42 protein-coding genes (1 of these 42 running past the window's edge) are annotated in these 57,671 nt (G+C 52.0%); 29 read left to right on the top strand and 13 right to left on the bottom strand.

Annotated features, from left to right (window positions below; all coding sequences use genetic code 11):
* The first annotated feature begins 283 nt into the window (after positions 1 to 283).
* The 21 genes from B4U49_RS15585 (at position 284) to B4U49_RS15680 (ending at position 27,315) form a co-directional block, all read left to right on the top strand.
* Positions 284 to 646, top strand: coding sequence for an MbcA/ParS/Xre antitoxin family protein (locus tag B4U49_RS15585; protein WP_143735696.1), 363 nt, complete (start codon positions 284 to 286; stop codon positions 644 to 646).
* Positions 643 to 1,425 (top strand): RES family NAD+ phosphorylase, encoded by a 783-nt coding sequence (locus tag B4U49_RS15590; RefSeq protein WP_158078640.1) that lies wholly within the window; start codon positions 643 to 645, stop codon positions 1,423 to 1,425. The genes B4U49_RS15585 and B4U49_RS15590 overlap by 4 nt, the downstream gene beginning before the upstream one ends.
* A gap of 14 nt (positions 1,426 to 1,439) precedes the next feature.
* Positions 1,440 to 2,396 carry a 1-aminocyclopropane-1-carboxylate deaminase/D-cysteine desulfhydrase gene (locus B4U49_RS15595; protein WP_078085535.1) on the top strand — a complete coding sequence of 319 codons (957 nt, stop codon included), beginning with the start codon at positions 1,440 to 1,442 and terminating at the stop codon, positions 2,394 to 2,396.
* Between the two features lie 113 nt (positions 2,397 to 2,509).
* Positions 2,510 to 3,388 carry a glucose-1-phosphate thymidylyltransferase RfbA gene (rfbA, locus tag B4U49_RS15600; RefSeq protein ID WP_078085536.1) on the top strand — a complete coding sequence of 293 codons (879 nt, stop codon included), beginning with the start codon at positions 2,510 to 2,512 and terminating at the stop codon, positions 3,386 to 3,388.
* Between the two features lie 2 nt (positions 3,389 to 3,390).
* A complete protein-coding gene (rfbC, locus tag B4U49_RS15605) occupies positions 3,391 to 3,948 on the top strand; it encodes a dTDP-4-dehydrorhamnose 3,5-epimerase (RefSeq protein ID WP_078085574.1) in 558 nt (185 codons plus the stop codon).
* Entirely contained in the window at positions 3,938 to 4,852 is a 915-nt protein-coding gene (rfbD, locus tag B4U49_RS15610; RefSeq protein WP_078085537.1) for a dTDP-4-dehydrorhamnose reductase, read from the top strand. Before rfbC ends, rfbD begins: the two co-directional genes overlap by 11 nt.
* Before the next feature lie 16 nt (positions 4,853 to 4,868).
* A complete protein-coding gene (gene rfbB / locus B4U49_RS15615; RefSeq protein ID WP_078085538.1) occupies positions 4,869 to 5,966 on the top strand; it encodes a dTDP-glucose 4,6-dehydratase in 1,098 nt (365 codons plus the stop codon).
* Between the two features lie 284 nt (positions 5,967 to 6,250).
* Entirely contained in the window at positions 6,251 to 7,123 is an 873-nt protein-coding gene (locus B4U49_RS15620; protein ID WP_078085575.1) for an NAD(+) kinase, read from the top strand.
* A gap of 54 nt (positions 7,124 to 7,177) precedes the next feature.
* Positions 7,178 to 8,011, top strand: a complete 834-nt coding sequence (locus tag B4U49_RS18905) for a motility associated factor glycosyltransferase family protein (protein WP_143735697.1) — start codon at positions 7,178 to 7,180, stop codon at positions 8,009 to 8,011.
* Entirely contained in the window at positions 8,008 to 10,995 is a 2,988-nt protein-coding gene (locus tag B4U49_RS15625; protein ID WP_078085539.1) for a glycosyltransferase, read from the top strand. Before B4U49_RS18905 ends, B4U49_RS15625 begins: the two co-directional genes overlap by 4 nt.
* On the top strand, positions 10,988 to 11,674 hold the full coding sequence (locus B4U49_RS15630; RefSeq protein ID WP_143735698.1) for a hypothetical protein: 687 nt from the start codon (positions 10,988 to 10,990) through the stop codon (positions 11,672 to 11,674). The genes B4U49_RS15625 and B4U49_RS15630 overlap by 8 nt, the downstream gene beginning before the upstream one ends.
* Positions 11,649 to 12,641 (top strand): sulfotransferase domain-containing protein, encoded by a 993-nt coding sequence (locus B4U49_RS15635; RefSeq protein WP_078085541.1) that lies wholly within the window; start codon positions 11,649 to 11,651, stop codon positions 12,639 to 12,641. Before B4U49_RS15630 ends, B4U49_RS15635 begins: the two co-directional genes overlap by 26 nt.
* Positions 12,642 to 12,690: 49 nt before the next feature.
* Positions 12,691 to 13,524, top strand: a complete 834-nt coding sequence (locus B4U49_RS15640) for an FkbM family methyltransferase (RefSeq protein WP_078085542.1) — start codon at positions 12,691 to 12,693, stop codon at positions 13,522 to 13,524.
* A 63-nt stretch (positions 13,525 to 13,587) separates the two neighbouring features.
* Positions 13,588 to 15,522, top strand: coding sequence for a GSCFA domain-containing protein (locus B4U49_RS15645; protein ID WP_078085543.1), 1,935 nt, complete (start codon positions 13,588 to 13,590; stop codon positions 15,520 to 15,522).
* Between the two features lie 436 nt (positions 15,523 to 15,958).
* Entirely contained in the window at positions 15,959 to 16,726 is a 768-nt protein-coding gene (locus tag B4U49_RS15650; RefSeq protein ID WP_078085544.1) for a hypothetical protein, read from the top strand.
* Positions 16,727 to 16,735: 9 nt separating this feature from the next.
* Positions 16,736 to 17,497 (top strand): hypothetical protein, encoded by a 762-nt coding sequence (locus B4U49_RS15655; protein ID WP_078085545.1) that lies wholly within the window; start codon positions 16,736 to 16,738, stop codon positions 17,495 to 17,497.
* A gap of 286 nt (positions 17,498 to 17,783) precedes the next feature.
* Positions 17,784 to 20,621 carry a glycosyltransferase gene (locus B4U49_RS15660; RefSeq protein ID WP_143735699.1) on the top strand — a complete coding sequence of 946 codons (2,838 nt, stop codon included), beginning with the start codon at positions 17,784 to 17,786 and terminating at the stop codon, positions 20,619 to 20,621.
* Positions 20,622 to 20,740: 119 nt separating this feature from the next.
* Complete coding sequence (locus tag B4U49_RS15665; RefSeq protein WP_078085547.1) at positions 20,741 to 22,471, top strand: hypothetical protein; 1,731 nt, start codon at positions 20,741 to 20,743, stop codon at positions 22,469 to 22,471.
* Between the two features lie 101 nt (positions 22,472 to 22,572).
* On the top strand, positions 22,573 to 23,415 hold the full coding sequence (locus B4U49_RS15670; RefSeq protein ID WP_158078641.1) for a sulfotransferase family 2 domain-containing protein: 843 nt from the start codon (positions 22,573 to 22,575) through the stop codon (positions 23,413 to 23,415).
* Positions 23,416 to 23,543: 128 nt separating this feature from the next.
* Positions 23,544 to 26,126, top strand: coding sequence for a WcbI family polysaccharide biosynthesis putative acetyltransferase (locus B4U49_RS15675; RefSeq protein ID WP_143735700.1), 2,583 nt, complete (start codon positions 23,544 to 23,546; stop codon positions 26,124 to 26,126).
* A gap of 79 nt (positions 26,127 to 26,205) precedes the next feature.
* Positions 26,206 to 27,315, top strand: a complete 1,110-nt coding sequence (locus B4U49_RS15680) for a hypothetical protein (RefSeq protein WP_143735701.1) — start codon at positions 26,206 to 26,208, stop codon at positions 27,313 to 27,315.
* 35 nt (positions 27,316 to 27,350) lie between these two features.
* On the opposite strand, the gene B4U49_RS15685 is transcribed toward B4U49_RS15680, so the two are convergent.
* From B4U49_RS15685 to B4U49_RS15720, 8 genes are read right to left on the bottom strand one after another with little or no spacing between them, the layout of a single operon-like run.
* Entirely contained in the window at positions 27,351 to 28,301 is a 951-nt protein-coding gene (locus tag B4U49_RS15685) for a hypothetical protein (protein WP_143735702.1), read from the bottom strand.
* A gap of 8 nt (positions 28,302 to 28,309) precedes the next feature.
* Complete coding sequence (locus B4U49_RS15690) at positions 28,310 to 29,116, bottom strand: glycosyltransferase (RefSeq protein ID WP_078085552.1); 807 nt, start codon at positions 29,114 to 29,116, stop codon at positions 28,310 to 28,312.
* Between the two features lie 30 nt (positions 29,117 to 29,146).
* On the bottom strand, positions 29,147 to 30,850 hold the full coding sequence (locus tag B4U49_RS15695) for a BatD family protein (RefSeq protein WP_239692664.1): 1,704 nt from the start codon (positions 30,848 to 30,850) through the stop codon (positions 29,147 to 29,149).
* A gap of 5 nt (positions 30,851 to 30,855) precedes the next feature.
* Positions 30,856 to 32,736, bottom strand: a complete 1,881-nt coding sequence (locus B4U49_RS15700; protein WP_078085554.1) for a VWA domain-containing protein — start codon at positions 32,734 to 32,736, stop codon at positions 30,856 to 30,858.
* Positions 32,733 to 33,791, bottom strand: a complete 1,059-nt coding sequence (locus B4U49_RS15705; RefSeq protein ID WP_078085555.1) for a vWA domain-containing protein — start codon at positions 33,789 to 33,791, stop codon at positions 32,733 to 32,735. The genes B4U49_RS15700 and B4U49_RS15705 overlap by 4 nt, the downstream gene beginning before the upstream one ends.
* A complete protein-coding gene (locus B4U49_RS15710) occupies positions 33,784 to 34,383 on the bottom strand; it encodes a DUF4381 domain-containing protein (RefSeq protein WP_078085556.1) in 600 nt (199 codons plus the stop codon). The genes B4U49_RS15705 and B4U49_RS15710 overlap by 8 nt, the downstream gene beginning before the upstream one ends.
* The gene (locus tag B4U49_RS15715) at positions 34,383 to 35,348 is read right to left on the bottom strand and encodes a DUF58 domain-containing protein (protein ID WP_078085557.1); all 966 of its coding nucleotides are present in this window, start codon (positions 35,346 to 35,348) and stop codon (positions 34,383 to 34,385) included. Before B4U49_RS15715 ends, B4U49_RS15710 begins: the two co-directional genes overlap by 1 nt.
* Before the next feature lie 27 nt (positions 35,349 to 35,375).
* Positions 35,376 to 36,335, bottom strand: a complete 960-nt coding sequence (locus B4U49_RS15720; RefSeq protein ID WP_078085558.1) for an AAA family ATPase — start codon at positions 36,333 to 36,335, stop codon at positions 35,376 to 35,378.
* A gap of 271 nt (positions 36,336 to 36,606) precedes the next feature.
* Between B4U49_RS15720 and B4U49_RS15725 the strand changes: the two genes are divergently transcribed.
* The gene (locus B4U49_RS15725) at positions 36,607 to 41,493 is read left to right on the top strand and encodes an NAD-glutamate dehydrogenase (RefSeq protein ID WP_078085559.1); all 4,887 of its coding nucleotides are present in this window, start codon (positions 36,607 to 36,609) and stop codon (positions 41,491 to 41,493) included.
* Between the two features lie 177 nt (positions 41,494 to 41,670).
* Positions 41,671 to 42,714: a quinone-dependent dihydroorotate dehydrogenase gene (locus B4U49_RS15730; protein WP_078085560.1), complete on the top strand. Its 1,044-nt coding sequence runs from the start codon at positions 41,671 to 41,673 to the stop codon at positions 42,712 to 42,714.
* A 231-nt stretch (positions 42,715 to 42,945) separates the two neighbouring features.
* Here the strand turns inward: B4U49_RS15730 and rmf are convergent, their stop codons facing one another.
* Positions 42,946 to 43,149, bottom strand: a complete 204-nt coding sequence (gene rmf, locus B4U49_RS15735) for a ribosome modulation factor (protein ID WP_078085561.1) — start codon at positions 43,147 to 43,149, stop codon at positions 42,946 to 42,948.
* Between the two features lie 355 nt (positions 43,150 to 43,504).
* On the opposite strand from rmf, the gene rlmKL reads away from it, so the two are divergent.
* Positions 43,505 to 45,700 (top strand): bifunctional 23S rRNA (guanine(2069)-N(7))-methyltransferase RlmK/23S rRNA (guanine(2445)-N(2))-methyltransferase RlmL, encoded by a 2,196-nt coding sequence (gene rlmKL / locus B4U49_RS15740; RefSeq protein ID WP_078085562.1) that lies wholly within the window; start codon positions 43,505 to 43,507, stop codon positions 45,698 to 45,700.
* Between the two features lie 28 nt (positions 45,701 to 45,728).
* Here rlmKL and B4U49_RS15745 read toward each other — a convergent pair whose 3' ends face one another.
* Complete coding sequence (locus B4U49_RS15745) at positions 45,729 to 48,158, bottom strand: bifunctional serine/threonine-protein kinase/formylglycine-generating enzyme family protein (RefSeq protein WP_078085563.1); 2,430 nt, start codon at positions 48,156 to 48,158, stop codon at positions 45,729 to 45,731.
* A 17-nt stretch (positions 48,159 to 48,175) separates the two neighbouring features.
* Complete coding sequence (locus B4U49_RS15750) at positions 48,176 to 49,117, bottom strand: PP2C family protein-serine/threonine phosphatase (protein WP_078085564.1); 942 nt, start codon at positions 49,115 to 49,117, stop codon at positions 48,176 to 48,178.
* A 345-nt stretch (positions 49,118 to 49,462) separates the two neighbouring features.
* Between B4U49_RS15750 and B4U49_RS15755 the strand changes: the two genes are divergently transcribed.
* Positions 49,463 to 50,371 carry an FHA domain-containing protein gene (locus B4U49_RS15755; protein WP_078085565.1) on the top strand — a complete coding sequence of 303 codons (909 nt, stop codon included), beginning with the start codon at positions 49,463 to 49,465 and terminating at the stop codon, positions 50,369 to 50,371.
* Between the two features lie 2 nt (positions 50,372 to 50,373).
* Positions 50,374 to 50,634, top strand: a complete 261-nt coding sequence (locus tag B4U49_RS15760; protein ID WP_078085566.1) for a glutaredoxin family protein — start codon at positions 50,374 to 50,376, stop codon at positions 50,632 to 50,634.
* A 66-nt stretch (positions 50,635 to 50,700) separates the two neighbouring features.
* Here the strand turns inward: B4U49_RS15760 and B4U49_RS15765 are convergent, their stop codons facing one another.
* Positions 50,701 to 52,764 carry a transglycosylase SLT domain-containing protein gene (locus B4U49_RS15765; protein WP_078085567.1) on the bottom strand — a complete coding sequence of 688 codons (2,064 nt, stop codon included), beginning with the start codon at positions 52,762 to 52,764 and terminating at the stop codon, positions 50,701 to 50,703.
* A 162-nt stretch (positions 52,765 to 52,926) separates the two neighbouring features.
* Between B4U49_RS15765 and B4U49_RS15770 the strand changes: the two genes are divergently transcribed.
* The gene (locus B4U49_RS15770; RefSeq protein ID WP_078085568.1) at positions 52,927 to 54,810 is read left to right on the top strand and encodes an ATP-binding cassette domain-containing protein; all 1,884 of its coding nucleotides are present in this window, start codon (positions 52,927 to 52,929) and stop codon (positions 54,808 to 54,810) included.
* A 60-nt stretch (positions 54,811 to 54,870) separates the two neighbouring features.
* Here B4U49_RS15770 and B4U49_RS15775 read toward each other — a convergent pair whose 3' ends face one another.
* Positions 54,871 to 55,314 (bottom strand): universal stress protein, encoded by a 444-nt coding sequence (locus tag B4U49_RS15775; protein WP_078085569.1) that lies wholly within the window; start codon positions 55,312 to 55,314, stop codon positions 54,871 to 54,873.
* Positions 55,315 to 55,527: 213 nt separating this feature from the next.
* Here B4U49_RS15775 and B4U49_RS15780 point away from each other — a divergent pair, with 213 nt between their 5' ends.
* Both B4U49_RS15780 and topA read left to right on the top strand, forming a co-directional pair.
* Positions 55,528 to 56,064 carry a hypothetical protein gene (locus B4U49_RS15780; protein WP_078085570.1) on the top strand — a complete coding sequence of 179 codons (537 nt, stop codon included), beginning with the start codon at positions 55,528 to 55,530 and terminating at the stop codon, positions 56,062 to 56,064.
* 308 nt (positions 56,065 to 56,372) lie between these two features.
* On the top strand, positions 56,373 to 57,671 hold the 5' end (the start) of the coding sequence (gene topA, locus B4U49_RS15785; protein WP_078085571.1) for a type I DNA topoisomerase. Its footprint extends 1,446 nt past the window's final position; the window shows 1,299 of its 2,745 coding nt (coding positions 1-1,299); it begins with the start codon at positions 56,373 to 56,375; its stop codon lies beyond the right edge, outside the window.

Below are 57,671 nucleotides of genomic sequence, written 5' to 3' on the forward strand. Positions count from 1 at the left end.
TTCGAGTCCCGTCCGGTCCGCCAGATACAAAAAAGGCCCTGTTCGAAAGAACAGGGCCTTTTTTGTATCTGTTGGATCGGCGTGTGAGCCCCCCGTTCGATCAAATTGCGCAGCAATTTAAGACGCCCAAGGGGCGCCCGTAAGGCGAGGGCCATGGATGGCCCGAGTCAATCCCGTCCAGATGTGGCACTTGGCTCTTCGGTTGGTGCCACTTGGCTTGCCATATGTCCAAAATGTTAATATATTTAGGTCATATGTCCTCTACCCTCAATCCGGAGGCAGAATGGCCAATCCAGCCCATACCCCGCAAGCAAAAGAAGACCAAGTCCTTCTGGAAGCAACCCTAAACACGGCCAACCACCTGGGTCTGAAAAAGAAAGAGCTCAGCGAGATCATTCATTTGGATGACCGCACCCTGCGCCGCCGCAGCGGATTGGCCCCGCAAAGCGCCGAAGGGCAATTGGCCCTGTTACTGGTGCGCGCCTATCGTTCCGCCTTCGTGCTGATGGGTGGGGAAGAGGGCGCCAGAGCCTGGTTCGCTACTGCTAACCGCGCGCTGAACGGCATCCCCAAAGAACTTGCCTGCCGTATCGATGGGCTGGTACGTATCGTCACCTACCTGGATGCCATGCGAGGCAAGGTGTGATCGACCTGCGAGACAAGATTCGCCAGACTTCCACTCGCCTGATTGGCCGTCTGTATCGCATCATTGAATCTCAGGAAGAGGTCGCCACCAGAAGTCTGGTCGATAGCCTGCACAAGCAGGAGGTCCTGGAAAACCTGCTGGAACAGAGCAAGCCTGCCCGGCTACCAGGGAGTGAACACCTGCATTATCTGCTCGCCACCCCGTTTCGCTATCCGCCGCTCCCCTGGGGATCCCGTTTTGGCGGTATCGCTGAGAGTGGCATTTTTTACGGCAGCAAGACTGTCGATACGGTGCTTGCGGAAGCGGCCTACTATCGGCTGCTATTCCTGAATGATATGGAGCCCGCCCCACGTGCGCCTGTGACCAGTTACCACCAGGTCTTTTCTGCCAAGTACTGTGCAGACCCCGGCGTTCGGTTACAGGCACAAGAGTGGCAGCCTCACTGGCCGGCACTAACGCATACCACGGAATACCAGTTCTGCCAGCATCTCGGCGCGCAGATGCGCGACTGCGGTATACACGGAATAGAGGCGCCATCCGCCCGGGCTCTGCGTGCGGAAATTGCACAACTACCACCAGAAAATAGCGAAGGCATCAACGTTGCGCTGTTTACTCCGCAGGCCCTTCTGCGACGCCCCCCCACCATCGAGGCCGAAGTGACCGCAGAATCCACCGCCGATGGAGTGTCCTTCCTGGTGAAGTCCGGCAACAGCGTCCGCTCGAAAAGCTTTGAAAAGCAAGCCTTTCTAAAATCTGGTGAACTGCCACAGCCCGCCTGAGTCCCCAAAGAACAATGATCCGTTACCTCACCGAGCTTAGCCTTGAGGCGTTTACAGAGGCAGCCCGCAATGTGCCTTATCAGCAGATTGACTCTGACCTGTTCCCGGGCATCGACCTCTGGGTCCGCAGGGATGACCTGATCGATCCGCTGATCTCCGGCAACAAAGCTTACAAACTGATCTACAACCTCCTCGAAGCCCGGGAGCAGGGTAAAGACACCATCGTCACCTGTGGTGGCGCCTGGTCGAATCACATACATGCCAGCGCGGTAGCCGGTCAGCGGTTTGGGTTCAAGACCATCGGTATCATCCGTGGAGAGCGGCCGCCAGTGCTGAGTGCTATGTTGCAGGATGCGGAGCGGTTTGGGATGGAGTTGCGATTTGTATCTCGCTCGCTATATCGGCAGCGGGATAAGCCGGAGTTTTTGATGCAAGCTGGCCTAGCGGATATGGACTATTGGTATATCCCGGAGGGGGGAGCCAATCTGGAGGGAGTAAAGGGTGTTCAAATGTTGGCCAAGGTCATTCGTGATACCTCCCCCGTGGCATTCCATGAATGCTGGTTGCCCTGTGGAACCGGCTTAACCCTCGGTGCTCTCACATGCGGTTCTCTCCGCAGTGTCGAACTGAGAGGTGTCGCAGTGTTAAAGGGGGAGGCCGCCATTCAGCAGGCGGCAACTGGATGGTCGCAGAAAAGTTCAAAAGAATTTGGTTCGGTGCAGGTCCTAGCCGGTGGTCATTGTGGTGGTTATGCAAGGGTCGACCAAGCGCTGATCGAGTTCATCAGTTCGTGTCAGGAGCAGATAAGCGTTCCTCTGGACTGGGTTTACGTAGCCAAGGCTGCACTTAAACTGAAAAAATCGGTTGATTCGCGCAATAAGATTCCTCTGCAAGCTCAAGAGCAAATAAATGTGCTACTGCTGCATACCGGAGGACTTCAAGGAAATCGCGGCCGCATGGTTGCTTTTTGATCGACACGGTTGTTTTTTGGTCTCTTAATTCTGGTTCGACGATCTGATTTACCTTGGGCATAATGTGACTCAGTTTTGTCCGTGCTACGGCACTAGAAAAGGGGAGGGGGAGTGTGCGCAAAGGAATAATACTTGCCGGGGGAACGGGAAGCCGGTTGTATCCGTTAACAAAGGCGGTCAGTAAACAGCTGATCCCAATCTATGATAAACCGATGATCTACTATCCCCTCACCACTTTGATGTTGGCGGGGATTAAAGAGATCCTTATCATCTCGACGCCACAGGATCTCCCCGCCTTCCAGAATCTGCTCGGCACTGGTGATTCTTGGGGAATCAACCTTTCATATGCGGAGCAGCCATCTCCAGACGGGCTTGCCCAGGCCTTTATTATCGGTGAGCAATTTATCGGTAACGATGAGTGTGCGCTGGTACTGGGAGACAATATCTTTCATTCGCACGATTTCATGAGCGTATTGCAGCGTGCTACCGCGCAAACCGTCGGAGCAACTGTGTTTGGCTACCACGTCAATGACCCGCGGGCCTACGGTGTTGTCGAATTCGATGAAAATGGTAAGGCGCTGTCCATCGAAGAAAAGCCCCAGCAGCCCAAATCAAAATATGCGGTTACCGGTTTGTACTTCTATGACAATCAGGTCATTGATATTGCCAAATCTATTGTTCCTTCTCCACGCGGTGAGCTGGAAATAACTGATGTAAATCGAGCCTACCTGGAAGCGGGAACCCTGAATGTAGAGGTAATGGGGCGGGGGGCTGCTTGGTTGGATACCGGTACCCACGACAACCTGCTCGCAGCAAATCACTTCGTTCAAACCATCGAGGTGCGTCAAGGGCTAAAAATTGCATGCCCTGAGGAAGTGGCCTACCGCATGGGCTATATAAACGCGGAACAGCTGCAAAACCTCGCGCAGCCGCTTTTGAAAAGTGGCTACGGAGAGTACCTGTTACAGGTTATTGAAGACAGAGTGTTTTGATTGTGGAAGTTATTGATACCAATATTCCAGACGTAAAAATCTTACAGCCCAAAGTATTTGGGGATGAGCGAGGTTTCTTTATGGAAACCTTCCGCGATTCTTGGTTTCGTGAGCAGATTGCGGATGTATCGTTCGTGCAAGACAACCATTCAAAGTCATCCCACGGCATCTTACGCGGCCTGCACTTCCAGACCGAACAGACTCAGGGCAAACTGGTCCGTGTCGTGAGCGGTGAAGTATTTGATGTCGCGGTCGATTTGCGAAAAGGCTCGCCAACCTTTGGTCAGTGGGCTGGCACTATGCTGTCCGCGCAAAATAATCGCCAGTTCTGGGTCCCCGCTGGATTTGCCCACGGTTTTTATGTCACTTCCGACGCCGCAGAGTTTGTCTATAAATGTACCGATTATTACCATCCGCAGAGCGAAGTCAGCCTGCGCTGGGATGACCCGGAAGTTGGTATTGAGTGGCCTTTAGTTTCTGGGGCAGCGCCACAGTTATCCGGCAAAGATCGGGATGGATTGTCCTTCAAAGAGATACCCAAGTTTTCCTATGGCAAGTAAACAGCGCAAAGCACTGATTTTCGGCAAGAACGGCCAATTGTCTTGGGAGCTTCAGGAGAGCGCGCCTAGCAATTACGATGTGATCGCTTTAGGCAGTGCGGAAATTGATTTGCTGGATGGCGCTGCTGTCGAGCAGGCGATTGACGAGTATTCGCCAGATCTTGTGATTAATGCGGCTGCCTATACCGCAGTAGATAATGCGGAAACGAACGAGCAGGGCGCATTTGCGCTCAACCAGCATGCCGTGGCACATATTGCCGATGCTGTTGCCAAGCGCGGACGCACCAGCCTTATTCATGTGTCCACCGATTTCGTCTTTGACGGTACAAAGTCGTCGCCGTACTTGGTGGATGATGCCATCAGGCCGCTCAGTGTATATGGGGCCAGCAAGGCCGCCGGTGAAGCTGAATTATTGAAGCGCAATTTGCCCGGCAGCCTCATTGTCCGAACCTCCTGGGTTTATTCATCGCACGGGGCCAACTTTGTCAAAACCATGCTGCGATTGATGGCCGATGAAAAACGGGATCAGTTAAGTATTGTGGCGGACCAGATTGGCTCTCCTACATGGGCGGACTCACTGGCAAAGGCACTTTGGCAGGCCGGGGAGCAAGAGCTTCAAACACCTGGCGAAGGGGCGCGCGTATTCCACTGGACTGACGCAGGCGTTGCCTCCTGGTATGACTTCGCGGTAGCAATACAGGAACTGGGCTTGGCCCATGGGCTACTGGACCGGGAAATCGCCATCAACCCCATTCCTCATTCACAATACCCCACGCCGGCAACACGCCCTTCATTCAGTGTACTCGACAAATCAGTGATCGAGCATACCTATGGGCTAAAAACGCAGCACTGGCGGCGCCAGCTGCAATCCATGATGCAGCAAATGGCCGTAACGAAACATTAAGAAATTGGTGTAATACATGAACTTAGAAAACACGCCGGCAAAATTACTGGTTACCGGTGGGGCAGGGTTTATTGGTGCCAACTTTGTGCACTACTGGTTGAACAAGTATCCCGAAGATCAGGTAGTTGTTCTGGATGCGCTTACCTATGCCGGTAATCGTGCGAGTTTGGCATCTGTCGAAGACAATCCGCAATATACCTTTGTCCATGGCGATATTTGCGATACCTCACTCGTTGAGCAGTTATTGCTTGATCACGGTTTGGACACCATCGTCCACTTCGCAGCAGAGTCCCATGTAGATCGCTCGATAACCGGGCCGGATGCCTTTATTGAAACCAACGTTATTGGCACGCACAGCCTGTTGAAGGCTGCAAAGAAAGTCTGGTTGGACATGCCCAAAGCCGATGGACTCGAGCCGCTAAAGCACCGATTCCACCATGTTAGTACCGATGAAGTGTACGGTACATTGGAGCCTAACGACCCTCCGTTTTCAGAGACCACTGCGTACGCCCCCAACTCTCCGTATTCTGCGAGTAAAGCCGCCTCCGATCATCTGGTGCGCGCATACCACCATACCTACGGGCTGGAAGTGACAACGTCCAATTGCTCTAACAACTACGGTCCTTATCATTTCCCGGAAAAACTAATCCCCCTGATCATCACCAACATCCTCAATGACAAGCCGCTGCCGGTTTACGGGGATGGCAAGCAAGTGCGTGACTGGCTGTATGTGGAAGACCACGCGCGAGGTATTGAGCTGGTGCTGAGGGAAGGGCGCATTGGTGAGAATTACAACATCGGTGGCCACAACGAATGGCACAATATCGACATCGTCCGGCTCGTGTGTCAATTGATGGATGAAACCTTTGCGCGCGATCCGGCCCTGATCAAAAAATACCCTTCCGCCCTGCAGGCGGCCGCGGGCAATAGCGCTTCCCTCATTACTTACGTGACCGACCGTCCCGGTCATGATCGCCGCTACGCAATTGATGCACAAAAGAGCCGCAGTGAGCTCGGCTATGAACCTGTGGAGAGTTTCGAGTCTGGCATTCAGAAAACTGTCACTTGGTATCTTCAGAATGATGACTGGTGGAAAGTTTTGATCAAAAATTGAACTTTATGCTGCTCGTCACGTACAGGCAGTTAACTGAAAATTCCATTGAATCTGGCGTAAAATTAAACATTTTGTATGGGGACCATACGTCCCGGTACGCCCGTTCCGGGTGGTTCGACTCACCTGTTTACCTAAGGCATAATCGGGCGATTGCGTGGAACCGAATCACCTAGCATGATGCCGCTGGTCGATATTTGACCATGAGGGGTTTCGGCGGAAGAGCGTTCAATAGGTACAGAAAGCAAGCTACGCGGGCCCTTGATTCGGGCACCTTTGGGGGAGCGGTGTCAGAATTCCAGAATATCGGTCTAATTGGCCGAACAGAAAGCGATAGTGCGGTGCTCTCGCTCAGGCGTCTGATGGCGTACCTCGAGCGCGAAGGCTATTCCGTAATCCTCGAAAAGAATACGGCAAATGATGTCGCCGACCACAAAGCACGCGTATCCAGCAAAGAAAAGCTAGGCGAGCTTTGTGATCTGGTAATCGTAGTAGGCGGTGACGGTAGCCTACTGGCTGCCGCACGCGCTTTGGCAAAATTCAGCGTTCCACTTCTCGGCATCAACCGTGGCCGCCTAGGCTTCCTCACCGACATCACTCCCGATGAGATTGAACAAAAAGTAGGCGAAGTGCTTTCTGGCAAGTATATGGCTGAAAGCCGCTTTTTGCTCGATATGTCCGTTACCCGAAATGACAAGCCGATCGGTAAAGGCTCCGCCCTGAACGATGTGGTCATTCACCCGGGTGAATACATCCGGATGATTGAGTTTGACCTGTTTATCGATGGCCAATTTGTCTACACCCAGCGATCGGACGGACTCATTGTTTCTACACCAACAGGCTCCACCGCGTATGCATTGTCTGGCGGCGGTCCGATCATGCACCCGAAGTTGGATGCAATCGTGGTTGTCCCCCTTAACCCTCACACTCTAAGTAGTCGGCCTATCGTGGTTGAGGGTAGTAGCGAATTCAAAATTATTGTTAGTGAGCACAATGCAACACATTCTTATGTAACTTGTGATGGGCATGAGCAGGTTATTACCGAGCCTGGCGATGTGATTCGTATTCACAAGAAGCCTCACAGGCTTACGCTCATTCATCCAATTGATCATAATTTTTATGAAACCTGCCGTTCCAAATTGAATTGGCAAAATAGCTAGATCGCCAAATTTAACTTACCAAGAAATATAACCATTGAGCAATTTGTAACAAATATGTCGCACCCTTATCAAAAAGCAATCTCATTCATTTCACTTGCAAAACAAAGTCTCTCGAATATTCGGCTGCTACGTGATGCGCATGAGGGCGAAGACATTTTTATATTGGGGACAGGACCCTCATTATCTGATTTTGACTTTGCAGTATGTGAAAAAAAGGCTGTGCTGCTGCTCAATAATGCGATTGATGTACATCGACGCTTACCGGCCTCGACTTCAAAATACATCGTGATTTCTGATTTCTTGAGAATGTCGGAACTAAGAGCGAAAATTTTGAGTGAAAACATTAAATGTTTTTGCACCACAGATAAGATTTTCAGTTCCGGCGTTGATGTAAATATGTATGCGTCGCCATGTAATTTCATTATGCCAAAATATGATTACTCTACAACTGGAGAGGGCTTGCATATGACAGTGAGTGATGCCCCTCGGGTAGAGACAAATATTGAAAATGGCGTCTATTTGGGTAAAAGCGTTGTTTTTCCTGCAATTCAAATTGCAGCGTACTTAGGTGCAAAGAGAATCCATTTGGTGGGTGTTGATATGACGTCTAACACCGGTGCATATTTTAATCCATCAATAAAGGGTAATTGGTCAAAATTCTGTTATAAAACAGATGCAAAACCTCATTTTAAATACATAAGGGAATTATTTAACGCCACAGGTTTGGAGATTTTTGATCATAGTGAAAAAGGGCTGAACGATCAAATCGTAAAGGCAAGGGCTAATTTCTTCTCTGGTCATGAAGCCTCAGTTGTATGTGAAAATGGCTCTAATGAAAATGTTAAATCTGCAAATAGTAGCAGTATTAACACCGGAGAAGTTGTATGAGTAATATTTTGTTTATTCTCCCCTGTCGTGGGTTTGGTGGTACCGAAATTCATTCTTTGGGATTGGCAGAATATTTCATTAGTCAAGGTCACAAAGTAACCTTCGTTTTTCCCGATTGTCTAGAAAACTCAAGAATTACATTGGGGTGTTCTGAGGCAGGTATTCGGCGTGTCTATGCGCCAGTCGATATTGACGGCGCGAGGGCGGAATGTGATTTTGAGCAACAGAAAAAAATCTCACAAGAAGTTTTAGAGCAGGAATCAAGTGACTTGGTGTTGGTGGCAGCACCGAGCCCCTTGAACGCTTTGGGAGTACTGGCTGCAATTAATGAGGCTAGCCGTTACGCAATGGCGATTTTTCACTATGCCAGGAGCACCTTCGCAGTTCAGAAAAGCGTAAAGGGTTACTTTCAGAACAGTATTGTTTCGTCAAAAATTCAGCTGATCTGTATATCTCAATATGTTTTGGATAACGTTGCTAGAGCGTTTGATGTTCCAAAAAGTAGATTTACAGTTATTGCAAATGGTGTGAATATTGATAAGTCCAGAGAAGACTATAGTCGTTTTCTGTACGAGTTCGGGTTGGAGGGAAAGAAGATACTTTTCACGCCGGGCAGATATCATCAGCAGAAGGCTGTCGATATTCTTGTTGAGGCGATCCCTAAAATAGTTATTGAAAACCCCGATGTGCACTTCCTACTTTGTGGTGATGGCCCATTAAAAGAGCAGCTTGCCGAAAGAGCAAAAGAGCTGGGTGTAAGTCGGTATGTGTCCTTTGCTGGCTTCTTTAAAAATTCGTATAACGTATGTCCGCATGTCGATATTACCCTGTTGCCGACAAGGGATGAAGGCTTAGCGTTGAGACTGCTTGAAGCTTTCTCTATGGGAGCGGTCATCGCTACGAGCGATGCGGCATATCAGGATCAAATTATTTCCCACGGTGTTAATGGCTATATTTTCGAATCAGAAAGTGCTGATTCCTTGGCTGAAACTGTAAATTACGCCCTTAGCGACTCTGATAATCATGCAAATGTTAAAGCTGCAGCAATTGAAACTGCAAAACAGTACAGTTTTAACGGAATGCTAAATAAGTATAAACAGTGCTTAAACGACCTTCTTCTGCGCTCAAAAAATGAGAGCGAAACAAGCGGTCTCACTATCGTACCGCACGTAAGCATAGAGCTAGCCAGTCTAGAGTTTCAATCTGCAAATGGTATTTCTCTTGGGTGTGAAGGAGAGTTAAAAAGTGTTTTAGCTGGGGACCACGATATTGAAGTATCTATACTCCTGCGTGGAGGGAAACTAGCGGGTGCGAAAGTTTCCTCTGCAGATCTTATTGGGTACGAAGATAGCTCTTTGCGCTTATTGACATTGTTGGCCAAAAAGCCGTACGAATTTTCAAGTTATCTAATTAAAAAAATTGCTGAAAAAATTGAAGCGAAGTGGGAGCTGGAAGAAATTCCACCTTGGTACTTCAGTGAGTTTCTGGAGCCGGAGCTCAGGCGAGTGGGTATTCGTTCACCGCTGTTTGATAAGGTCATCCGTTTGCGGAAAAGCTTTTTTGGGAATAGGGAGAGATTGATCAGATTTGCGTCCGTGCTTGAGGTTGTTGAATCTACAGGGCGATCAGAATATTTACAGGCGATAATTGAACTGGAGAGTCGCGGCCACATAACTGAGGTCGAATTACAGCATTTAACTGCGTCATATCGCACCACTGGCGGAATCGTCAATCGAGTATCGCTAGCTCAGTCCGAAAAACATAAAAAAAGTGTCATAGTTTTTAGTTCGCACTATTGTTTCCCTCCTAAAAATGGATCTGATCGTCGGGTAACTGAGGTGATTAGGGGATATGCAAATTTAGGATTCAAGGTCGTTTTATGTTGCTTCCATCGTGATACAACCACCGATATGCAAACAACAATTGGCTTGAATGAGGCATACGGGGCGGAGGTTTCGATTTTTCGGCCCGAGCCGAAATCGAAAAATATATATACAGTTGCATTCTCCCGAATAAAGGCGGGCAGCATTCGCTTCGATGAATTCTATGACCCAGCTCTGCTCAGCCACTTTTATGATCTCTGCGCAACTTGGCAACCGAACGTTGTGTATATCAACTACGCAGTTTACGGATGGCTCTCGCTTGCCGTTAAAAACCCTAGCGCAAAAAAGATTCTAGACTTGCATGACCTACTTACGAAGCGAGTATCTACTTTTGCGATGCTCAAGCGTAAATTCGGTGAAATAAAGTCTACCGAAGATGTTGACATTGATGCGCTGGAGGACAGTCTAAAGCGCGTTAACGAATTTAGATTTCTGCCTGAAGAAATTGAGCTCTACCAGAATTTTGATAGGATTCTTGCGATATCTGCAGCAGAGCAGGCACTGCTTCAGGGGGCGGTAAAGCCGGAATTAGTGACGCTGATGTCATATGTCCCGGCATATCTACCGTTTAATGGCAATGAAACCACAGCGAGTTCACAGATACGCGCGGTATTTTTGGGTTCTAACAATGTGCTCAACATTATCGCAGCATCCATTTTGGAGTCGATTTCAGTAAAGCTGAGCTCGCTCTACCCTGAGTTCCAGCTTCACGTCTATGGTGATGTTAGCAAAGCGATGAAGGAGGCAGGGAACAGTACGCTACATGGATTCGTTAACTGCGTAGATTCGGTGTACCAGGACGCAGATTTTGCGTTATGTCCTATTTTATATGGCACCGGGCAAAATATTAAAATCACAGAGGCCTTGTCTAAAGGAGTTCCTGTGATTGCCTTTCAGGAGGCCGGATTATCTGCAGGTGTGATAAGTGGTGTTAATGGAATTTTGGTTACTTCAATATCATCATTTTACGACGAGATCGCAGAACTTGTGAGGAATCCATCCAGGCTGGCTACCTTGAAAGAAAGTTGTCGAAAATGGGCAAAAAACTTCTTTAATACAGAATATACATTGAAAATTTTAGATGAGGTTTCCTGTGACTAATCGGATTTCGGACGAAATTTCTTATCTCGTGTCTGCGCTAGAGTCGAATATAAAAGCGGGAGCGATTGGAAGTAATGAAGCGCTCAATATTGTTGATCAGATTCGTTTAAAGAATTTAGAGTTGTCTAGGCGTTTGGAAGGAAACTCGCTCGAATTTGTAACAGCAGCCGAAATCGAAAATGCTGAGGTTGGCGTACAGCGTGCCCTTAAGCTCGCGAGAGATAAATATAAGTCCATCAATACTGATTCCCTGATTAAATCATTTTTGAACTTCCAAGATTCGTCAAGGTTTCATGGCTGGTATCAGCCCTCCGAAGGTGAGCATTACATCTGGTCAGGTCCAGAAACTGAGTCAACTTTAGTTCTTTCCGGGATGTCAGGAGCAAAGTATTTCGGCTTTAAGGTTCGATGCAATGTTGAAAAGAGCGTGAATCTGAAGGCTTGGCTTTCAGTTTCATTGAATTCATGTGCGGTTAGATATGACTTCAAAAAAATTGGTGATGAAAATATATTGGTCATTTCCAAACCAGTAGATACAGATATCTGCGAGGTTGACTTTTTTATCGAGAAAATTTATTCGCCGAAAGAACTTTTCACGTCCCTCGATGAGAGGCATTTAGGTATTTGTATTTCCGGAGCATGGAAAATTTCAGATGAATTTAAATTCGAGGTTCTCTGAGAAAATGGTGAATAAAGTGGACTTAAAACCTATTTTTATTATCTCAGAGCCTAGGTCAGGTACTACTTGGTTGCAGAAGGCTCTTAACAGTCATGGCGAAATTTTCTGTACTGAGTTCAGGCTGTTTGGAGACCTTTTTGATACTGTCGTTGATGTAAAGCCCGATGGTTCGACGAGAGAGAGAAATCGATCAAGTCTAGAGTCTTATATTGGTGCGATTTCGCAGCATTTATGTCTTAAAGATGCAGGGATACTGCCTAGAGATTTCGCGGATGAAATGACTTCTAAAATTGCCCGTGGTTACTTCGAATATATGTCTCAAAAGACGGGTAAGAAATTTATTGTAGACAAGTTTACTAGTCTTCCCAATCCTTCGATTATAAAGCAGTGTAAGCGACATTTTCCCGATGCGAGCTATATTTACCTTTCCCGTGATGGTCGAGATATTTCCGTGAGCAAATTTTTCGATTGGGTGACCAAGACAAAAAAAGGTGAGTCAGTAGATGCTCAGTCGAATATATATCGAAAGTATATTTTGGGAGAAGATGTCAAATTGAGCCGATTGTTCACCGACGAGGAGGTGGAGCACTTTGCAAGGTCTTGGGCGTCTCATGTCTCTAGCAATATGGAAAACTGTGGTTTATCAATCTCATATGAGGCTATGCATCGCGACCAGGGTAAAGTATTGGAGAGTCTTTTTGAGTATATCGGAGCAGGGTTTGACAAGGATCTGATAGATCATTGTATTCAGCAATCGACTTTTAAAGTTATGTCTGGAGGTAGGGAAAAATCCGATGGGCAAGAAACTGCGAAAGCTCGTAGCGGCGTAGCGGGTGGTTGGAAAAAATATTTCACGTGTAGAGATGGTGAAATATTTTCAAAGAATTGCATGTCTATTTTAAATAAGCTTGAGCTTGAGTCAGATGAATTTTGGTATAAAGATTTGCCTGAAAAATTGGATCTTTAATTTCTGCCTCCCTGATTTTAGATGTGGACTAGATAAGTAAGGTTTAAAGTTGACAGCTCAATATTTCCCTTATCCCGGCCTATCCGAGAAAGTTGTAAATTCAGAGAAGAAGCTAAAAAGGTCGATAAGATCTATTGACGAATGGGGGCGTCTCAACATCTATCAGGCCTTTACTGACGTTGCTGATGGCTGTGTTCCTTTTACATTCAGGATGCACAAGGAATTTGTGACGGTTAGTCAGCAAGGAAAAGACGTTATTTTCCCGCGACCATTACCCATCAACAATCATACCAATATTATATGTGGATATGAGAAATGGCTAAAGCATAAGTATTGTCTTCCTGGTTTTGTTGAGGTAGAGCAGGGCGATTTTGTCGTTGACTGTGGAGCTTATGTTGGAGGATTTTCGTTAAGCGCGGCCCGCATCGCCGGCGAAGTCCATATGTTTGAGCCTGATTTAATTAATGTTAAGTGTGCAAGAAGAAATTTAAATAGCTTCGGAAATGTTAAAATTAATTGTGAGGGGTTGTATTACATAACAACTAGGCTTCCACTTCATGTTTCGAGCTCTAGCGTTGAGCACTCTTTTATAGAGCCTGATGACGGTGAGTTGTTGGGGACACGAACGGTGCCTGTCAGATGCTTGTCGGACTACTTGAGTGAAATCGGTGTTAGCGATGTAGATTTCTTGAAGGTTGAGGCGGAAGGATGTGAGCATGAAGTTCTACGTGGCTTGTGTGAGCAGAGACCCAAGAAGCTTGCTATAGATGTTAGTCCAGAAAAGAACGGAGAAAGCCCATATCTAGAGATTAAAAAGACTCTTGAAAGTTGGGGTTATAAAACTCAAAAGCGAATGAATGTGCTCTTCGCAAGGTTTAAATAGTGAGCATTCTAAGTTGGCGTCGGAACATTACTTGCGACATGGCTCGGTAAATTTGAGGTTTTTATGAATAATAAAATTTTGGTCCTTGGAAATTGCCAAGCTACGTCAATGTCTACATGTCTGCGCTTAATGCTTCCAGACAAAAAAGTTTACCATTTGAACTCTTTTGTTTCCGATTTTGGGAGCTTTAAGGAAAGGGTCGATGGTTGCGACCTGGTTGTGAGTCAAAAGAATTTGTCTGAGCCGCAGGTGCAGTACTTAAATTCAGAGAAAAAGAAAATTTTCTTTTATCCAAGAATTGCATTTCCTGCTTTGCATCCTGACTGTGTCAAAGTCTTAGATGATGGTAGTTCGCTTCCATCACCTCTCGCTGGAATGCACTCCTCCATTGTTTTTTGGGGATGGAAAAATAGATTTTCCGAAATGGAAACTAGGTCCCTATTTAATTCCGGAGTTTTTAAAACCTTAGGTTTTTTTGATAAATATCCTACGTCAAAGAGGGCGCTCCTTTCTGAGGGTGAGTCTGTGGGTGTTGACCTCGCGCCGTTTATCGAGGGCTGGCTAAAGCAGGGTAATTTTCTACATACATTTAACCATCCGAAGTTATTTGTTATGGCTGATTTGGCTAGAGAACTTTGCCAGCGTGCCGGATTGGTGACGAAGGTAAGCTTTCCTGAGAACATGCTTAGTGATCCTTCGCTATCTGGTCCTGTTTGGCCTGTTTACCCTGAAATTGCGGACAGCTATGGCTTCACCGGGGGTAGAGAGTTTAAGCGGGCAGATAAAGATGCAAGGGGTGCATCTCCTGAAGTTTTGACTTTGGAGGAGTTCATTGCGGAATGCTATGAAATCTACGATGTTGCTGATTTTCCCTCATGCGCAGCATTAGACAGGGTGGAATTCAAAAATCTAGTTGATAGTCCTGATTTCAAGCGAAGTTTTGGCTCATTAAATGAAGTTGAAGATAAAACTAAAAAGCATCCTTATATTGGTTTGCCGGACACGAATTTCTGGTCTCGTTCGGTAGCGCGCGTACCCGAAGGTGAATTGGATCCGATTGTTAACACAAAGTTTAGTTTGTTAAAGTCTGACCGATTAGTGACAGCTGGTAGTTGTTTCGCACAACATATAGCTAAGCGGTTACATTCATCGGGATATAATTATTATGTTTCTGAGCAAGCACCTAGTGATCTTAATGAAAAAGAAGCTACTGAACGAAATTATTCGGTGTTCTCTGCTAGGTACGGAAATATTTACTCGGCGAGACAATTAAAGCAGCTTTTGGAGCGTGCTTGGGGCAAAGCTCCAGAAATTTCTGCTTGGTCAAATAGTAATGGCTCGATCGTTGACCCATTTCGGCCAACGATTGAGCCTAGCGGGTTTTCTACTGTTTCGGAAATGGAGGCGTCTCGCGCTACCCATTTAAGCTGCGTAAGAAATATGATTGAAACCGCGGACGTCTTCGTGTTCACGCTAGGATTGACTGAAGCGTGGGTTCACGAGCCGACTGGTTGCGTAGTTCCTCTCGCGCCAGGTGTGTCAGGTGTCCCGACTGTGAAAGAGTCTTTTGTTTTTAAAAATTTCAATCTTGATGAAATTGTCGAAGACCTTAAAAAAACTGTTGACTTTATTCTAGAGAAAAATCCATCAATTAAAATCCTGCTAACTGTATCTCCTGTTCCTTTAGCGGCGACCTATGAAGAAGAGCATGTGCTTACTGCGACGACCTACAGTAAGTCAGTCTTGAGAGTGGCTGCAAATACAATCAGGGATTTATATTCGTGCGTAGATTATTTCCCTTCTTTCGAAATTATTACAAGTGCAGCAAGTCGCGGACGTTACTATGAAGAAGACTTACGGACAGTAACTCCTGACGGCGTTAGCCATGTTATGAAGATGTTTTTTCGTCATTATTGTGTACAGCCGATCAGCGCAGATGTTTCGGAAGAAGACGATGTGTTCAATATTGTTTGTGACGAAGAGCTCCTGTCTGAATAATCTTCAACCGGAAAGTGTTGCTGAGGTTTAATTGAAGGTGGATTGAGTTAGCTCTTCGGCTATAAGCTAGAAATCCTCCAGTGTCGAGGAAGACACATAGCCTTAGAGTGGCAATGGGGTCCACAATTTTTCGGCTACTAACTAAACGGGGCTCATATATAGCTATCTGGCGTAAATCTACCAGAGTGCTCTGAGGTTTCGCCTTAGTAGTTAAGCGTTTAACTAGATTCTTTAGGTCACAGTATGGCCATAAGGACGTTGTGAAGATTTACCAAGACTCAATTGATATTGAGGTGCTGCTACACCTCATTATTTTTCAATCTGTGTTTAGATAAATTATCCATAACGCACTTTTAATTGAATACTTTGCGCAACTTGGCTGAAACAACTGTTCTCCCTAGGTATAATCCAACGTTTGTGTTGGGAGGTCTTCCAAATGAACCTCAAGTCTGAAAAAAATAGCGAAACTGCTTGCAAAATGAGCAGCTGTGCGACCGAAAACACCAAAAATGTGTTCGGGGATTTACAATATTTTGACGCGCTAGTCAAAGATGAAGCTAAATCACTCCACGACCGAATTATCACTGCGGTAGAAGCTAGCCCCAATCCCTACGGGCATTTAAAAGCAGTTACTAAAGTTCTGGTGGAGCAGCAATCAGTTCTAGCGGCTCGAATACACATGCTCGAGCGGACGTGGGTTGAAGGCAATAAGGGCCAAATATTAAAGCAGCCAATAGCTGAGTATAATTTTGCGCCGCAACCCGAAGTTGAGGTGCTTGCTAAAGATTTTGAGGGTTATCGCAATATTTACGATGTAGAGTGCACTGCGGATGGACTTTCTTATGCCTGGACGGGGCCATCTCCCGAGTTTGTCCTCGATATTCCAGTTTTACGTGATGTACCGAAGGTTTTCCGGTTGGGGTTTATATCAACCTTGCTGGAAGAAGAGTTGTTACAAAAGACTGAGATCCTGATAGACGGAAAACCATGCCAAGTCAATTTTGATTTCGACGGATCGACGAGGGGCATATGGTGCCTACTTCCCACGGATCAAAAATCAAAGTCTAGCCGGGTTCAGGTCAGACTTTCTCGAACGGTAAGCCCTACAGATATTGGGAAGAGTAACGACAACCGCAGATTGGGTCTTGCTATTTCAGGCTATAAAGTATCGATCCCGCAACCTCAGGTTGCAGCCTTTAGTTGACTTGCATTTATGAGAAAAGTAATCCTGCACTATCATTTATTCAAAAATGCTGGCTCATCTATCGACTCGATATTGCACTCAAGTTTCGGAGATAAATGGATAAATATCGATAAGGAAAATGCTTGGGATAAGATTTTGCCGGCTGAAGTATCGAAATATATCGATTCGAATCCCGCTGCGCTTGCTATTTCCTCTCATCAGTTTATGCCTCCGTTACCCGCCGGAAAATTTGAAGTTTTTCCTGTAGTTTTTCTTCGTCATCCGATCTTGAGGGCGCGGTCAGCGTACATGTTTGAGTGGAAAAATCAGTTAGGCTTGTCTGAGCCCAAGGGAAGTTTTGTCGATTATGTTCTAGATAAACTAGCTCCCGGAGTACGTGGCCCCATTTCTGATTTTCAGGTCCTCCGTCTCTCCAATACTGCTTATAACGGTGATGGACCTAAATATAGCCCAGAACTTGAATCAAGATTGGGAAGAGCGAAAGGCTTTATTTCAGAGCTGCCATTTTTTGGTTTGGTCGAGCATTTCCAGGAATCTTTAGAGCGAATGCATTTTTACTTGCAGTATCATTTTCCTAACTTACGAGTGGTCAATCGTGAGGTGAATGCATCGCAGGGTTCTGAGGCTGGGGTTGAAGAAAAACTTTTTAGTATAAGGCGAGAACTAGGCGAAACGCTTTATGGGCAGTTGTGTGAGCGGAACCGTTTCGATTTGGAATTGTATAATTTCGCTCAAGCTATGTTTTGGTCAGTCGTGCCAAAAGAAGCGTAAGATTTGAATTTTGGGGTAATTATGAGTCAGAGCATTGAGAAGGTATCGCAAGATGCGTATATATCTGAGGTTGAAAAAGGTGAGTACCTTTTTCGGCGACTATGTGTTTCTTATGCGAACATATATATGTTTCGGCGTTCATTTATAGGTCGGTTAGTTGGTTTCATGGAGCGTGCTGTACGCTACGCGACTTTTCGTAGCTCATCGAAAAGTGAATTGACTCAATTATACGAAGCCGCGCTTCGGTTCCAAAGTGAACGGGGTGTGGATTTTGAGGCTGTATTGCGTGAAGACGCAGAATTGCGCCGATATAACGCTAGTTGATGTAATAAATCTAATGAAAATGGCCGGTATGGAATTCGCTCACTTGAATCAAAACGTGTCGATAATCTCGGAGCAGGACATCGAAAGTGAACTTAAAAAAAATGCCTATCTTGAAGATGAGCTAAAGCGATTTTCAGTGGGCTTTAGTCAGATTAATAGTAGCAAGATTGGTCGGGTTGCATTAAAGCTCGAACGTATTTTCAGCAAAATTCCCCTTAGTTCTCGAAGGCTCCATCTAAGAGACGCTTGTATAATTTCCATTATGCCGGTTGCTGAACGAAGTAGGTTTGCCAATTGTGTGCTAAACAATATGAGTTTGAGGGATAAACCCAAATATCTGTCTGTACGGTATGCTCAATTTCTCGAAGAAGGAATTTCCAGTGGCATTGATCTGGTTAATGATGATGTAATCTATAAAATAGAAAAAATAAATGCGAAGCTGTATCAGGATGTTTTAAATTCTCAGGCCGTAATCGGAAAGTCCTTGGGCGGTTTTCGTGGCGCTATTTTACGTGTCTTGGACTCGCTTAGTAGTGTAGTTCGAGCTGGCTCACTAGAAAAATCATATTTACTTAGACTTTGGTCCGGCTATAACACTTTCCGGCATTATCACAATGCCGACCTCAAGGCTTTACACTCCAATCGATTTAATCGGCTAAAGTACTTATTTCAAGTGCTGAGGTATGCATTAGCCAATCCATACGCAAGTATACGTACGTTTACCTGGCACAGGTTTATTCGCCTTGCGAAAGTGTTGCTAGGAATAGACAAGCTGAATACGGGAGCCTGGATAGAACAGCGTTTTCCTCTAGATTCCACCTCTGCAGAAAAGCCCATCATTTTTGCGGTTGATGAAAGTACAGCTCAATGTTTGGAGCTAGAGTTTCCGCAAACTGTCCAACCGCTGGTCAGTATCATTGTTCCGGTTTACAACCAGTATGCAACTACGATTTCCTGCTTGCAGTCTCTTCTCGCGCATTCTGAGGGGACCGATTACGAAGTCATCATTGCCGATGACCGTTCTAGTGATTTAACGGTATCTATCGCTTCCCGGATTAAAAATGTCCGGGTTGTGCGTAATGAAGTCAATCTCGGGTTCCTTAAGAATTGTAATAATGCGGCCAAATTTGCACGCGGCAAGTATGTGCTGTTATTGAATAATGATACGAATCCGCAACCGGGGTGGTTGAAGTCGCTCTTGGATGTTTTCTCTAAACAAGAGAAGGTTGGTCTAGTGGGGCCAAAGCTTTTGTTCGAAGATGGTGTATTGCAGGAAGCTGGTGGTATTATCTGGCGCGACGCTAGTGGGTGGAATTTCGGCCGAGGCCAAAGCCCTGACGCGCCGGAGTATAACTATCTGAAGGATGTTGATTATATTTCCGGCGCCTGTGTGATGTTGGAGAAGTCACTATGGGACGATCTGGGTGGCTTTGACGAACTGTTTTGCCCGGCGTATTACGAAGATACAGATCTTGCGTTCCAGATTCGTGCCCGCGGTTTGCGCACTGTCTACCAGCCAGCTTCCAGTGTTGTGCACTTTGAAGGGGTTAGCCATGGTAGTGACATCAACTCTGGTATTAAAAAGCAGCAGCGTATTAACCAGGGCGTCTTCCGTGATAAGTGGAAGCAGGTCCTGGACTCGGAAAATCATCACGTCGGTGTAGATGTATTTAATGCTCGTGAAAGGGCTGCCAGTCAGAAAACAGTGCTGTTTATTGACCATTATGTCCCATTCTATGACAAAGACGCAGGATCTCGGTCTACGTTCCTCTATGTAAAAACAATGGTGGAGATGGGCTACCGGATTAAGTTCCTGGGGGCGAATTTCTTCCCACATCAACCCTACACGGAAACGTTGCAGCAGTTAGGTGTCGAAGTTCTCTATGGCGAGCGTTTTGCGCGTAACTGGAAACTTTGGCTCGAGGAGAATGCGGAATATCTCGATGTCATCTATCTGCATCGCCCACATATTACTGAAGACTTTATCAGTGAAATCAAGTCACTCAAGAAGTGTCCACGATTGGTTTACTTTGGGCATGATCTGCATTGTTTGCGTACCGAGCGCGAAGCGAATATTTCAGATGATAAGAAGCTGTTGAAGGCCGCCGGGGAATGGAAAGAGCGTGAATATCGCATTTTTCAGCAGGTCGATACCGTATTGTACCCGTCGGATGTTGAGGTTAAAGCCGTTAAAGAGTTTTCGCCTAAAACCAATGTGGCGCAGTTACCACTCTACGTGTTGGATACGCCTGACGTTGCCAATTTCGACTTTTCTGCGAGAAAGGATTTACTTTTTGTTGGAGGATTCACGCATACACCAAACGTGGATGCGGTCCTCTGGTTTGCCAGTGAGGTATTGGGAAAGGTTATCGAGGTTCACCCAGATATTCGGCTTCATGTGGTTGGATCCAACGTTCCAGAGGCAATTAGCTCTCTAGCGTCTGACAAAATTATTGTGCACGGCTTTGTGAGTGACGCTGAACTGGATTCGTTGTATCGCTCAATTCGGGTGTGTGTTGTACCGCTGCGATACGGTGCGGGTGTAAAAGGTAAAGTGCTTGAGGCGCTTCAAGCGGCTGTACCGTTGATTACGACTCCGATCGGAGCTGAGGGCATTCCCGAGGCTGCTTCTGTAATGGAGATTGCAGAGGCAGCGGAGGACTTTGCCAGCAGTCTAATCGAGATGTACGGAAATGAGCAGAAGTGCTTACAGCAACTCGCTGGGCGCGCTGATTTTGTTTCAGAGCATTTTAGTTTAGGTGTTGTCAGATCTGCGATTGAGGATCATATTTTAGGGTAATAAATAGGTGGATCTACAACTGCGGTTGAAATGCTATGTTCAGAGTTTCGCCTCAGATCAAGGCCATTCTGACTGTATGTCAGAATGGCCTTTGGTGTTAATAAGAAGAGCGGTATTAGATGATTAATAACACTGTAGACGTTTTCTTAAAGCGGGCCAAAGTCTATCGCGATTTTTCGAAGGTCGCGCGGTTGAGGTTTGTCTTCGATGTGCTGATCAGCTTTGTTAAAATTCTTCTAGAACTATTAGTGATGATATTGCCGATCAAGATTGTTCTTATCTTGGCGGCTCCTGAAATGCCTGTCATGTTTGACAAGCTTATCCCGGGCGTACCTCGTGCTCAATGGGCAGCTATTCTTACTGCACTTATCGTTGTCCTCCATGCAGTTGTATTGACAGTAAATTGGTATTTAAAGAGCTCTGCAGACATATTTGCGCAGAAGTTCTCGGCTATACATAAAAAAGGTAAATTTTCTGATAGTGGGTTTCTGAGGCTCGTATATAGCGGAATTGTCGATGCCCGGTCGGGGTCATTGGTTCTTATTGCTCTCAGTGCCATTGTCGGTTTGGTCTATTTTCAATTTTTAATATTTTTCTGGAGCGCATTTTTTGTCGCAGTGTCAGTGGTGCTCGTATGGGCTTCAGTATCGAAAGGGTTAAGAGATAGTTTTATAGCTGCTCCCTCATCTATATTGGGTGGGGTGTCTAGCTTATTATTTCTTTCTTGTTTTTGCTTTCTCGTTTATGAATTTACTCTGTCTGGTGAGCCCCCCGATTTTCTCCAAGGTATCGTTTCAATCATTTTAGCGCGACGATTGCTGGGTGCAGTCACGCAAAAAGTCGGCAATCTGGTCTGGTTTAACGACAAAAAAACGGCCATTCAAAAGCTGTTCTACCGAGGACACGTTGGGTTGCCCCAGGGTGCAGTACGGTCTCGTGCGTTAATAGATAGTGTCTCTCCAGAGTCTCTGTCTGCATTTTGTTCCGGCGCGCTGGAGTCTATAGGTGTGACTTTCCCGGTGGGAACTCAATGCAAGTGGGTCGAAACTCCCATTCCGTGGATGAGCATTATTCAATGTGAAATGGACGTGGCTTCGAATGAAGTTCTGGTTCTCAAGGTGTATGAGCCTGCCAGGGCGCGAGTGGCGAAGGATGAGCTTGAGTTATATCCACTACTGGAATCGGCAGGGATTATACCCACATTCTTAGGGGTGACCATTCATGATGGCTACCAAGTTCACGCGTTTCGTCTCTCCAATGAATGGAGTTTTGTACGTGATAAGGAGATCGCTGCGGGGCTACACCAAAAACTGTTGCCGTTGAAGTTCGAGCGGACACTAGTTGAAGAATACTGTTCTGTGCATCCCACGTTGGCTGATCGGGTGACAGTCGATTTACTGTCCAGGCTTTTCCTTGCTGCTATAGAAAACGACCATGAGGTTATAAATGCTTTCATGCAGCGTCGCTCAGAGATTCTCAGTCGAATTAGAAAACTGCCGCTAACATTGGTGGCAGCAGATCAGGTAATTAGGCAATTTAGCATTGTTGATGGAAGTGAGGCTCGTCTTTTGAGTCTTGGCGATTGGAAGCTTGAGCCTTTGGGTTTTGCGATTTGGCCTTCAGATTCGCTCGACGAGGTGATATGCGAATTGACTACATCAGAGTCCTTTACTGAGTTCGCTGATAACGATTCCGTGTGTTATGCGATCGAATTGTGTTCGCAAATTGCTGAATTAGAACGATGCTGCCGGAATGGGCGACTGCGTGAGGGAATACAATTAATGCGCAAAATTATGGAAGCGGATCTCGTTTCTGGCGGGGCTAGTGAAACTGCATTCGTTACCGCCTGACAGTATAAGCTGAACGCATAATGATCCGGCTGCGACTTGGCGTGCAAGAAGATTTTGGCATTAGAGTTTGAAATTGAAGTCTTTTAAGAAAACATATTTTAGTGGATAGTGGTTTTATGCGAGTTGTAATAACCCACGGGCATATTTTCAAAAATGCCGGGACTACCCTGGATTGGGCCTTGCGTCGGAATTTTGGTGACGGATTTTGCGATCATCGCGATGACGTTCCGATGAGGCGGCGACGCGGGGAGTACTTGCAAGAATTTTTGGCCGAGAACCCTGGAATTCAGGCGTTGTCGTCGCATCACTTATGCGACACCGCAGGTCTGCACGAGATTCGGTGCTTGCCGATTTACCTTTTGCGTCATCCGTTGCTTCGTGTGCTTTCAGTGTACCGCTTTGAACGTAAGCAGAAATCAGATAGTCCCGGTGCGGAAGCGGCAAAAAAGTATGATTTTAAGGACTATGTCAAATGGCGCATGGACCCTAATGTGGGGCGGACGATTCGCGACTACCAAGTGTATTACCTCGGCTCTAACCCGGCTGTACCGAATGAAACGGTGTTAGGAGTGAAACACTTGGAAAGAGCGGCTAGGCGTTTTCATGATGGCTCATTCGTTGGTCTCGTTGAAGATTTTGATAAGTCAATGACGCTCGTTGAGAATGAACTTAAAAGCTATTTTCCTGATATCGACTTGAGTTATGTAAGGCAAAACACTGGCGAAGTGAGGAGTGGGAGTGAGCGAAGCTTGAATTATCTCGCCGACGAGCTTGGGGACATGTTCGACTTGCTTGTTGAGAGCAATAGTCTCGATTTGACTTTATATCGCATGGCAAAAGAGTCTCTGAGCAAAAAGATAGAAAAACTTGGCAGCTTTGATCAAAAGCTGTCTGACTATCGTGGGCGCTGTGAGGTGTTGGCCCAAGGTCGCAAAGCAGGATAGCTCATGCATGAGCAATATACATAAACAAGTATCGAGAAATAATTGGGCGTTTTGCGAACGTTAATGTAACTGAAAAAGTAATTGAATCGCCAAGCTCACTATTTGGTGTGGCTAGTGCGTCAGTATATATGAAAAAGTTTAAAATTTTAGTTGTAGGTAATTGTCAGGCTCGACCGTTGGCTGAGTTGCTCCTCAATGGTTGTGATGATGTGGTAGCTGTGGATACGGCGATCGTGCATCTTTTAAAGGATGATGACGAGTCAGAAGTGTTGGAGAAAATACACAATGCGGACTTTGTTATCGCGCAAATGGTCGCAAACAACTATCCAGCTAAGTTTGTTCGTACGAATGAATTAAAGCGTGTATGTGGTGAAAAGTTAGTAACGATTGTAAATCTTTTTTATCAAGGGTTTACTCCGGGCTGGCGTTACATGCGGATGGCGGATCGAAAGCCCCTTAAAGGACCGTTGGATGATTATCACAATTCTGTCATCTTCACTTGTTGGAAGTTTGGTCTCGACGAGCGCCAGACAATTAAGGTGTTGGATTCGAAGTTGTTTTCCGATATCTACAAAGAGGAGGCTGAAGAGTCACTTCGTGAAATTCAACAGCGGGAATCTGGTGTCGATATCCCGATCTCCGATTACCTTGCTGAGCATATTAGCAAGGAAAGGCTATTCCATGTTTTCAATCATCCCTCGAATAGGCTACTAGCAGAGTATGCTCATCGTATCGCGTTACGGTTGGGGTTAGGCGTCAATTTAAAGCGGATGACACTAAAAAGCGAAGCTCTGGGTCAATTTTCTCCATCTTGCGATTTAGTGTCAGGATTGCACGGGTTTGGCAATCAACACCGTGGCATCGATGTGAGCGTTGGGGGCTCCGGTGTAATTGTACATGGTAGGCGTACGCTAAATACGGCTGAGTTGGTCCGAGACTTTTTCAATATCTATAACCAGTACGCCAATGAACTAGAAGTGTCCTCTGCAGATTCGAGATACCTGGATGTTTTGACGGATTTGGATGTTGACCGCGACTTGGTTGGTACTTCTGAAGATAGTGCCGCTAGTGGTTTTTGGCAGAATTTCCTTATTAAAATTGGTTTTTCAAAAAAAATAGAGTCAAATTTAAAAGCCATAACCGCTAGTCGTATCCCTAATGTGATCGTCCAGTATTGGGATCAGGGTGAGCCTCCCAAAGATGTGAAGGATTTAATTCAATCCTGGAAGCAGCAAAGTACTGAATTCGAGCATCTCTTATTTAATCGGGAAACTGCGCGCGAGTTTATTTTGACTGCTTACGGCTCAGAAATTGCCTCGCTTTTTGATAGCGCCAACCTGCCAGCCATGCGTTCAGATATATTCCGCGTTGCCTACATACTTGAGCGAGGTGGCGTTTATATCGATGCAGCTACTCGCTGTTACTCGGACCTGCAACCTCTCCTTAGTGACAATATATCTACAGTTCTAATTGAAAAATGGCATGGCGGTATATGGAATGGTTTTATTGCAAGCGAGGCGTCGAGTCCATATCTAGCGAATGTGTGGGATAAAATCGTCAAAAATTTGAAGCAGCAGTTAATTTCGGATGTTTGGCTAGCTACGGGTCCGGGCGTATTTAATGAAGTCTTCAAAGCAGGGGGTTATGGGCAAAGTGTTAGTGTTGTAAAGCAGGCTGATGCTAAGCAATATTTCGCCTTGGTCAACGACTTGCAACACAAAAAAAAGGCCCACTGGTCAAAAGTTCAAAACTCTTTGGATATATATGGTGGGATTTCAGCGGCGGAAAATAATGAGCAGCTGCAAGTCTCTTCAGACGCTACGATTCCGACGAAGGTCTTTTTACATCTTGGGCCCCATAAGATGGCATCTACTTCGTTCCAAAATTATCTGGAACGAGGGGAGGGGGCTTTAGGCGCTAATGGTGTCGACTTGCTGACTGTGCGATCGTCAAGAGGCGAGAGTTACCGGCATTGGCGGCAAGACTATACCAAAGCGTTACAGGGATATGTGCTTGGTAGGATTAGTTATGCAGACGCCAAGACGAGGTTGTCGTCCCTGATTAAATCCCTCTGGCAAGCCTGCAGGTGCGTATCACCAAGTGTAATGATCAGCGACGAAAACCTGTTAGGTCCTGTTCCTGGCCATACATATGCCGGAAAGTTAGGGGTCGAAACACATTTTTACTCTGCAAAACGTTTGGTCCTTGATGCTTGGAGTGATGCGGTAGCTCCGGGTTCACTACAGGTTTTGTTTGTGCAGCGAGATCTCTGTGACTTTGTGTTTTCCTCCTACCGGGATCGAGTAGCTAAGCTGGATTACTCACGTACCTTGATTTCATTTTATGAATCCCTCGCTTCCGAATTTGTCAGTGAGTACGTAAATTTCTATTCCAAAGCCAGTTCTCCTGGTAATTGTTCAATTGAATTCGAACAGTTCAGTAATTTTCCGAATACATTTCGCGACAAAGTAATGGCGTTTTGCTCTGTTGAGCTTCCTGCCTCGTCTCGAGAGGCGAGTAATTCATCAATGAGCTGGCGCGCAATTGAGATCGCTCGGGATATTTCTGAAGTTTTGAAGTCAGATAAAGAACGAAATGATTTCAGAAAGTTTTTACTATCGAAAGTTTCAGGCGATAGTGAGACGCTGGCGCTAGAGATGGATGCCATTCGAACAAAGGTGCAACAAGCGTCAGAGGCGTTTGTAAGCTAGGATTTGGTGTTTCGTTGCCCGGGTTTGAGTGGCACGAGTAATGTTTTAGGGTTTCAGCTTGAATAGTGCGAATAGTATCGTGTCGATTACTACGGCAAAGGAGAGCCTCGAAGGGTATCGGACGTTCATCGACCGCAACCGGAGGGCCGGCGTAGATCATTTTTTTATATTTTTCGAGGGGGATTTAGATGAAACACTTCCCAAACTTTATCGGGAATTTGTGACGTTCATTCCGTCTCTTAAGATTAACCCTAATGAAAATAATTTGAATCGAAGGCAGGTTAAGAATTTAAATTTAGCTGTTGAGTACCTCAGACATGTTGGTTATCAGGGTTTTGCTGTAAATATAGACAGCGATGAGTTTATTTATCTGAACAAGAGTATATTGTCAGAAGCGGATCCTGCTGTTCGGCTTGATGTAATTGAGCCAGTTATTGGTGAGCGAAATCTATACAAGAGAAAGTTGTCACCGGTCGAGCTAGACTTGGCTATCGCGATTGGCGTTCTAGATTCTGGCGATGGAAACGAAGATTGGCTCAATGGTTATATATCGGGTAAGTATATCGCAAGACCGAGTGTAATTGATTGCAAATGCTCATGGGGTATTCACGGTATTACTGGAGTTAATCTCGCCGATTCGGACATGCATGTCATCCATAATGAGTCTTATGACATAGACTCATTCAAGGAAAAGTTTTTGAGGCATGTGGGTAATGTTGCTGGATTTAGAGAAAAGAGGAAAAGGATCGTGAATGTCTTCTCCAAGTATATGGCGGAGGACAATTTCGATACTATCGTCGCCCACATCTTTAGTCATGAGTTTTATGAGCCTGACCAACGATCGAAGGATACTAAAATAGGAGTTGGGTTATATTTTTCTATCAATGAATTCGAAAATCCGTTCTCCAATATTGATTTCGGCTACTCTATTCTCGATTATGTCGACAATGAGTACATGCTTAAAGCTTCTAGCTTTGTTGGGAATAAGCACTATTCAGAAATAGTGCTCGATGACCTGAAAACAAGAGAAGACGTGGATTATGTAAGGGATTTAGCTATTTCTATCGAGAGTGAATGTTTGCCCGAGTCTTATCGGCTAATGTGTCTCGCGCTAGAGCATCGCCCTGAAGGCCCAATTATTAAGCGTAAAATTGACGAATACCGCAAGCGGCTAGCGTCGTGCAGTTAACGAATTTTTGCCTGCTTGTTTCTTCTAGTCCTGCATTAGCTTCTAATGCAGGACTTCAGTTTTCTCAACATTCTATCAATCTCTTGTTCTGTGATTTGTTCTTCTGGCTGGGCATCCTGAGGGCCATAATTAAATAGCGTTTCGGTCCCAAAGAAATATCTTGCAACGAAGTTGTCTCGGTCTCTGTTTTTTCTGATCAATTTTTGCGACAGCTCTCGAGGGATCGTGTATTTGGGCGCTGGGAACTCTTTGTTTAGCTGTGGAAGTGCCTGGTATAGCCGGTGTTTTTCGAACTCTCGGTATTGGCCCGTTCGGTTTATATGAGACTTAAACTGTAATACTTTTGAGTTTAGTGAGGGGTTTGGATCTATTTCTACATTTGTGCAATGCGGTGAAATTTCCAATTCGGGGCCGTGAATTAGAAAGTCTTGCACCAGGTCATTCTGGTGAAACTCCGATTTTTCAAAACGTCGGACGACTAAATTTGTAGGGAATTCCTGTGCCCAACGCCTCAAGAACTGCCAATAGTTAACTGAATAGCTAGTTAAGTAGTATCGCTCTATGCTGCCGGTATATGGTGTGGCATGTACCCACTGAGTGTACGCTGAGGCGAGGTAATCTATATGATTTCTCAAGTAGACAATTATTTTCACTTCGAAATTCGAAAATAGCCTTTTGATTGCTTTTGGCGGGCTGTTTTGCAACGCTTCTGAACTAAATATCGGGGTTAAGTGTATGTTCTCGTCCAGCTCTTGTTGAAGCTTCTGGTTCAATTCAGGCCTTTTTAGCCATGAACTGAGCTTTCCCCTCCATTGGTTTAGTGGTTGAGCCAATTCATGATGGCCTCGTCCAAGGCGCATGTTGAGCGGGTAGAAATAGCCATTTGAGCGTAAAAATTCGTCATTTCGGAGCAGGAACTCCTGTATGGCTGTGCTTCCGGCTTTGTGTCGGCCAATATGTAAGATTACTTTTTGTTTTTGTTGCATGCTCGTAGTCATCGGCTAGTGCTTGATATAAACCTGAGTGCACTGGCTATATGGTGTACTAGCATTCTTGTCGGCAATCCTCTACTTTTTCGATTCCCAATGTGTATAGCCTTCACGCCAGGAAGATAGTATGTAGGGTGGCCAGCCATGCCTGCTCTTCTGCAAATGTCTGCATCTTCATAGTACATGAAGTAGCGCTCATCAAAGCCTTGTACATTCGTATACAGGCTGGATTTAAAGCATAGAAATGCACCCGATGCCCAATCACTAGTTCGGTCGCCTTGCGTTGCCGATTTCATGGTATTGCTTCGCTGGCTTTTGAGTAAGTAGCGCAAAGCCATGTCGCTTATTTTGGGGAAGGAGCGGATGTTGTCGTCTGGTGTTCCATCTGGTTTGATAAGATTTGGCGCTGCAATTGAATAATTCTTTGATTGCATAATGTTTGCAATCATCATGATGTCTTCTGTTGTAGTGATTACGTCTGGGTTGATACAGAAGAAGTAATCTTCACTACACAGTCCCAAGGAATCTTTTGCGAACTGGTAAATCTTATTGTTATTAGCCCCAAAGCCCAGTGGCTTGGTGTTACGCAGAAGAGGAAGTTCATGTTTATTACAGAATTTCTCAAGTTTTTCGTCCTGAATGTTGGTAAGGACGACAGGGATTATTTTGTCGCGATATGAGCCCCAGGTATGAGGTTGTAGTTCTTCTGCAAGGTTGCGTGTGTGGCCGTGTGAAACAATTGATATAAATATCTTGTGAGGATGATTCGTAGCTTCCGGCATCGTTTTGTTGGTTGGGCTTTGATTGGTCATTAAATGAATTCAGGCTCAATAATCGGGGCTTTATGTAAATAGCTTGGGCAGACTATCCGGCGCCTGGTTGTTCATCCTCGTACTCTTGCTGCTCGTCAGTCGTTGCACCAAAATTTGTACTAGCTGTCGATTTAAAGGCTTCGGTGGTGACTGGTATAGAGAATCATTTATCTCTCTTTGTAGTTTATTCAGCTCTTCGTTTTGACTGGATTGCCTGGCCTTGGAAGGTTGATATCGATTGTTTTCGGCTTTTTGCTTTGAAAGCCATGTATTCAGTGCGCTTTGTATTTCATAGGCACTTCCAGTTTTTGCGCAATCTATCAGTTGTTGCTCATGGCTTTTTACGTGTTTTTTCCCATTTGACTTGGGTGATTTGTTGATTTTACGTTTGTTGCGATAAAAATAAATAATCCAAAAAATATGAGAAGCAATCGCTGCGATCGCGATTTTTTGCCAAAAACCCGGTTCTACCGAGACGGTTACAGGTGTTTGATTCTTTGTTCTTGCCATGTCATCAGGCGCTGTCGTATTGGTGATTGCCCCGCCCGAGACATTGAACCGAAATGCGGGCAACTGCGTTGCCCGCTGCCGCCCGGTCTTAGTATCCCACCACGTGATAGTGATTGCCGGTAACTGATAGCTACCGGGCTTGGTAGCAACGATTGCTGTGGTTTCGATTCTGCTACCGCTAATGCCGTTGCTTCCTGGCTGGTCTTCCTGCTGGGCCTGATCGGGGTAGGTTTTCAGTCCGTCAATAGCGAGCCTCGGTAGTGGGGGCAGTTGTGCGGCACGCAGGCCCTCGGCACGCAAGGTGATTATGCGGGTAATCGGCTCACCGACTTTGAACTCTTCCGGGTCTTTGCTCCAGCTCTGCACCAGTCCAAGACTGGCTGCTGGCAGCCAGTGGCTGCCGCTATAGCTGTCAGGCTTCGGTTCGACCTGTACGGTTTTGGCTTCCGAGCGCAGACGCATGCGCTGGGCGTTGCGGTTGAACAGGGAGAAGGGGTCTCTGCGGCCAGTAACGGCGACGTAATTCAGTGCGGGTATAAGGAGCTCGCCGGAGCTTTCCGGGAATACGGCATAGGTAAGTTCGTATACCGCGTGACCTACACCATCGATTCTGCGCTCGAAGCGCTGTTCATCCACCTTTTCGACATGCGCACCGGGGATCTGCAGCGGATCGGTGGCAATATCATGTAGTCCGACAGTGGTGTAGAGGCGGACTTTGACCAGCAGTTGTTCCTGCACGTGGACTCTGTCTTTGTCGAGTTCTACTTCAAGGAACGCCTGCCGTTTGCCGCCGCTGGGGCTCTGGCCTGCCTTGTTGACAGTGATGGGGATGGCGTCGGATACCTGGCCGTGGAGGTGCAGGGAAGGAACAAATAGCTTGCCTTGCTTGAGCGGTGCGAGGATTACGGTCCATTCCACGAAGCTTTCTGCGTGCCCGTTGGTGACTCGGTACTGATTGGATTGTTGACGAGAGAGCACCTCAAAGTCCTGAGCCAGCAGGTCGAAATCCGGCTGTCCACCGCGCTGTCCGCCGCTGTAGCGGAGCGTGAGGGTGAAGGTTTCGTTGATGGCGAGTTCGTTGCGGTCAACCGACGCGGTTAACTCCTGAGCTTTCGCGGTTACTGAAAGTGCGAGCAGGAGTAGGGTGCACACTGTTTTCAATATTGTTGCGAGAGGTCCGCGGGCAGACAGGCTGCGAGGGGTTGGAAATAAGGACGTTTCCACTAGGGTTACCATCTCTGGGTGGCTCCGTTTTCCGGGGGTTGCCATTCGCCGCTGCGGTAGGCGCGGCGACGCTGCAGGCTTTCGTACTTGAATTTTTCACGCATCAGGCCAGCGGGATCATCTGGGATCTGGCGCAGCCACTGGTCCAGGGCTTGCTGGGTTTCAGGGTCCAGCGGGCTCTCCTGATCCTGCGGGCGGGCGCTGGCGGATTGCTTCTGCTCATCGCCATCCTGTTCGCCCTGCTCACTTTCGGCCTGCTGTTGCTGTTCTTCCTCGGCCTGATCTTCGCTGTTCTGTTGCTGCTGGTTTTGCTGATCGGCGGACTGCTGTTCTGATTGCTGCTGGCTGTCGGAATCCTGATTGGCATTTTGCTGTTGCTCGGATTGTTCGCCGGAATCCTGGTTCTGCTGGTTTTGCTGCTGGTCCTGATCCTGCTGTTGTTGATTGTCGTTCTGGCTTTGCTGCTGATCGGATTGCTGACTTTGTTGCTGCTGTTGTTGCAGTTCCTTCAGTTTCTCGGCGATGTCGCGATTGTGCCCGGCGTCGGCGAGCTCTGGGTTTTGTTGCAGTGCTTCATCATAGGCTTTGATGGCCTCGTCGAAGCGACCCTGCTGTGTGAGGCTGTTGCCGAGATTGTACAGTCCCTGCGGGTCGTTACTCTGCGCAAAGTTCTTGGCGGCCGAATCGTATTCGCCTGCGCGATACTGGGCGGTGCCTCGCCACTGGGAGTTTTCAAAAACTTCGGCGGCGCTTTTGGGGTTTCCCTGCTCCAGTAAATTTCGTCCCTGCTGGTTCGGGGTCTGCCACAGGTCCTTGAGTTCTGCAGCCTCCGTGCTCGGACTGGTCAGCGTGAGGGTACCCAGGATGAGTGTCATTGGAAGGGCGCAGGCCAGACTGCCTTTACGGAATAGCAGTAATGCAAATGGCAGGAGTAGCAGCACCAGCCATGGGCCTTCCTCATGCCACTGATCGAACTCGCGTTCGGTCAGCTCGGCCTGGTCCGGCGCGGTTTCTTTCGGGGCTACCTGGGCGATATCGCGGTCGTCCACGGTAATTTGGGAAAACTCGCCGCCGGTGCTTTGTGCCAGGCGTGAGAGCTCGCGGCGATCAAAATTGGCAATGATGATCGCGCCGCTGTCATCGGTGATAAATCCACTGCCGGTATTTTTCGGAATAGGACTGCCGTCCCCGCTGCCGACGGCGAGAATCGAAAGCGAGGAATTGCTGCTGTTGACTTCTTCCTTGATGATGCCGATGGCGGCCTTGGCAATACCATCGGTGACCGCAAGCAGGCGTCCCTTGCCGTTGGCGCCATCCTTGATCAGTCGGAGGCCCTGCTGCACCGCCATTTCGATATTGCTGCCGGGTACCGGCATGATGCGTGGTGAAAGAGAGGGGACCAGGTTGGCGATGGTGGCGGTGTCATCGGTCAGTGGTGTGACCACATGCGCTTCGCCCGCATAAGCCACCAGAGCCGTGAGGCCATCCTTGCGCTGCCGAAGGATATCGAGGATTTTCAGTCGAGCACGGGTAAGCCGGTTGGGGGAGAGATCGGTTGCCATCATCGACGGGGACAGGTCGAGCAGTATCACCAGGGCATCCTGATTGCTGTACACAGGGGTGGGCAACTTGCGCCAGGTTGGACCCGAGAGGGCGACGATTGCAGTCGCTAGTAGTGCAAATATCAGGGAAAACAGCCACGGCCGTTTTTCTCCGCCACGCATCAGCAGGTGCGGCAGCAGGTCCGGGTCGATCAGTTTTTGCAGACCACCGCTGGCAAATACCATGCGAGCCAGCGCCCAGCAGGCGAGGGCAGCAGGAAGGAGCAGCCACAAGAGAGCGGGGCGGAGAAAGTGAAACTGGTCTAAATCGGCGAGGAAGCTCATACCTGCTGGCCTCCGTTGGTGTTTGTGCCGTTCATTTTATCGCGTTGTCGCTGGCGTTCCAGTTGCGTTGCCCCGGCACTCACCAGGGGTACGGCTGCCCAGAGCAGTGACAGCAGCAGGCAGATAGCCAGTGGCCAGACATATAGGGATTTGAGCGGGCGATAGGTCTCGGCTTCCTGTTCTACGGGTTCCAATCGGTCCAGTTCCGCATAGATGCGCGCGAGTTCCTGCGGATTGTGCGCGCGGAAATAGAGGCCACCGGTCTCATCGGCGATGGCCTTCAGGGTTTTGCTGTCCAGATCACGCGAGGGGTTGATGCGGCGTGCACCGAAGCGCGAGCCGAGCAGTCCCGGTTGCACCATTTCTTCGGCGCCCACACCGATGGTATACACCTTGACGTCCGCCTGTTTCGCCAGCTCTGCTGCTTTTAGCGGGGCAACCTCACCGGCAGTGTTGGCGCCATCCGTGAGCAGGATCAGCACGCGCTGATCCGCCGGGCGCTGGGTAAGCCGTTTTACGGAGAGGCCGATCGCATCGCCAATCGCGGTGCCCTGGCCGGCGAATCCGATCTGAGCCTCGGTCAGTAGCGTGTCGACAGTCTCCCGGTCGAAGGTGAGCGGGGCCTGCAGGTAGGCGCGGGTGCCGAACAGTACCAGCCCCAGGCGATCACCTTTACGCCGCAAGACGAAATCCCCCACAACATTTTTAACCGCGGTGATCCGCATGGCGGGGTTGCCATTGAGGAGCATGTCCGGGGTTTCCATGCTGCCGGAAATATCCACCGCGATAAGCAGGTCGCGCGCACTGCTGGTTTGCGAAATGGGTTCGCCATACCACTGCGGGCGCGCTGCGGCGGTTACCAGCAGCAACCACAGCAACCACAGCATAAACAGGTTCAGGCGATTGCCCGCAGCGCTGCCTCCCTTGTGGCGCAGTTCCCGATAGTAGGGCACCTTGAGTGCACTGCTGAGCGGCTCGCTCTTGGGCAACATCGCACGCGCGAGCAACGGTAGCGGCAGCAATATAAATAGCCAGGGCAGGCCAAACTCAAACATGCTGGCCCTCCGCGAGAGAGGGAGATGTGGGCTGCATGGCTTCAGCCTGCGGCAATTGGTGTTCGCGCACCCAGCGAATGGCGAAGTCGCGCAGTGCCTCTAAATCCGTGCGAGAACTCGCGGATGCGCCGTACAGACATTCCAGCAGAGTGCGCTGTGCGGCCTGTGGCATCGGCTGTTCGATCGAAGACTCGAGAAATTGGATCCAGCGTTGTCCCGTCAGCGGTGCACAGGTGTCCCGACCGAAGGTCACGACTGCGACACGTTTCAGCAGGGTATTGATTTCTTCCACCGCGCGCGGTTCGTCCAGCGCAACCGAACGCAGCAAGCGCATGCCTTCTGCCCGGTAGAGATTGCGGCGCTTTTTCTCGCGCAGGCGCAGGGCCAGCCAGCCGGCAGCGAAGAGCAGTGCGATGACCACACCTGCGAGAATCCACCAGCCGGGTGCCAGGGGCCACCAGCCGATAGCAGCGGGCTCGTGGATGTCCTTGAGCTGGTTCAGCAGTGCCTGCATTTCCGGTGAGGCCGGATTGCCGGGTGGCGGGCTCTGCGGTGCAGGGGATGCCTGAGTCAGTTGCACCGGCAGGGACATCACACCGTCCTCCGGGTTGGAGACGGTTGGCGCTCGCCGTAAGTGCCAAGCAGAACCGGCACTACCGGACGGGTATTATCAAAGTCCACCAGGGGTAAATGAAGGCGACGGCAGAGCCGGGCGGTCTGCGCACGCACCTGGTGCTGGTGGTCGGCGAACTGTTGTCGCAATCCGCGGCTGGATTTGCCGAGAAAGGTGCGCTGCTTGCCATCGCTGATGGTCAGGGCCTGTTCCGGCAATTGTTGCTCAAGCGGGTCGGTAATCCGCAGTACCTGCAGGTCCGCGTGGCGGGTGAGCAGATACAGCGGTTGTTCGCAGCTCTCGTCGAGATCGTGGCAATCGCTGACCAGAAACAGCGCGCTACCCGGGCGAGCAATGCGGCGGGCTTCTTCCAGTAAGACGCTCAACGGCTGACTGCCATTGGCTGGGATTGGGCTTTGCAGTGTGTTGGCGGTTTCTACCATGCCGTGAATGGCGGCGAGTACGGCGTGGTGGCTGCGGCGGGGACGCACCGTATCGACCCCCTTGTCGGAAAACAGTAGCGCGCCAATCCGGTCCCCGTGTTGCAGGCCAGCCCAGCTGAGGGCAGAGGCGATACTGCAGGCCGCGACCGACTTGAACGCATTCTGGCTGCCGAAAAACATCGGCGAGCGGAGGTCCAGCAGGATGACAACCGGGCGCTCCCGCTCTTCCTGAAACAGTTTGGTGTGGGTCTTGCCCGTTCGCGCGGTTACCCGCCAGTCGATGGAGCGCACATCGTCACCCGGCTGGTAATAGCGCACCTCTTCGAAGTTCATCCCGCGCCCGCGGTAGCGGGTGAGCAGGTTGCCCGCCTGATCGCTGCGGTTGACCCGCGGCTTGAACAGGCGCAGTTGGCGGGCAATGTGGCGCAGGCGCACCAGTGGCGCCACCGTTGGGTAGGCACCGCGGATGTTCAGGTCATTGTGATTGATGGCTTTCTGCACGTCTGCTCGAAAATCCCTAGCGCTGTCTTAAATGGCCGGGACTTGTTGCAGCAGGCGGTGAATAACCTGGTCTGCACTGGCGCCGGCGGCTTCTGCTTCAAAGCTCAGCAACAGACGGTGGCGGAGCACATCCGGTGCGATGGCCATGACGTCGTCTGGTGTGACGTAGTCGCGTCCCGCGAGCCAGGCATAGGCGCGCGCGCAGCGGTCCAGCGCGATGGTGGCGCGGGGGCTGGCGCCGAAGTCCAGCCATGCTGCCAGCTCGTCATCGTAACGCTGGGGTTCGCGGGTGGCGATGATGAGTTGCACGATATAGGTTTCCACCGCTTCCACCATGGTCATATCCAGAATCTCCTTGCGTGCGGCAAAGATGGTTTCCTGGCTGATGATGGACTCCGGGCGGCCCTCGCCCTGACTGGCTTCGGAGCGCGCCAGCTGCAGAATTTTCGCCTCTGCCTCGGCATCCGGGTAATGCAGGTTTACCTGCATCAAAAAGCGGTCCAGCTGGGCCTCGGGCAGGGGATAGGTACCCTCCTGCTCAATAGGGTTCTGGGTGGCCATCACCAGAAACAGGTCCGGCAGTGAGTAGGTTTTGCGCCCGACGCTGATCTGGCGCTCGGCCATGGCTTCCAGCAGCGCGGATTGCACCTTGGCCGGAGCGCGGTTGATTTCATCCGCAAGAATCAGGTTGTGGAATACGGGGCCGGGCTGAAAATGGAATTCGCCGGTTTCCGGGCGGTAGATGTCCGTGCCGGTAATATCCGCAGGCAACAGGTCGGGAGTGAACTGTACCCTGTGGAAATCGCCTTCGATGGCATCCGCCAGAGTCTTGATGGCCTTGGTCTTTGCCAGGCCCGGAGCGCCCTCCACCAGGAGGTGTCCATCGGCCAGCAATCCTATGAGGATGCGGTTGACCAGAACCTCCTGGCCAATAATCTGCTGTTCGAGCCAATCACCCAGAATTTTTATCTGTGGGCGTGTGTCCATATCGTCACTTCTTTTGCCAATTTCCTGTTTCAATACGCTGCCCGAGACGAAGGGCTATCTATCATCTTTATATATAGCTACTCGTCCGGATTTCGCGGGCTGGTTGATTTTAGCGGCGAATCGCTGCGAGGCAACCGCTGTGCCGGTTCGGGCAACCCAAAAGACAGCAGAGTAGACAATTATTCTGACGTTTTGTTCTACCTAGATTCAGCAAATGTAGCATTCTGACGCGCGAACGCGGTCGCGCGGCGATGGGAGGAAGCACGTGAATATGGCGACGGTCATAACCGATAGCCGGGAGGAGCTGCTGGCGCAGGTCAGTGGGATCATAGGTGAAAAGCTGGGCGACAAGGCGGGCCCGGTAGCGGCATTCGCCGCACAGTTCCTGAACCAGTACCCGTTGGAAGATCTGGCGGGGCGGCGCCTGGCGGATATTTACGGGTGTATCTACACCTGCTGGGATTTTATCCAGCAGCGCACAGCCGGAGAGCCCAAGATCCGGGTCTTTAATCCTCGCTTGGAGGAGCACGGCTGGGAATGCTCCCATACCGCGGTTTGCGTATTGCAGCGTGATATGCCGTTCCTGGTGGACTCCGTGCGCATGGAAATCAACCGGCGCAATACCGTCATTCACTCCATCAAGAGTACCGTGATGCATATGCGGCGCGGGGAGAGCGGGCGGTTACAGGAGCTCCTTCCCCCGGGGATCCAGGATGAGGAGGCGCGCCAGGATGATCCAACGGTGACCAGTGAAGCGCTGATCTACCTGGAGATCAATCTGGACACCTCGGCTTCACACGCTTCGGAGCTCGGTCGCTCCCTGAGAGAGATTCTCAGCGACGTGGAGTTGGTGGTCGACGATTATGTGCCGATGCTTGATACCTGCGCAGCGATGGAAGATCAGTTGCATGCGGGGCTCGCCGATAACGACGCCAACCTGGAGGAGGCCAGCGCCTTCCTGCAGTGGATGCGTGATGGCAACTTCACTTTCCTCGGCTATCGCGAGTACGAGTTCTGCCAGCAGGGAGAAAAGAAGGTCCTGTGTGAGGTGGAGAACCGTCGCCAGGGTATTTTCAAAAACCTGCAGCAGCCTGCGGAGCCGACGCCCGAGTATGCCTTCAACGAGGGTAAGCAGCGCTTCTATCAAGGCCCGAACTTCCTTACCTTCGCGAAGTCTTCGGTGAAATCCCGGGTTCACCGGGCGGCCTATTCTGATTATGTGAGTATCAAGCGCTATGACGCCGCCGGTGAAGTGATCGGTGAGTCCGCGTTTATGGGGCTCTACACGTCGCCGGTATATACCGAAAGCCCGTCAAAGATCCCGATCATTCGCCGCAAACTCGCCTCCGTGATCGAGCAGAGCGGTCTCGCGCCCAACAGCCATGATGGCAAGGCGCTGAAACGGATACTCGACACCCTCCCGCGCGACGAGCTCTTCCAGAGCAGTACCCGCGAGCTGTACGAGACCACCCTGGGCGTCTTGGCCATGAACGAGCGCGCCCGCCTGCGTCTGTTCATGCGCAAGGATCCGTTTGGCAAGTTTGTTTCTGCCATGGTTTACGTGCCCAGGGACCAGTTCAACAGTGCGGTGCGCGAAAAGATCAGTGATCGCATCGCGCACGCCATTCACGCGCTGGACTCTGATTTTACGACCTATTTTTCCGAATCGATTCTCGCCCGGGTGCATCTGGTCTTCCGTGTTGACCCCAATGAACCCGTAGAATTTGATGTAGCGCGACTGGAGGCGCAAATCGTGGATATAACCCGCAGCTGGGAAGATGTATTCCATAGATCCCTGATTGAAACCCATGGAGAGGAAGAGGGCAGCCGCCTGATCAGTACCTTCGGGCAGGCATTCCCGGCAGGCTACCGCGAAGACTTTGAGCCGCGCATTGCAGTGCAGGATGTGATTTCCATCCAGGAGCTCAGCGAGGACAATCGCGTTGCCATGAGCTTCTACCAGCCGGTAGGTGCAGAGCCCGGCAGCCTGCGATTCAAGGTGTTCAATATCGGCAGTGGCCTGACCCTGTCCGATGTGATCCCAGTGCTGGAGCATCTGGGCCTCCGTGTAATGGGCGAGTTCCCCTACACCATCCGTCCGCAGGGACAACAGGATGTATGGATGCATGAATTCCACCTGGAATTCGGCCTGCCGACCCGTATTGATGCCCAGGCTTCGCGCTCCCTGTTCCAGGATGCGTTTGCCGCTATCTGGGATGGCGTGGCGGAGAGCGATTCGTTCAACCGCCTGGTGCTTGCGGCGCGCCTTAACTGGCGCGAAGTCACAATGCTGCGCGCCTATGCGCGCTATCTCAAGCAGACCAAATTCAGCGCCAGCCAGTCGTACATTGCCGCCACACTGGCCAACCATGTGGAAATCACCCGCAACCTGGTCGCGCTGTTCCGGGCGATGTTCGATCCGCGTATCAACTCTGCGGACCGCAACGACCAATCCCGGGTAGAGCGCCTGATCAAGAAAATCCATGATGGCCTCGATGGGGTAGACAACCTCAACGAAGACCAGGTGATCCGCCGCTATCTGGAGCTGATCCGCGCAACCCTGCGGACCAATTTCTTCCAGCTGGATGAACAGGATCAGCCCAAGGATTACATCTCCATCAAGTTCAGTCCGCGGGATATTCCGAATATTCCGGAGCCGCGCCCCGAATTCGAGATCTTCGTGTATTCCCCGCAGGTCGAGGGTGTGCACCTGCGCGGCGGCAAGGTGGCCCGCGGTGGCCTGCGTTGGTCCGACCGCTTGGAGGATTTCCGCACCGAAGTGCTCGGCCTGGTGAAAGCCCAGAACGTGAAGAATGCGGTGATCGTTCCCAGTGGTGCCAAGGGCGGCTTTGTGGTGCGCAAGCCGCCGGTTGATAACAGTCGCGAAGCTTTTATTGAATCTGGTATCCGGTGTTACAAGACATTCATTCGCGGACTGCTGGATATCACCGATAACCTGGTAGATGGCAAGGTTGTGGCACCGGAGCGGGTGATCCGTCGGGACGAAGACGACCCCTATCTGGTAGTGGCTGCGGACAAGGGCACCGCCACCTTCTCGGATATCGCCAACGGCATTGCCGCCGAATACGGATTCTGGCTGGGGGATGCCTTCGCATCCGGCGGCAGCAACGGGTATGACCACAAAAAAATGGGCATTACCGCCCGTGGCGCCTGGGTGTCCGTGCAGCGGCATTTCCGCGAGATGGGAGTCAATGTGCAGGCCGAGAATTTCTCGGTTATCGGTGTTGGCGATATGGGCGGCGATGTATTCGGCAACGGCATGTTGCTGTCTGAGCATATCTGCCTGAAGGGTGCCTTTAACCACCTGCACATTTTTGTCGATCCGAACCCGGATGCCTCCAGCAGCTTCCACGAGCGCAAGCGACTGTTTGAGATGCCCCGATCCAGCTGGGCAGACTATAACCTTAGCCTTATCTCAAAAGGTGGCGGCATCATTGAGCGCCGCGCCAAGTCCGTGAAAATCACACCGGAAATGCAGCAGGCATTTGCTATTACCGAGGATCAGCTGACCCCCAACGAGCTGATCAGTGCGATGCTCAAGGCTCCGGTGGACCTGATCTGGAACGGCGGCATTGGCACCTACGTGAAGGGTAGCGGCGAGAGCCATGCTCAGGTGGGAGACAAGTCCAACGACAACCTGCGCGTGAATGGCAACCAGCTGCGCTGCAAGGTGTTTGGAGAGGGCGGCAACCTGGGTATGACCCAGCGCGGGCGCATCGAGTTCTCCCTGAACGGCGGGCGCTGTAATACCGACTTTATCGATAATGCCGGTGGCGTGGACTGTTCCGACCACGAGGTAAATATCAAGATCCTGCTGGACAAGGTGGTTGCCAACGGCGATCTCACCGACAAGCAGCGCAACCAGCTGCTGGAGGAAATGACTGAATCCGTCGCCGAGCTGGTGCTGGACAACAACTACAACCAGACACGCGCCCTGAGCGTGGCGGCCTATCAAGTGGGCGACCGCTTTGACGAATACCGCCGCACCATCAACGCGCTGGAATCCGAGGGGCGCCTGCGTCGTGCGTTGGAGTTCATTCCGGATAACGAGACCCTGAACGAGCGCCAGAACAAGGGCCAGTACCTGACCCGGCCAGAGCTCTCCGTGCTGATTTCCTATGTCAAAGTGAAGCTGAAAGAAGAGTTGCTGCACGCGCATATCATCGATAACGAGCAGGTTCAGGAAGCGGTGGAATCTGCATTCCCACCGGCCCTCGTTGCGCGCTATCGTGGGCTGGTCTACGACCACCAGCTGCGTCGGGAAATTGTTTCCACCCAGGTGGCCAATGAAATGGTCAACAGTATGGGGATTACTTTTTACCATCGTATCCACGGTGCCACTGGCGCAGGGATTGATACCATCGCTGCGGCGTATCTCAGCGCGCGGGATGTGTACCTGATGCCGGATTTCCAGGAGGGCGTCGCCCAGCTGGACTATCAGGTACCCGCCGATCTGCAGTTGCAGTTGATGAACTCCATGATCGGCCGTGTGCGCCGCGCAACCCGCTGGTTTGTGCGCAATCGCCGCGGGGAACTGGATCCGGCCCAGGAACGGGAGTTGTTCCAGGATCCTGTACAGCGAGTGATTCGGGCGCTGCCGGAAGTGTTGAGCGGCGAGCCCTTGCGTGAGTGGAAGGCGCGCCACGAATTCCTGCTGGAATCCAAGGTGCCGGAGAACCTGGCGATGCTCGCCGCGTCACCGACGTACCTGTTCTCGGCTCTGGGGATTTCTGAATCAGCTCGGATCAGCGATCGCCCGGTGGAAGAGGTAGCGAAAATCTACTTCGCGCTGGCCGACCGTCTGGGTCTGTACTGGTTCGGCAATCAGATTATCGACCTGCCCGCTGAGAGTTACTGGCAGTCCCAGGCCCGGGAAACCAGTATGGATGACCTGGACAGTCAGCTGTCGCGCCTCGCCATCCACCTGCTGCGCATTGCGGGAGACGATGGGCTGGATGTGGAAACTGCGGTGGAGCGCTGGGTGGAAGTCATGGCCCAGCCAATCCAGCGCTGGGAAAAACTGGTCAAAGAACTCAAAGCTTCTCCGCAGGGCGACTTCGCCATGTTTACTGTGGCGTTGCGCGAGCTCATGTACCTGGCGAACGCGACTTCCGACCAGGAGACACTCGCCTGCTAGCCGTTTGCCGCCAGCATTCTGCATAAGAAAGCCGTACAATAGGCGCGCCCGCAGCGAGTGTGCGGGCGCCGGAACGCGTTCCGGACTAAGTACTGCAGTGACTTTGTCCGCGCGGTGTACTGTCGTGTACGCCGGGCGGGCGAAGGATGGAACCTATTTGGAACCCAAGGGAAGCCCATGTACCAGCATTTGCGCAAGGCCCTGTTTGCGCTTGACCCGGAGCGGTCTCACTACCTATCTCTCGATGCCATCGGCGCGGCAGAGCGTCTCGGGCTCATGTCGTTATTTGCCAGTCAGGTCCCGGACGACCCGGTCGAACTGATGGGTTTGACATTGCCCAATCCAGTGGGGCTTGCCGCCGGTCTGGACAAGAATGCCCAGGCATTCAACGGCCTCGGAGCCCTGGGTTTCGGGTTTGTGGAGGTGGGTACAGTGACTCCGCGCCCGCAGCCGGGTAATCCGCAACCGCGCCTGTTCCGCCTGCCGGAGGCGGAGGCCATTATCAACCGCATGGGCTTTAATAATGAGGGCGTGGATTACCTGCTGGAGCGGGTGAAGCGCCGGCGCTATTCCGGCGTGTTGGGTATCAATGTCGGCAAGAACTTTGATACCCCCGTAGAAAACGCGGCTGACGACTACTGCCTGTGTATGGAAAAAGTCTACGCCCACGCGGACTACATCACTGCCAATGTCTCTTCCCCGAATACCAAGGGGCTGCGCGACTTGCAGTTTGGCGACAGCCTGAGCAAGCTGCTTGAGGCATTGAAAGAAAAGCAACAGGCGCTGGCAACGGAACATGATCGCTACGTGCCCCTGGCAGTGAAAATCGCCCCGGATATGGACGCAGAGGCGATTGAACATGTGGCCAGAACCCTGCGCGATCATGAGATTGACGGCGTTATTGCCACCAATACCACCATCGATAAATCTTCAGTGGAGAATCTTAAGTTCGGCTCTGAAGAAGGGGGGCTGAGCGGGCGTCCATTGGCTGAGCGCTCGACCGAAGTTATCCGCGTTCTGGCAAAGGCCCTGGATGGGGAAATCCCGATTATCGGTGTTGGCGGTATTTTTGATGGTGAGTCTGCGGCGGACAAGATTCGTGCCGGTGCAACCGCGGTACAGATTTACTCCGGGTTTATCTACCGTGGGCCTGCGGTCATTCGAGAAGCGGCCGCGGCTATTGCCGAATTGCACAAGGGCAGGGTGGTATCCCGGGGCTGATTTTTGGATAGTCTTCCCGATACCGCGAGCAGCTGGCTGACCGATTGGTAAAAAAAATCCCGGGTTATCCCGGGATTTTTTTGCTCAACAAGCACGTGACAAACGGTATTTGAGCAAAACTTTGTGGGGCTGCCTGCCCAAGGGTAATTGTATTACCGCCTAATTAAGTGATAGCCGGGTATTGCCCCTGTATCAAGTGAAGACGGCAGGTGCATCAGGTGTCATCAAGACTTACATATTCACCATACGCTGTGCCTGTGCGGCGGGTCCGAAACCGCTCCAATAGTCTTGCCGACCCTGGCGCCAGCCATTTACCCACTCCTGATGTAGCGAGCCGTTTTCATGCGGGCAGCTGTCGTGGTTTCTGCCCTCCATGGCGGCAACGTAACCTTTGTGGAAAGCTCTATCGTTGGGATTACGTTTTTGGCGTTTCATAGATAGGGTACCTCGAGCTTTTTTTTGAACTTCGATCTTCAAATTTGACGATCAGTATCTGCGATCGGGATCAACATTTTTCCCCTGCGCACTTTCCAGCTTATGGTGGAAGCTGCCCGGCGAGAAGGGTTGCAGTAAAGCAGATCGCGCGCGGCGCCGGAACAAACAGTTTTTTCTGAAAAAGCATGGCTTTAGGAGCAATCCGTCTAGGCAGGTGGCAAGTGTTATCGCGCCAGTCAGGATTGGGAGAATGCTGTGCTGGTTTCCGGTATGCTTGCGCCACCAAAAGCGCCTCCTGGCCAGATTGGCCGGGGGCAGATAGCCAAATCGCCAACAATCGACAGAGAATCATCTTTTGACTGCCAAGTTTCCCTTTACCGCCACCTGCCCGAAGGGGTTGGAAAATCTGCTGGCTGACGAGCTGCGTGCCCTGGGGGCCGCCGTCGAGCGCGAGCAGCCTGCCGCCGTACGCTTCTCTGCAGACCTGGGAATGGCCTACCGTATCTGCCTGTGGAGCCGGCTTGCCAACCGGGTCCTGCTGAATGTGGGGCAGGCACGCATCGAAAATGCAGAGGACCTGTACCGCGCGGTGGTTGCAGTTCCCTGGGAGGAGCATATCAGCCCGACCGGTGTGCTGTGGGTGAACTTCTCCGGTACCAACCGCGAGATACGCAACAGTCAGTTTGGTGGCCAGAAGGCCAAGGACGCAATTGTCGACCGGTTGCGCCAGGCGACCGGCGCGCGGCCGGATGTCGATAAGCGGGACCCGGATCTGTCGGTGATGTTGCGTCTGCATCGCGACAATCTCGAGATTGCCATCGACTTGTGCGGCGACAGCCTGCACCGCCGCGGTTACCGCACCCATATCGGCGCTGCGCCGCTGAAGGAAAACCTCGCTGCTGCGCTGCTGATGCGTGCTGGTTGGCCGCGTATTGCGGAAGAGGGCGGTGCGCTGCTCGATCCTATGTGCGGCTCCGGTACCTTTCTAGTGGAAGGGGCGTTGATGATCGCAGACGTCGCCCCCGGGTTGATGCGCGAGGGGTTTGGGTTTGAGCGCTGGCTCAACCACCAGAATGACCTATGGTTGCCCCTGCGCGAAGAGGCGTTACAGCGACGCGCGGAGGGCTTGGCAAAGCCTCTGCCGGAAATTCGCGGATACGATGCGGACGCCAAGGTGTTGTTCGCGGCGGAGTCGAATATCGCCCGTGCCGGGCTTGAAAAACATGTGCGTGTGAGTTGTCGGCCCGTTGCCGCTTTCAAGGTGCCAAGCCACCGACAGGTAAAGCCGGGCCTGGTAATCACCAATCCGCCCTACGGTGAACGTCTCGGTGAGCAGGAAGCGCTGCGGGAAACCTATGCAGAGCTGGGGCGTCAGCTCAAGCAGGAGTTTGGCGGTTGGAAGGCCGCGATTTTTACCGGGAACCCGGAACTGTGTCATTCCACCGGTCTGCGCTCACACAAGCAGTACAAGTTGTTTAACGGCAGTATCCCGAGTCAGCTGCTGCTGTTCGATATCCACCAGCAATCGGACTCGGCAGATAGCGGGGATGGTAGCGGGCGGACTGCTCCGCGACTTTCCGAAGAGGCACAAATGGTGGCCAACCGGCTGCAGAAAAACCTGCGCAATACCGGCAAGTGGGCGAGGAAGAACGGTATCAGTTGCTACCGCCTCTACGATGCCGATCTGCCGGAGTACGCTGCTGCCATCGATATCTATGAATCTGTCGAGGGCCAGACTTACGCACATATCCAGGAGTATCGCGCTCCCGCAAATATTCCCGAGCAAAAGGCTCGCGCGCGTCTGTCAGAGCTGGTGCGTGCTACTCGCCATGTGCTGGAGTTGCCGGGGCGTAACGTCTCCATCAAGGAGCGCCGTCGCCACAGTCATAAGGACAGTGGCAGTCAGTACCAGAAGCGGGGCGAGGCTGCGCAATCTTTCTGGGTCGACGAATATGGGGCCCAGCTGGAAATCAATCTGTGGGATTATCTGGATACCGGCCTGTTTCTGGACCATCGCCCGGTGCGCCAGTACCTGAAGCAGATCGCGGCGGGTAAAAAACTACTCAACCTGTTTTGCTATACCGCAACCGCCACAGTGCAGGCCGCGCTGGGCGGCAGTAGCGAAAGTACCAGTGTGGATCTTTCCAAAACCTACCAGGCCTGGGCGCAGCGCAATTATCGCCAGAACGGGTTGGATCCGAATCGACACCAATTGATCGAAGCAGACTGTTTGCAGTGGCTGGAGGCCGCGCAACAGAATCGTCGTGGTCACTACGATGTGATCTTTCTCGACCCGCCCACCTTTTCCAACTCCGCGAAAATGCGCGGGGTACTGGATGTCCAGCGGGACCACGCTGATCTGATTCGCCAGTGTATGGCGTTGCTGCGCCCTGGGGGCACTTTGTTGTTCTCGAACAATCTGCGCAGCTTCAAAATGGACGGGGAAGTTCAGGAAGAGTTTGCGGTGGAGAATCTGTCATCCAGATTGCTGGACAAGGATTTTCAGCGCAATCCAAAAATACACAACGTGTGGGAAATCAAAGCGCGTTGACGGGCGGGGGAGGGTTATGGGGCTTTGCTTAAAGCTCCATAACCAGCCGGAAGCCAACTTCTTTTGACGCAGCTCTCTCACTGAGACCCGTGCGGTAATCCGAGGTGATATTGCGCAGGGGCTCACGCATGGAGCCGCCGCGGATCACACGCAGGTCGCAGTTTTTCAGTTGCACCGGGCGCGCGTCGTTGCGGTGATTGGTGAAGTCACCAAGGAAACAATCCTGCACCCACTCCCCCACATTACCTGCGGTATCGTACAAGCCGTAGGGGTTCGCCTTGTAATTACCCACCGGCGCGCTGGAAATGCTGAACAGGGAGTTGAATTCGCTGGCACACCCGCGGCGACAATTGGCTTTGCCCTTGGCGCTGCCGTCGCCCCACCAGAACGGGGAGCTGGTACCGCCACGGGCAGCAAATTCCCACTCGGCCTCACTGGCTAGGCGGTATTTCTGTCCAGTCTGTCCGCTGAGCCATTCTGCGTAGTCCCTGGCGTCCTGCCAGCTCACATTGATTACGGGGCGGCGGCCCCGCCCCCAGTTCTCATCCGAAGGTAGCGAGTGCCCGGTGGCTTTGGCATAGCGATCGTAATCATTGAACGTCACTTCGTGGGCGCCGATGGCGTAGGGGCGATCGATGCTAATTTTGTGTTCGGGGCTGGTGAACGGGCGCCGCTTGTTGCCCATGGTGAACTTGCCGGGCGATACCACCACCATCTCCGGCCCTTTGCCACCGGAAGCGAGTGGTGACTGGAAGCTCCTGCCCGGGAAAAACTTGCGCTCCAGTTGTACTGCCAGATTCACGTCTGCGCTGTCGATCTCAATCCAGCGGCGCACGCTGCTGTACCCTGCCTTGCTCACCTCGATATCGTAACGACCCGGTTCCAGCGCGATACCCGGGGTATAGCGCGGCACAATATTCATGACGCGAATACGGGCGTCCTTCGGTTTCACCGACACCTTCAGGGAGTAGGTGGGTACCGGCTCTTCCGCTATTGGCTCATCCTGCACTAGCACTTCCTGTTGGGCCTGTTCTGCCGGTACATCTACAGGTGTAACCGGTGCCTGCCCGGAATAATCGGCGGTAGCGGATTGCGTGCTTGAGGTTGCTGCGGTCGGCATTTGTGAGGGCAGCGCCGTCGTTTGTTCACCGCGCATGATCGGGCGCAGTTGCCGGGCCTGATCCGCCTCCCCGGAATGCAGTGGGCCAGGAATGGGGTCAACCGTAGCGGGTCGTACACCATCATCTGGCGCCGGGGCGGGTAATAAAATGTCTGAAGTAATATCTACGGCATCGTTTACCAGCCCAGACTCGCTCTGCCACTGGAATTTGTTGCTGAACAGGCTGAATAGGATCCAGACCAGTGCCAGGCTGACGACGACCAGGCCCGCAAGATGTCGCGATCGACGTTTGACCGGCACACTCTGCTGCATCACTTGCTGAATGCGCATAATGGTCTGCTGTTCTGCCCGCGGGTTCTGCTGGTGCAATGGTTTGTCGCGCCAGCGCGCCCAAGCCGCGGTGATGCGGTCGCTGAGGGTCCCGTAGAGTGTCATCAGCAGTGCGCGCAGCAGGCTGGAAACACGCACGGAAGTGTTGCTCATCTTGGTCGTCGACGTCGGGGTTTTGCCATCCAGTGCCGCCAGCAGCTGGTCGATGGCATCCACCACGTCGAGGCCGCGCTGGAAACGCTGGTCCGGGTCTTTCGCCAGGAAGCCGTCGATCAGTCCCTGGTACAGGGAGTGGCGCGCCGGCAGGCGGGGAATCGGATCGGTCAGATGCTTGATGGCAATAGCTACCGCTTCTTCTGCCTGGTAGGGCACCGCACTGGTGAGCATTTCGTAAAATACAACACCGAGGCTGTAGAGGTCGGCGCGGCCATCTACAGCGGCGCCGCGCGCCTGCTCGGGGCTCATATAGTGCGGTGTGCCAACCACCATCCCAGTATTGGTCATGCGCGTAGTGCGTGCGACGGCGCGAGCCACCCCGAAGTCCGTCAGTACGGCGGAACCGTCTTCGCGAAACAGGATATTTTCCGGCTTCAGGTCGCGGTGGACGTAGCCCTTGTTGCTGGCGTGATCCAGCGCCATGGCAATCTGGCGGGTAATATGCAGGGCTTCCAGGGGCTCGAGGGCACCTTTGGTCAATGCATCGGCAACCGAACCACCTGGCAGGTAGTCCATGGCAATGTAATTGAGACTGCGGTAGCGGCCGATATCGTGAATGGCGACGATATTGGGATGGGAAAGCTGGCCAACGATATTGGCCTCGCGCTGGAAGCGTTCACTGAAAATGGGGTCGGCGTTCAGCACCGGGGACATGACTTTGAGCGCTACCTGCCGTCCCATGCTGCGCTGGGTGGCGAGATAGACGGTAGACATGCCACCCTGATTGATTTTCTTCAGGATCTGGTAACCGGGAATTTCCAGCGAGGCTGTGCCGCTGCTGACAACTTCCATTCGAGCCCGTTCCTAATTTATCCGTTTAGCAGCTGCCAGGCCGCGTACGCGCTTATTGATAAAATAATCGCAATTGTAGCGATTCTGGCAATCATTGTGCCTCGGGCAGAAAAAAATTGGCGGGACTCAGGTGGCTCAGTTGGTGTGCGGGAGTTCTGATTTTCGCGATCTGGCGCGATTCCGTGCGGGGAGCTGATCACCTGTACGGTGATATTGTCGCGACCGCCGGCATCGAGTGCTGCGGCAATTAAAAATTCGCTGGCGCGTTGATTGTCCGGGTTGCGGGCGAGTACCTGACAGATTTCTGTCTCGCTGACATCGTTGCTGAGACCGTCGCTACACAGCAACAATTTCTGTCCGGCGTTCCAAGAGAAGGACGCGCGGTCAATTTCCAGGCTGGTATTGGCGGTGCCGCCAATACAGCGGGTAATGACGTGACGGTTGGGGTGGTTGGCAGCTTCTTCCTGATTGATCGCCCCGGAATCCACCAGCATCTGTACATACGAATGATCGACGGTAAGCTGCTTGAGGCTCCCGCAAGCATCGGTGTCTTCACTGGCAGGAGTCCAGAGATAGGCGCGGCTGTCGCCGACCCAGTAGATATGGAAGTAGCCGCCATCTTCCGCCACAACCACGGCGGTAGTGCCCATTGCGGTTGCGGTGTTTTCGTCACCAACTAGCAGTGCGTGAGCGCGTCGCAGGGCTTGCTCATAATGGCGGTCGGTGGCAGAGGAACGCTGGATTTCTTCAACCACGGTCTGGCTGGCGATCTCTCCAGCCTGGTGGCCACCGAGACCGTCTGCAACTACCCATACGCCCTGGGCCTCGTCGCCCCAGAAAGCGTCCTCGTTCTGTTCGCGGCGGTATCCGGTATGAGTGGCGCCCGCACTGCGCTTCGTCACGCTGATGGCGGGCTGGCTCACACCGCTGGGGCGTTCCCGTACTTTGGCTTCACTCACTGGTATGCAACTACCTGTTACCTGTCGTTATTGTCGAAAGCGCCAAACCGCTCAATTCCATGCGGTTTTTACACTTCCATACTAGAGCCTGCACGCATTGTAAGCTGCAAACGGAATCACAGGCCAATGAATTTGGCCGTGATAAACTTGCCCAACATGTACACCAGACATCCGGATCAAACAGGTCTGGATGCTGGGCATAAGAAGTTTGGGCTGAATACTCTGACAATACCTGTGGCTCCGACTATCGCGAGTGTTGAGCAATCAGGTTCAACAATCGGTTAGGGGAGACTACTGGGTGGTTAAAAATTGTACACCTTCGCGTGCTTTTAAGGAAGCCGGACAATGTTGAAACTTTGTGATGTAAAAGATGCCAGCCAGAGTGTATGGCTGGTGGCTCCAAAGGTGACCATCGGGCGAGCCAGTCAGTGCGACCTGACGCTATCCGATGCTTCGATCGCCAAGCTTCATGCGGAGATCCTGGTGGATGGCGAAGAGCTTGAACTGCACAACCTGGCCGGTAGTGGCCAAGTTGTAGTCAACGGCAAACCAGTGGACGGCAGCTGCCGGCTGGCCCGCAATGACCGTGTGCAGCTGGGTGAGCGCAGTCTCGCCGTTGTGGACCCCAAGGTTACGCGCCTGAAGGCTGCGGGCGCTGCGGCCAATGTTGCATGGGCGCTGCGCGCCAACCATCCGGCGATCGTCGGTCGTGTGTTCCCGGTACGCGAAACCAGTATTGTGGGGCGCTCTGATGAATGTGATCTGACGTTCGCAATGTCCCATCTCTCCCGTCGTCACGCCCGTCTCGAAGTGCGCGAAGGATTGCTATTCGTCGTGGATCTCGGGTCTGCCAATGGTACTTACCTGAACAATCAGCGAGTCACAGAATGCCGTGTTCGCCGCGGTGACGAACTGCGTTTCGATAGCCTCAGCTTCAGCGTGGTGGGTCCGGCGGACGATATTGACAAAACCACGGTACGCCAGGCGATCACCTTGCCAGAGTCTGTACGCCAGAGTGCAGCATTGGATCAGGCGATGCAGCGCGATCGGACGCGTAATACTGGTGGCTCTGTATCGGATTCGGATACTTCACACGTGCATGTGTATGGGGGCAACCATAACAGCGGCTATGCAAACGGCTCGACCGGGGAATCAGCGACCGCCAGTGGCCGCGGCTGGATCTGGATGTGCGCACTGGCAGCAGGTGTGGCTGCTGTGGGTTACTTTTGGGCCCAGAGTCAGGGATTGGTGTAGCGGTGTCTGATCGTGCACTTATCCTGTACACCACACTTGGCTGTAGCTTGTGCGAGAAGGCCAAAGAGGAAATCTGGCCGGTGCTAGAGGCAAATCAGCTGCGTCTGGAGTCGGTGGATATCGCCGACAATGAGCAGCTGACGAGGCTTTTCGGCTGGAGTATTCCGGTGGTAGGGCTGGGTGATGTGGAGGATGTGCTCTGCTGGCCCTTTACCGCCAGTGAGCTGTCACAGTGGCTTCAGGCGCGGCCCGGTAGCGCCTGAAGCCGGCTTCTCTTTTTTCCCGATATTTTCTCGCCATTAGCAGGCCTTGCTCGCATCCGATTCCGGTTAGAGCTTGGCCTCTGCTTCATTTTTCCTGAGCAATTGCGTCTTGTCGCCGCTGCGATAGGCGTAGATCACCGAATAAGACAGCACATTCTGTACATACTTGCGGGTCTCACTGTAAGGAATGGTTTCGATCCAGATGTCAAAAGGCAGCTTCTTGTCGGTGTCCTTGAGCCAGCGGGAAACCCTTGTCGGACCTGCGTTATACGCGGCGGCAGCGAGAAAGCGATTGTTGTCGAAACGATTCAGTAGCGAATTCAGATAGTAAGCGCCGAGGCTGATATTGGTGCTGGGGTTCAACAGGTCCCAGCTGCGGCGATAGGGCACACCAGCCTTGCGCGCGGTGGCCCTGGCGGTGGATGGCAGTAGTTGCATCAGGCCCATGGCGCCCGCATGAGATTTCGCGTCGTGGCTGAAATGGCTTTCCTGGCGGGCAACGGCCAGCACCAGATAGGAATCCAGCGCGGTTTTCTTGCCCATGCGACCGGCGACATCGGAGACAATGTCAGAGAAGGCGAGGGGGAATCGCAGTTCCAGGTCATCCAGATAATCTGCTGCCAGAATCGACTGGATCGACTTGTGGTACCAGCCCCATGAGCTTGCCACCTTGCCCGCAGTCATCAGCTCTTCTGTGGTCATCTTGTCGGTGGCGTAATCCCACTCCCGTCTGGCGTGGTAGAACTCACCAATGGCCTGTAATTCTTCGGCTCGCTGCATTCCTGGGAGCGCCGCGACCTTGTTTACCAGCTCGGGGGTGATCGGCGCGGGGCGGTCCACAAAGCTGTAGTCCTTGCCCAGCGTGTCTGAAGCGAGAAAGCCGTAGTAGCTGCGCTCTTTCGCGGCTTTTTGCAGGAGCTGCTGGGCGAGCGCCGAGCGCTCGCTAGCGTTCTTTTTACTCGTGGCCAGTTGTTCCTTGATCGAGCGGGCCTTCCAGTAGAGCCAGCGGTCCCAGTTCTGATCAGCTTCTGGAAGCTGGTCGATCCAGAACTCCACCCGCGCCCAGTCCACTTCGCGCAGGGACTGGCGGATCAGCCACTCGGAAGTACGCAGATCAAAAAATCCGGGATTCGATTTGATCAGCTGTTCAAGACCGCTCTGGTCATCCTGGCGGGCAAACTGGAGTGAAAGGTAGCGCAGGAAGCGGTCGCGCTCCTCGTCATTGAACAGGTAGCTGGCGCTGTAATGTTGCCAGGCCTGGCTGGTCTTTTGCGCATCCCGCGAGGCAAGGCGGCGCAGGCCAATTGTAACGATATCGCGGTAATCGGGGGCCTTGCCGGTGAAACGGTCGTAGTTGAGCAGCAGATCTGGATCGCGGTATACCGAGCGCATCAACTCCGCACGCTTTGCGCGGTCTTTGTCCAGATTGCGGGCGATATAGCTGGCGAGATCGAGGTTGCCGGCCCGCACCGAGAGGGTGTGGCGCTGCCAGGCGCGATCCTGGGTCAGGCCGCCATCCTTCATCCAGCGCGCGAAAGCGGGGTCGCACTCCTTGGGTTGTGAAGCACCCACAGTCCACAGCTCTTCAATCAGCGCGTAGGCCACTTTCTTGTCGCCGTGGCGGGACAGGGCGTCGACGTAATAGCAGCGCAGCTGGGTGCGGCGGATCTGCTCTGGCCGATAGTATTTCAGGTAGGCGCGGAAGCGCTCGCGGCTGCCGAGTTCACGCAGCACCCGCACCCGCATCCAGTCGCCGATGGCGGTGCCATCATATTCTTCGAGGAATGCATCGATGTCGTCATAGGGGAGGCGCGAGAGTCTCTTGCTGATGTTCCAGTAGTCGATATACGGGAGCAGCGGGTAGTCTTTCAGCTCTATTTTCAGCTGTTTCAGGCGGCGCTGGTCATTGCGGGCGATGGCCAGCCGGGCTTCCTGCAGTTTCTCCCTTTTGGCGACCGCTGCCTGGGCGGCTTTGACCTCTTTGCTTTCTGCCTTGGGGGGCGTTGCCACCGAGGGCGCGGTACGGCTGGTCTTGGCTACCTGTTGCGTGCGAGCATCGGCACCAACTGCAAGGTTGGAAACCAGCAGAGCCACGGAAAGAAAGGCGAGTCCTGTGCTGCCAATCGACATACTGAAAACCCGATTGAGAAATCGCTTATTCGAAGGAAGCAGAATAAAGCGTAAAATGTCCTTTTTCACCCCGGCACCAGTAAAAATTGTGACGGCGGACGCGTCCAGGCGCGCTCGCGATCGATTTGTACGGGTGCCCCAGAAATATTGTAGTGCTTATTTATGTTGCTTCAGTTGGATGGCGTTTGTTTACGCTATGGCGTTCAGGTACTGGCGGATCACGTCGATGCGAAAATAGAGCGTGGAGATCGGATCTGTCTGGTAGGGCGCAATGGCGAAGGCAAGTCCAGCTTGTTGAGCCTGATCGGTGGCCGGGGAGATCCCGATGAGGGGGAGATTGTCCGCCAGAGCGGTACCGTACTGGCGACCCTGGAACAGGCGTTGCCGGAGGATTGCACGCATACCGTGTACCGCTACGTGGCCGAGGGCCTGGGGGATGTCGGTTCATGGCTGGCGCAATACCGCGAGGACCAGGACCCGGACCTGCAGGCAAAAATCGAAAGCGCTCACGGCTGGGAGCTGCTGGCGAAGATCGACAGCGTACTCGACCGCCTTGATCTGGACGAGAGCGCACGGGTCATGGACCTGTCTGGTGGCTGGCAGCGCCGCGCGGCGCTTGCGCGTGCGCTGGTAACCGAGCCCGACCTGTTGATCCTCGACGAGCCCACCAACCACCTGGACATCGCGGCCGTCGAGTGGCTGGAGAATTTTCTCGCCACTTATCGCGGCGCACTGCTGTTTGTTAGCCACGACCGCGCCCTCGCACAGCGACTCGCGACATCGGTGTGGGACCTGGATCGCGGCCGCCTGCGGGTATTCAATTGCCCGTTTGACCGCTACCAGGAGGAGAAGGAAAAGCTGCTCGAAGAAGAGGCGCGCAACGACGCCCTGTTCGATAAAAAACTCGCGCAGGAAGAAACCTGGATCCGCCAGGGGATCAAAGCTCGCCGCACCCGGAACGAGGGACGGGTGAGGGCGCTACAGGCCCTGCGCCGGGAGCGTCAGGCGCGGCGCGAGCGCCAGGGCGTGGCCAAGATGGCGTTGGATGCAGGCGAGCGCTCGGGCAAGCTGGTGGCGGAACTCAAGGGGGTCACTTTCGGCTTTGAAGGCGATGCTGCGCCGCTGATCCGCGACCTGGATTTCACCCTGATGCGGGGCGACAAGGTTGGCCTCATCGGTCCCAATGGCGCCGGTAAAAGTACCCTGATTCGCCTGCTACTGGGGGAGATCGAACCGCAAAGTGGCGATATCCGTCTCGGTACCAAGCAGCAGGTGGCGTACTTTGACCAGCGCCGCGATACCCTGAACCCGGATCAGACGGTAGTGGACAATATTGCCGAGGGGCGCGAAAACATCGACGTGGGTGGAAGCAGTCGCCACGTGATGTCTTATCTCAGTGATTTCCTGTTCACCGGCGTGAAGGCGCGTACCAAGGTCGGGGCCCTGAGCGGTGGTGAGCGCAACCGCGCACTGCTGGCCAAGTTGTTCAGTCAGCCAGCGAATATTCTGGTGCTGGACGAACCTACCAACGACCTGGACGTGGAAACCCTGGAGCTGCTCGAGCAGTTGCTGATGGATTTCTCCGGCACCGTGTTGTTGGTGAGCCACGACCGTGCCTTCCTCGACAACGTGGTAGAGAGCTGCCTGGCGTTTGAGGGAGATGGCGTGGTGCGTGAGTACGTGGGTGGCTATCAGGACTTTGTCCGCCAGGGCGGCCGCTTCCTAAGTGCGGAAGAGCAGCTCAGGACCCGCAAGCAGGGCGCGGCGGAGACCGTGTCCGAAAAGCCCGAGCCGCAGGCAGAGAGCAAGCCCAAACCAGAGAAAAGCAAAAAACTCAGTTACAAGCTGCAGCGCGAATTAGATGCCTTGCCGGCCAAAATCGAGTCGCTTGAAAATGATATTGCGGCGTTCGAGGAAGAGGTGGCTGCGCCGGATTTTTACCAGCAGGACAGCGACACCGTGCAGAAGCGCTTGCAAGAGCTGGCAGAGTTGCAGCAGGCTCTGGAAGAAGCATTCGAGCGCTGGGCCGAACTGGACAGCATGTAACCGCTCGACGCGGCCAGGGCTTAAAGCAGTAAAAACATTCGGGGGCGCAAGCCCCCGTTTTTATTCCTCTGGCGCGTGTACCCGCACGGCCAGTACATCGCATCCTGCGCCGTGCAGCACCCCATTTGCGGTGGAGCCCAGCAGCAGGGCCAGCCCGTGACGACCGTGGCTACCGATTACAATCAGATCGCAGCCGGACTCTTCTGCCAATCGATGGATTTCCGTCGCCGGCTGTCCAAGCAGTACATGTTGGCGGTCTGCGGAAATATTCAGGCTTGCCGCCGCTTTGCGCAGTTGTTCCTTGGCCTGGTTCTGAAGCTGCTCCTGGACTTCCGACAGGTCCATCGGAACATCGCCGCCATAGGCGAAGGTCAGGGGTTCGATAATATGCGCGAGACTCATTTGCGCACCGCTGCATGCGGCGAGCTCTGCTGCGCGATCCAATACCTGAGAGGATTCTGCAGAGAGGTCCAGTCCAACCAGAATGTTGTTGTAGCCTGCCATGGGGCCCCCGCGGTTTGGGTAAGTTTCATGCGTATGTTTGATATAGGGGAGCGGGCAAATACCTCGAGCCCGGTCACTTTATTGAGTCTACTTTAAAAAAACGGACTTGACACAACCGCCGACTTGCGGAGAAAAATGCGCGCCCCAAAACAACTCTGCGCAATCCGCGCCGAGTTGTACACAAGTTAATCAATTGACAGGGAAGAACCCACCATGGCCACCTGGTTGCCAATTGTCGTAATTTTTTTCGCCATCGCCCTGGTGATCGGCCCTGTCATGTGGCTCAAACCCAGTAGCCGCGACAGGAAGCTCGCGGAGCTGCGCCAGCGCGCGGCCTCGTCGGGCCTGAAGGTGCAGATGCAGCCATTGCCCGCCTCCCAGGGGCAAGGCAATGCCGCGGTGTATTTCTCCCAGTGGCGCAACCCGCGTCGCCTGCAGACTGGCTGGGGGCTGGAGTTACAGCGTATGCAGCACGAGATGCACTTCGACGGCGTGTGGGACTGGCGCAATGGTCGCGAGGCGCCGGAGGCGGCGCGCTCACCATTAAAAGAACTGCTCGGTATGTTGCCGGCCGACACGACTGCAATTTATGCAAACGACAGCGGTCTGGGCGTGCAGTGGCAGGAACGCAGTGGCGATGGCGGATTGTCGAAGGTTCAGGAGGCGCTCGCCAGCATGCGCCCGGTAATAGAAGAAGCAATACGTCAGTCGCCGCCACGGCAGGAAGAGGGCGCCGATCAGCTCCACTGAATTGTGATCGGGTGGCCGGCGTCGCGATCTGGTCTACTGTTCTAGCGTTCCTCCCGGTATTACTCCGGGGGCTGATTGGTTGTTTGGGACGAGCGTGCTGAGGCGTTTGCCGGGGTGTCAGCTGGCCTGAACCATTAGTCGATTGACCGGTCACAACCGGTTACGAAGTATACAATTTGGTCACCAATTTGAGATGCTCGCTTGACCGCACTGGGGGCGGAGCATATATATTCGCGCAGCGCACAGTCGATTACGGCCGCTGCCTAAAGTGCGAAAGCAGTAAATTTTCTATTAAAAATCAAAAGCTTATGGGTAAATCACTGGTCATCGTCGAGTCGCCGGCGAAGGCGAAAACGATCAACAAGTATCTCGGAAAGGACTTTGTGGTGAAGTCCAGTATCGGTCACATCCGGGATCTTCCCACCGGCGCTTCCAACAAGCAGCCGGTCGACGCGAAGGAGCGTGCCCGTCGCGCAGCGGAAACCCGCAAGCTGTCTCCTGAACAGAAAGAGATCTACAAGCGCAAGAAAAGCCGTGAGCAGTTGATCAAGCGGATGGGTATTGATCCCGACCACAACTGGGCAGCGCACTACGAAATTTTGCCCGGCAAGGAAAAGGTCGTGGACGAGCTGCGCAAGCTCGCCGCCAATGCCGATCACGTCTATCTCGCAACGGACTTGGACCGCGAGGGGGAGGCCATTGCCTGGCACCTGCGGGAAGCCATCGGCGGTGACGAAACCCGCTACCGTCGCGTGGTGTTTAACGAGATCACCAAGTCAGCGATCCAGGAAGCATTCAAGGACCCGGGTCCGCTGGATATCGATCGGGTCAATGCGCAGCAGGCGCGTCGATTCCTCGATCGTATCGTGGGCTATATGGTTTCCCCGCTGCTGTGGGAAAAGGTCGCCCGCGGTCTGTCTGCCGGACGCGTCCAGTCCGTAGCAGTGCGCCTTGTTGTTGAACGCGAGCGCGAAATCCGCGCGTTTATTCCCGAGGAATACTGGAATCTGTTTGCGGATACGCAAACCAACAAGTCTGATGCCCTGCGCCTGGAAGTTAAAAAGCAGGCAGGCGAGGCCTTCCGTCCGACCAATGAAGAGCAGGCCATGGCGGCCGTGAAAGCACTTCAGTCCAGTGACTTCGAAGTTACTGCCCGTGACGACAAGCCCACCAGCTCCAAGCCCAGTGCGCCGTTTATTACTTCAACCCTGCAGCAGGCCGCCAGTAACCGGCTCGGCTTCAGCGTGAAGAAAACCATGATGATGGCCCAGCGCTTATACGAAGCGGGTTACATCACCTACATGCGTACCGACTCCACCAACCTCAGTGCCGAGGCGGTGTCATCGGTGCGGGACTTTATTGTCGAGAATTACGGCGATAAATACCTGCCGGAAAATCCCAACCGCTACAGCAGCAAAGAGGGCGCCCAGGAGGCGCACGAGGCCATCCGCCCCTCTGATGTGCGCGTAAAGCCGAACATGCTGTCCGGTATGGAGCGTGATGCCGAGCGTCTGTACACGCTGATCTGGCAGCAGTTTGTAGCCTGTCAGATGACACCGGCCCAGTTCACCTCCACCTCTGTGGTGGTTACCGCAGGCGACTTTGAA

The organism is Microbulbifer mangrovi (assembly GCF_002009015.1).
Taxonomy (GTDB): Bacteria; Pseudomonadota; Gammaproteobacteria; order Pseudomonadales; family Cellvibrionaceae; genus Microbulbifer; species Microbulbifer mangrovi.

Excerpts from the sequence above, each read along its gene's own strand:
- B4U49_RS15585 (WP_143735696.1), top strand. The coding sequence starts at position 284 with ATGGCCAATCCAGCCCATACCCCGCAAGCAAAAGAAGACCAAGTCCTT.
- B4U49_RS15595 (WP_078085535.1), top strand. The coding sequence starts at position 1,440 with ATGATCCGTTACCTCACCGAGCTTAGCCTTGAGGCGTTTACAGAGGCA.
- rfbD (WP_078085537.1), top strand. The coding sequence starts at position 3,938 with ATGGCAAGTAAACAGCGCAAAGCACTGATTTTCGGCAAGAACGGCCAA.
- rfbB (WP_078085538.1), top strand. The coding sequence starts at position 4,869 with ATGAACTTAGAAAACACGCCGGCAAAATTACTGGTTACCGGTGGGGCA.
- B4U49_RS18905 (WP_143735697.1), top strand. The coding sequence starts at position 7,178 with ATGTCGCACCCTTATCAAAAAGCAATCTCATTCATTTCACTTGCAAAA.
- B4U49_RS15625 (WP_078085539.1), top strand. The coding sequence starts at position 8,008 with ATGAGTAATATTTTGTTTATTCTCCCCTGTCGTGGGTTTGGTGGTACC.
- B4U49_RS15635 (WP_078085541.1), top strand. The coding sequence starts at position 11,649 with ATGAATTTAAATTCGAGGTTCTCTGAGAAAATGGTGAATAAAGTGGAC.
- B4U49_RS15645 (WP_078085543.1), top strand. The coding sequence starts at position 13,588 with ATGAATAATAAAATTTTGGTCCTTGGAAATTGCCAAGCTACGTCAATG.
- B4U49_RS15650 (WP_078085544.1), top strand. The coding sequence starts at position 15,959 with ATGAACCTCAAGTCTGAAAAAAATAGCGAAACTGCTTGCAAAATGAGC.
- B4U49_RS15655 (WP_078085545.1), top strand. The coding sequence starts at position 16,736 with ATGAGAAAAGTAATCCTGCACTATCATTTATTCAAAAATGCTGGCTCA.
- B4U49_RS15665 (WP_078085547.1), top strand. The coding sequence starts at position 20,741 with ATGATTAATAACACTGTAGACGTTTTCTTAAAGCGGGCCAAAGTCTAT.
- B4U49_RS15675 (WP_143735700.1), top strand. The coding sequence starts at position 23,544 with ATGAAAAAGTTTAAAATTTTAGTTGTAGGTAATTGTCAGGCTCGACCG.
- B4U49_RS15685 (WP_143735702.1), bottom strand. The coding sequence starts at position 28,301 with ATGCAACAAAAACAAAAAGTAATCTTACATATTGGCCGACACAAAGCC.
- B4U49_RS15690 (WP_078085552.1), bottom strand. The coding sequence starts at position 29,116 with ATGACCAATCAAAGCCCAACCAACAAAACGATGCCGGAAGCTACGAAT.
- B4U49_RS15700 (WP_078085554.1), bottom strand. The coding sequence starts at position 32,736 with ATGAGCTTCCTCGCCGATTTAGACCAGTTTCACTTTCTCCGCCCCGCT.
- B4U49_RS15705 (WP_078085555.1), bottom strand. The coding sequence starts at position 33,791 with ATGTTTGAGTTTGGCCTGCCCTGGCTATTTATATTGCTGCCGCTACCG.
- B4U49_RS15710 (WP_078085556.1), bottom strand. The coding sequence starts at position 34,383 with ATGTCCCTGCCGGTGCAACTGACTCAGGCATCCCCTGCACCGCAGAGC.
- B4U49_RS15720 (WP_078085558.1), bottom strand. The coding sequence starts at position 36,335 with ATGGACACACGCCCACAGATAAAAATTCTGGGTGATTGGCTCGAACAG.
- B4U49_RS15725 (WP_078085559.1), top strand. The coding sequence starts at position 36,607 with ATGGCGACGGTCATAACCGATAGCCGGGAGGAGCTGCTGGCGCAGGTC.
- B4U49_RS15730 (WP_078085560.1), top strand. The coding sequence starts at position 41,671 with ATGTACCAGCATTTGCGCAAGGCCCTGTTTGCGCTTGACCCGGAGCGG.
- rmf (WP_078085561.1), bottom strand. The coding sequence starts at position 43,149 with ATGAAACGCCAAAAACGTAATCCCAACGATAGAGCTTTCCACAAAGGT.
- B4U49_RS15745 (WP_078085563.1), bottom strand. The coding sequence starts at position 48,158 with ATGGAAGTTGTCAGCAGCGGCACAGCCTCGCTGGAAATTCCCGGTTAC.
- B4U49_RS15755 (WP_078085565.1), top strand. The coding sequence starts at position 49,463 with ATGTTGAAACTTTGTGATGTAAAAGATGCCAGCCAGAGTGTATGGCTG.
- B4U49_RS15765 (WP_078085567.1), bottom strand. The coding sequence starts at position 52,764 with ATGTCGATTGGCAGCACAGGACTCGCCTTTCTTTCCGTGGCTCTGCTG.
- B4U49_RS15770 (WP_078085568.1), top strand. The coding sequence starts at position 52,927 with ATGTTGCTTCAGTTGGATGGCGTTTGTTTACGCTATGGCGTTCAGGTA.
- B4U49_RS15775 (WP_078085569.1), bottom strand. The coding sequence starts at position 55,314 with ATGGCAGGCTACAACAACATTCTGGTTGGACTGGACCTCTCTGCAGAA.
- B4U49_RS15780 (WP_078085570.1), top strand. The coding sequence starts at position 55,528 with ATGGCCACCTGGTTGCCAATTGTCGTAATTTTTTTCGCCATCGCCCTG.